Genomic DNA, 56,973 nt, shown 5'->3' on the forward strand with positions numbered 1-56,973 from the left:
GCTCTCGCGCCTCTACTCCGAGCTCAGCGGCATCGCGGAGCGGATCACCCAGGCGGAGCTGCGCGACAAGCAGCGCCGCTCGGAGCTGGCGCAGGCCACCGTGCTCCTCGACGAGCTGCTGCCCAAGCTCAGCGACGGCGTGAGCAGCGTCATGCACGCGAGCGAGCAGGCGACCGTGTACATCCGCGAGATGACGACCGCCCTCGCCAACATCGCGCAGTCGGTCGAGTCGCTCGCGTCGAGCGCGGAGGAGTCGAGCTCGAGCATCCTCGAGATGACGGCCACGAACGAGGAGGTCGCCGAGAACGTCGGCGAGCTCGGGTCGAGCGTGCGCGAGACGGTCTCCTCGATCGAGGAGATGGCCTACTCCATCCGCGAGGTCGCGAAGAACGTCGACGCCCTGGCGCTGACGGCCGAGGAGACGAGCTCCTCGATGAACCAGATGGACGTCTCGATCGACCAGGTCCAGTCGAACGCGAACGAGACGGCCCGGCTCTCGGAGGAGGTGGCGACCGACGCCGAGAAGGGCGCCGAGGCGATCCTGAAGACGATCGGCGAGATCTACCGCATCAAGGAGTCGAGCCAGGAGGCCGTGGCGGTCATCTCGAACCTCGGCTTCCGCATCGAGGCGATCGGGCAGATCCTCGCCGTCATCGACGACGTCGCCGAGCAGACGAACCTCCTCGCGCTGAACGCCGCGATCATCGCCGCCCAGGCCGGCGAGCACGGCAAGGGCTTCGCCGTCGTCGCCGACGAGATCAAGGACCTCGCCGAGCGCGCCGGCGGCAGCACGAAGGAGATCGCCGAGCTCATCAAGACCATCCAGTCCGAGTCGAAGAACGCGATCGCCGCCGTCGAGCGCGGCGCTCACAACGTCGACCGCGGCGTCGAGGTCTCGAACGAGGCCGAGCGGGCCCTCAAGAAGATCCTCGAGAGCTCGCAGAAGTCGACCAACATGGTGCGCGCGATCGCCCGCGCCACGGTCGAGCAGGCCAAGGGGTCGAAGCAGGTCACGGACGCGATCGGGCGCATCGCCGAGACGGTGCAGCAGATCGCCGCCGCCACGGCGGAGCAGGCGCGCGGCTCGGAGCTCATCATGAAGAGCGCCGAGAAGATGCGGACCATCACGCAGCACGTGGAGCGGTCGAGCCAGGAGCAGGCGCGCGGCGGTCGCCAGATCACGAGCGCGATCGAGCAGATCTCGCACATGGTCAACAGCCTCAACACCTCGCACCGCAGCCAGACGCGCGGCGGCGAGCAGCTCGTCGAGGCCGGCAAGCGCATCGAGGAGGCGGCGCGGCAGCAGGACCAGGCGGTGCGCCAGCTCCTCAGCGCCTCCGAGCGGATGCGTCGTACGGCGGCGATTTGAGGCCGAGCCGCCCCCTCGCGCGCAGGCAGCATCGATGGCGTTGACGATCGTGGTGCTCGCGCCCGGCGGGGCGGGGAAGGCGGACGGCGGCGAGCTCTCCCTGACGCTGGACGCGCCCCGCGTCATCATCGGCCGCGCGGAGGGCTGCGAGGTGCGCCTCCCCGACACGAGCGTGAGCCCACGGCACGCGTCGATCCGGCAGCGGGGCGCCACGTACCTGCTCCTCGACGAGGGCAGCGAGAACGGCACGTTCCTCGGCAAGACACGCATCGCCCTGCGCACGGCGATGCCCCTGAAGACCGGCGACCGCATCCGCATCGGGCGCGTGTGGCTCGTGCTCCGGATCGAGCCGGCGGTCGCGAAGGCCACCCCGGCGGCCGCCGCCAAGGAGCTCGCCCTCGAGCTCGTCGCGCGCGGCCTCGCCGCGCAAGGGGAGGATCCGGCGCCGCGCGTGGTCGTGGTCGAGGGCCCCGACAGCGGCCGCGCGTTGCGGATCGAGGAGGCGGCGCGGCCCTACATCCTCGGGCGCGCCAAGGACACCGATCTCGTCCTCGACGACCCGGACGTCTCTCGCCGTCATCTGGCCATTACCCGCAGGGGCGATCAATTCTCGGTTCAAGATCTCGGATCGCGCTCGGGCGCTTCGCTCGACGGCGTTCCAGTGCCTCAGTTCGATATGATCTGGCGTCCTGGACAGGTGCTCGCGATCTCGGGTGATCGGCTCATCTTCGAGCACCCGGCCGCCGAGGCGCTCGCGGAGATCGAGCGCAGCCCGTGTGAGCCGCTCCGTCCAGACGCGGTGTTCGAGCCGCCTTCGCTCGAGGAGCCGAAGGCAGCGCATTCCACGCCGACGCCTCCGCCTGCCTCGGTGAGCACGAGTTCGCCGCTCGCGCAGCCCGCTGAAGCGGCTCCGGCGTCTCGCGCGGCGCAGGGAAGTGGATGGGGCTTCACAGAGGCGCTCATTGCGCTGCTCGCGCTTGGTGTGCTGGCGCTCAGCATTGCTGGCCTGTTGTGGCTGCTCGGGCGCTCTTAGCGTCTTGACGTCGCGCGCGCGCAGGGTTCGAAGAGCGCAGTCCCGGAGGGGTGCGCATGCGTGCGATCCGAATGAGAGCTGACGGCGAGGGCGAGGCCACCGAGGCGGAGCTTCAGGCGGAAGGGATCCAGTGCGGCGCGTTCGACCCGGGCGCAGCTGCGCTCGCCTTGCAGCGCGTGGTCGCGGACCGCGGATGGACGGAGCACGAGGATGTCCGCCGCGACGGGAGCAAGCCGCGCGACGAGGCGGAGAGCGCGAGAGAGGCGGATGAGCACTGTCACCTGGGCGACGAGGTGCGGCTCTTCGTGGAGGGACAGGGCTGTTACGACATCCGTTGCACGAACGACGATTGGCTGCGGATCTGGGTCGGCGCGGGCGATCTCATCGCCGTGCCGGCGCGGCGCTACCATCGCTTCATGGCGAGCAAGGCGGGCGCGATCCGCTACCTGCAGCCGTACGGCGGCCGTCACCTGCTCATGCAGCTCTACCGCGTGTCCGATGATCGGACGCGCGCGATGTGATCGCGAGGTACCCCATGGCGCATCCCTACCGTCTCGTCACCTCCAGGGCCCGGATCCCCGTCCCTGGCGGCAAGCTCATCGAGGAGATCTTCGGCCGCGTGAACACCGGCACGGAGGGGTTCAGCCTGGCGCACATGGTGGCCCCGCCGGGCTGGAGCGAGCCGGCGCAGACGCCTTCGTTCGGCGAGCTGACGCTCGTGATCCGCGGCCGTGTGCGCGCCGAGATCGCGGGCGAGGCGGTCGACGTCTCGGCCGGCCAGGCCCTCTGGACGGAGCCCGATCAGCGCGTCCGCTACAGCAACCCGTTCGACGAGGAGAGCGAGTACTTCGCGCTCTGCATACCGGCCTTCGCGCCGGACCTGGCGCGGCGCGACGCCGAGTGAGCTCCGCAGTGCGCGCGCTGCGCGGCGCCGGCGCTTGATCTGCGCGGCGCCGCCGCAGGATGCGCGCATCGCGGTGCGCGGCGCCAGCGCGCGCGCTGCGCAGATCCTGGATCCCTGGTGGGCGCCGAGCGCGTACTATGCCCCATGCTCTTCGATCCCGCGGAGTTCCGGAAGGTGCTGGGCCAGTTTGCGACCGGGGTCACGCTCGTGACCACGGTGCAGGACGGCACGCCGCAGGCGATGACGGTGAACTCGTTCAGCGCGGTCTCGCTCGACCCGCCGCTCGTGCTGTTCTGCGCGGACAGGCGGTCGCGCACGAGCGCGGCCATCGCGGCGTCCGGGGTCTTCGCGGTGAACATCCTGCGGGAGCAGCAGCGGGAGTTCTCGGACCTGTTCGCCGGCAAGGGCACGGACATCGATCGGCAGGCGGTGCTCACCGAGGCTCATGTGGCCGAGTCGGGCAGCCCGATCCTCAAGGACGTGCTGGCCTTCCTCGACTGCAAGGTGGAGCACACGTACGACGGGGGTGATCACATCATCTACGTCGGTCGCGTGCTCGCGTCGGGCCGGGGGGAGGCGGGCGCGCCGCTCCTGTATTACCGGGGCACGTACCAGGCCCTCGACGACGTCTGGCGGTGGCGCGATCGCTACGCGGCGCGAGAGCAGGCGACCCCGTTCCACGAGCTCGTCGACTTCTTCGATCGCATGCAGGCGGAGGGCCCTTATGCGACGCTCATCGACGAGCTCGTCACGCTGGTCGATCCGGGCGTCGAGGAGCGGTGCCTCGACCTCGGCTGTGGCACGGGCCGCCTGACCCGCGAGATGGGTCGCCGCTGCCACGAGTCGATCGGGATCGACGCGACGGCGGCGATGGTGGAGCGCGCCGCGCAGCGGGCGAAGGCGCTCGGCCTGGACAACGTGACGTTCCGGGAGGCGCTGGCGACGCGGCTGCCGTTCCCCGACGCCTCGTTCGACGTGGTGACCGCGTCGAACCTGCTCCTGCACCTGCCCGAGCCGGGCCCGGTGCTGGCCGAGGCGGCGCGCGTCCTCCGCCCGGGCGGCCGCCTGGCGCTGCTCGAGCCCGCGGCCACGATGAGCCGCGCCGCGATGGCCGGCTACCTGCGCGGCCACCGGTACAACCCGTCGACGGTCCACGCGATGCTGGCGTGGGCCGACGCGGCGGAGGTCACCTACCGTCACACCGAGGACAAGCTCGGCGGCGAGCTGGGCGGCGCAGGGCTCCAGGTCGACCGCCGCGAGCGCCGGATGAACGGCCTCGCGCTGCTCTGGATCGCCCGCAAGGCCTGAGCGCGCCGCTCGACGCGCCCGTCACCAGGCACCAGGCACTGGGCCTCGTCCGGCGCGCGGAGCCCCGCGCTAGAGGCTCATGCCGACCGCCGGAGGCCTGCCTCGTCGACCAGCCGGGGCACCCAGTCCTCCGCGCCGATGGACCGCATGTGGATGCCCGAGAGCCCGGGGATGTCGCGGAGCCCGCGGATGAGCTCCAGCGTGATCCGGTAGCTCTCCCCCTCCGCGTCGCCGCTCAGGCGGACGCGCTCGATCAGGTGCTCGGGGACCACGAGGCCCGGCACCTTCTGCAGGAAGCTCAGCCGATCCACGCCCGCGAACGGGAAGATCGCCGCGATGAAGTGCGCCCGCTCGTGCAGCCCGCGCTCCACCACCGCGGCCATCCAGCGGCGCATCGACGCGAGCTCGAACACCGCCTGCACCTGGATGAAGCTCGCGCCCGCGTCGATCTTCGCGGCGAGCCGGTCCATCGCCCCGGCGATCGCCTGCTCCGCGCACGGGAAATCGATGGTCCCGACGTGGAAGTAGGGCGCCGGCGAGACGACGTCTCCGTTGAAGAGCTTCCCCTCGCGCGTCAGCCGGCGGGTCAGCTCGATCGCCGCGTAGCTGTCGACGTCGCTCACCTCCTTCGCGTCGGGATCGGAGCCGATGGCGCACGGGTAGCCGCCGAGGACGATGATGTTCGAGAGCCCGAGCGCCGCCATCCCGAGGAGGTCGCCCTGGAGGGCGATCTTGTTCTTGTGGCGGAGCGAGAACTGGAGCACCGGCTCGAGCCCCTCCTGCTTCACGAAATGGCCGACTGCCATGTTGGCGCAGCGCGCCTGCGAGAGCAGGTGATCGTTGATCTGCACCACATCCACACAGCCCGCCATGTTTCGGGCGTGCTTCAGCAACTTCTCCAGATCGTAGTGACGCGGGGGCGTCAGCTCGGCGGAAACGAGGAACTGGCGCTCGCTGAGGAGGCGCTCCATCTTCGACTTCGTCACCATCTCCTGCTCCTTCCGTCACTCGACGAACGTGAGGACTCCGTCACTCGACGAACCTGAGGACCCGGACCTTGGCCCCGCTCCGGCCGTGGAACCGCGCGGCCGCGCTCGCGATGCGCGCCGCCTCGGCCCGCGCCAGGCTGCAGGGGAACCCATACTTCTTCAAGACCCGCTCGCTCGCGATATCGAGCGCCGTCCGGCAACGCGACACGAAGTCGTCGAGATCGTAGCTCTCCCCGACGTCGAGGTGCTCCTTCACGACGAGCGACGGAGAGTAACAGACCTGCTGCTCGCCGCTCGGCCACTCGATAACGAAGCGCATCTCCGGCATACGTCGCTCGCTCTAGGTTTGGCGGGATCCAAGGAACTCGCGGTACACGCCGGCCGCGATGCGGGCCGAACGATCCCACGTGTACCGGGCCGCGGTCTCGAGCCCCGCGGCGCGGAGGCGCCGCCTCACGCCCTCGTCCAGGATAGCCTCCATTGCGCCGGCGAGATCGTCTGTTCTCGAGGGATCGACGAGCAGCGCGCTCTCGCCGTCGGCGAGGAACTCGGTGAAGGGAGGTTGCGCAGAGCTCACCACCGGCGCCCCCGAGGCCATCGCCTCCAGCAGGACGAGCCCGAACCCCTCGCGGACGGACGGAAAGACGAACGCGTCGGCCAGCCGGTAGAGCGGCGGGATCAGCGCGTCGGGGAGCACGCCCGCGAGGACGAGCGGCGGCGGCGACGCGCCCGAAGGCGAGGGCCATACGCCGCCTTCGCGCGCGATCGCCTCGAACTCGCGCTGGTAAGGTTCGTAGTCGAACAGCGTCTCTCCGCCGGCGATGATGAGCTGGGCTCCGGGCAGCCGCTTCCGCACCGACAGGAACGCCTTGAGCAGGCCGATCGAGTTCTTGCGCGGCTCGACGCCGCCCACGGTCACGAAGAGCGGCGATCCGGTGGCGTCGAGGCGCGCGCGCAGCGCCGCGTCCCGCTCGTCGGGCGTGGCCGTGTAGCGGCGCAGGCTCACGCCGTTCGGGACGATCGCCGCGTCGACGCCGTGCTCGGCCCGGAGCGCCTCCCTCCACGCCTCGCTGACCACGAGGCACGCGTCGGCCTCGCGCACGGAGCGGTCCTGGCAGGCGCGCAGGTACGGGCTGTCGTAGTCGTCGAGGTGGTGCACCGTCCGGAGGAAGTGGGGGACGCGCCCCTCGGCGCGCAGCGCCGCGAGCGCGTTCGCGCTGATGCAATCCTGGGAGTGCCAGACGTCGTGCCGCGCCCCGAGGCGGCGCAGCCCGTCCTCGAACTCCGCGATGCGCTGCTTCACGACCGCGTCGATCCCCGCCGGCGGGGGCGCGGCGGGCACGAGGACCGAGGGGCAGCGCGGCGCGCGGTAGAAGCCGCCCTGGTCCTTGTTCAGCGCGTAGATGCAGACCGAGACGCCGAGGTCGTGGAGCGCCTCCGCGAGCTCGACCGTGTGCACGACGCCGCCGCGCGGCTTGGTCGAGTAGGTGAGGAGCGCGACCGAGAGCGGCGCGCCCGAGGCAGCGCGGGCGCTCATCGCGCGCCCTCGCGCGCGAGCCCGGTGAGCGGCTCCGCGGAGAGGTCCCAGAGCGTCTGCCGCTCGCCGGCGGCCTGGAGGGTGAGCCGCCGCGAGCCGTCGACGGCGCCGACCGCCGCGCTCGCGATGCCCCGACGCGCGAACGCCGAGAGCACCTCGCCGGCGACCCCGGGGCGCACGCTGAGCAGGAAGCCGTAGCTCGGGAACGCGAGCAGCCAGCGCGCGAGCGGGACGTCGCGCGGCCTCGGGACGGCCTCCAGATCGAGCACCGCGCCGGCGCAGGACGTCTCCAGGAGCATGAGCAGCGTCCCCGCGACGCCGCCCATGCTGATGTCCTTGCCCGCGTCGCACAGACCCGCCTCGGCGAGGGCGGGCAGGACCTCGAGGTCGCCGCGGAGCCGCGCCGGATCCGCGCCCGTCGAGGCGTTCCAGAACGGGTGCTCCGCGTGCATCTCGCCGCGCAGATCGATCGCCGCGACGAGCACGTCGCCGGGGCGCGCCGCGAAGCTCGTGATGAGCCGGCGCGCCCGGCCCGCGATGGCCACGGCGAGGGCGTTGTACGGGCTGCGCGCGCTCGTATGCCCTCCAACGATCGGCACGCCGTAGGCGCGCGACGCGGCGACCATTCCCTCCCAGACCGGCTCCAGCGCGCTGGCCGAGGTCCCCCAGACGACGTCGACCACGGCGATGGGGCGGCCGCCCATCGCGTAGACGTCGCTGACGTTGACCATCACGGCGCTGTAGCCGGCGAACCGCGGGTCCCCTTCGAGGAACGCGGGCCAGATCCCCTCGGCGGCGAGGAGCAGGTAGCCGTCTCCGTCGGGGATGGCCGCGCAGTCGTCGCCGAGCGCCGCGGGTCGCTCGACGGAGCCGGCCGCGCCCGCCGCGTCGCCCGCGCTGGCCGCGAGCGCCGCGCCGGCCGCGCCCGGCGCGCCGGACAGGTACCGCGCCGGGATCTGCACGTCCCGCTTCGCGAGGACGCCGATCGCGCCGCGCAGCTCGGCCGCGATGCCGCCGAGCATCAGCGGAACCTCTGCCCGGGCGGCGGGCGGGGCTCGTCGCTCGGCGGGTAGCTGTCGAGGTCGGCCTCCATCAGGTGGTGCGGCCGCTCGCGGTGCGATCGCTCCTCGAGGGAGCGCCAGTGGATGCCCTCGAAGAACGGGACGTTGGCCGCCTGGACGAGCGCAAGGAACCGGTGGCACCCCCAGCCGTGGGCGGTGGTGACCGCCTTGTGGACGAGGCCGCGGCCGACCACGCCCTGCTTGCGGTGGGCGCGCTCGACGCCGAGCCGGCCGCCGTACCAGAGGCCGGGCTCCGCCTCGTAGATGCGCACGGTGCCGACGAGCCGCGGGCCCCCGGGCGCCCCGTGCTCCAGGGCGGCGATGGGGAACGCGGAGGCGTCCCAGTCGTCCTCGTCGGTGGTCTTAAATAGCCCTTGCTCGTCGCAGAAGATGGCCCGGCGCAAGCGGAGGTACTCGAGGTACGTGTCCCTGCTCTGCACAAGCTCGAAGCTGTAACGTGGCGTCATCGGAGCTCTCCGAGGTTGATGTCCATGCCGCGCCGGATCCCGACCGCGCCGCGGGCCGGCCTTCTGCCTCGAAGCCCGAGAGCCCCGAGCAGGCGCCGCAGCGGGCGCAGCCCGCCTTCACGTCGGTCGAGCGCAGCCCCGCCCGCGCGAGCAGCGGGCCGATGTGCTCGTAGAGCGCCCGCATGAAGTCCCCCGAGGGCGGCGCGCGATCGGCCCCGGGCGTCCCGGGGATGGGCACGAGCGGGACGAGGAACGGATAGACCCCCAGCGCGATGAGCCGCTCGCTCGCGTCGAGCAGCGACGCCAGGGAGTCGCCGAGCCCCGCGATGAGGTACGTCGACACCTGGCCGCGCCCGAACACGCGCACGGCCGCCTCGAACGCCTCGAAGTAGCGGGCCACGCTCACCTCGGCCTTGCCCGGCATCGCGGCCGCGCGCACCTCGTCCTCGACCGCCTCGAGGTGCATGCCCAGGCTGTCGACGCCGGCGGCGCGCATCCGCTCGAACCAGGCGAAATCGTCGGGCGGCTCGCACTGCGCCTGCACCGGCAGATCGACGCGCGCCTTGATGCCGCGCGCGCAGTCGGCGAGGTGCGCCGCGCCGCGATCCGCCGACCGCGGCGTGCCCGTCGTCAGCGTCACGTGCCGCACCCCGTCGAGCCGCGCCGCCGCCTCGGCGACCTCGCCGAGCTGCTCCGGCGTCTTCTTCGCGGTGGTGCGCCCCGCCGCGAGCGACTGCCCGATCGCGCAGAACGTGCAGGCCTTCTCGCGCTCCGTGTACCGGATGCACGTCTGGAGCACCGTCGAGGCGAGGACGTCCGCCCCGTGCAGCAGCGCGATCTTGGGGTAGGGGATGCCGTCCTTCGTCGAGAGGGCGTAGAAGCGCGGCGTCTTCACGAGGGCGATGGGCGCGAGCTCCTGGCCATCCCGCTCCACGGTCCCCGCGCCGTCGCGCCCGAGCCGCGCGACGAACGGCGACGCCGCCGCCTGGTCGGTGTGGATCGGGATCATCACCGTGGCCCCGCGCAGCGTCGCCGCGACGTGCTGGGTCGGCCCCGCGCCGCCGCGCCGCGAGGTCCACGCCGCGCGGCGACCCTCGCCCTGGCCGGAGGCCTCGCCGGAGGCGGGCTCCGGCGGGGGCGCGGCGCCCGCTTCGGGGGCGCCCTCGGGGGCTTCAGCCAGCCTCAGGCCGAACGACTGGAGCTCGGTGATCAGCGTCTGGGTATCCATGGTCCACCGCCGCAGGGGCAAGGGAGGAGGCCTTGGGGCTGCCCGCGCCGAGCGTTATCGAGCGCTCCGCCGTATCCATCCAAAGCCGCAGCAAGTCGGGCCGGGCGTAGTGCCCCGCCGCATCCATCATCCGCTTTCGCTTCGTGATCAGGGCGAAATCGAGCTCCGCGACGGCCATCCCCTCGCCGTCGGTCACGGGCGGGCACGCATGCACGCCCTCGGGCGTCACGATCGCCGTCATGCACCCGCCGCGCAGCACGCCCTGGATCTGCTCGTTCGGAGCGACCTCCCGGACCTGCTCCGGCGTCAGGAAGGCCGTGGCGTTCACCACGAAGCAGCCCGACTCCAGCGCGTGGTGCCGGATCGTCACCTCCATCTGCTCGGCGAAGATGGGCCCGACAAGGGAGCCGGGGAACTGGCTGCAATGGATCTGCTCGTGCTGCGCGATGAGCGCGAACCGCGCGAGCGGGTTGTAGTGCTCCCAGCAGGCGAGCGCCCCGAGCCTCCCGGCCGCGGTGTCCACGGTCCTGAGCCCCGAGCCGTCGCCCTGCCCCCAGATCATGCGCTCATGATAGGTCGGCGTGATCTTGCGCCGGTGGAGCACCAGGGAGCCGTCGCTGTCGAAGACGAGCTGCGCGTTGTAGAGCGTCCCGTGATCGCGCTCGTTCACGCCGAGCACCACGACCACCCCGTGCGCGCGCGCGGCGGCCGCCACGGCCCGCGTCACCGGGCCGGGGACGGTGACCGCCTCGTCGTAAAGGCGCATGTGCTCCTTCCCCATGGCGGGCGGCGGGAGCACGAAGGAGAAGTACGGGTAATACGGGACGAACGCCTCGGGGAAGACGCACAGCTCCGCGCCTTCCTTCGCGGCCCTGGCGATCGCGGCGACGACTCGCTCGGTCGTCCCGTCCCGGCTGCCGAGGACGGGACTGGCCTGCACCGCGGCCGCCCGGACTTTGCGGTTGAACTCCATGGACCGCGCTCGGATCAGAGCGTCCAGGAGTGGACCATGAACGCGTTGTCCCGGCGGTGGATCAGCTGGATGTCGAGCACGTCGAGCGGGCTGATGGGCTTGATGCCCGGGATCAGCGCGTGCTCGCCGTGGCCGTAGAGCGCCTGCAGCGCGAACCGGCAGGCGTACACCTTGCCGCCCTCCTCCATGAACCGGCCGATCTGCTGGTTCACCGCGAGGTGCCCGGAGAACGCCTCGCTGCCGAGCTTGGGGAAGCCGCGCTGGAGCCCCAGGGTGACGCCCGGCCCATAGAGCAGGATGGATGTCTCAAACCCCTTACGTTGCAGGCGGATCGCCGTCAGCACGTTGACGAGGCCGATCGACCCTTCGAAGGCCACCGTGTGAAAGGTAACCAGCGCCTTCTCTCCCGGCTTCGCCTTGACGTCTTCGAAGACCTTCTCCTCGTAATCGACCAGGAAGTCACCAGCGTTGTAAGCGGGATACGTCGGCTTGGGCATTGGTTACCTCTCTCCTAGAATGAGTTAGTTGAGAACATAGTGGTTCTCTGAACGCAAGGGAAATGCTGGAGCACTCTCTCTTTTGAGCGGGTGTCAATCGCAGAGGGGCACGGAGGGGGTGCGACTTTGGATCTGGCGTCGGCGACGCGCGCCTCGCAGCGCCGCGGTCGGCCGTTTGCCTCGGCCGTTTCGGCCGTTTCGACGATTTCGACTGGTTCGACCGGTTCTGTTTCGCCGGTTCGTCTCAACGATTTCGACGAGGTTTCGCGCGCTTGTCCGCGAGAGCGAGCGTGGCTGGGGAGGTGCTGTGCGCTCGTGCGTTCGAGCGGCAAAGCCTGAAGGGAATCGAGCCCTCGGGCGGGCTGCTACCGCTGCTTCTTTCGCACCTTGGCGCTCTTGCCGCCCTTGGTGCGCTTGCTGGTCTTAATGCCCTTCAGGGGCTTGGTGCTCTTGCTGATCTTGACACGACGGGTGGGCCGTGCGTCCGCCGCGTCGCGCCGCTGCCGGCGCGGCTTCGGCTCGTCCGCCGCCGGCTCGCCGGCGAGGCGCCGGCCATAGACGGCGCGCCGGAGGATGGCCACGTCCTCGATCTGCACGAGCATCGCGTCGCCGATCGCGATCCGGTCCCCCGAGCGGCGGCCGATGACGCGCAGCCCCTCGTCGTCGATCTCGTACTGATCCGGGCCGAGCGACTCCATGCGGACGAGCACGTCGACGAAGGGATCCTCGATGTTGACGTAAACGCCCCCTCCCACGATGCCCGTGACGGTGCCCTCGAAGGTGTCGCCGAGCCGGGAGCGCATGAGGAGCGCGCGGTGCAGGTCGACCACCTCGCGCTCCACCTCCATCGCCTTTCGCTCGCGCTCCGACGCCGTGATGGCCGCCTCGCGCAGCCGCTCGGTGGCCGCCTCGCTCCTGTCGACGCGCTCGCCGCGCAGCACCGCGCGGATGGCCCGGTGCGCCGTGATGTCCGGGTACCGCCGGATGGGCGAGGTGAAGTGCAGGTACGCGCTCGAGGCGAGCCCGAAGTGGCCCACGTTCGCGATGTCGTACACCGCCTGCTTCATCGCGCGGAGCAGCAGCATGTGCAGCACCTGCTTCTGCGGGTGCGCGTCGAGCTTCTTCAGGAACACCGACAGCCGCTTGGGGTCGGCCGCGTCCTCCGGGTCGAACGCGAGCCCGAGCTCGCCGCACATCGTCGCGAAGCGCTCGAGCTTCGCCTGGTCCGGGGGCGCGTGGTACCGGAAGACCGTGGGGATGCCCTGGTCGACGACGAACTGCGCGCACGTCTCGTTCGCGAGGAGCATCATCTCCTCGATGAGCTGGTAGGCCTTCGCCACGCCGGGGTCGTGGCTGCGCTTCTGCACGTCGACGGGCGCGCCCGTCTTCGGGTCGAGCACCACCTTCGCCTCGGGCAGGTCGAGGTCGAGCGCGCCCCGCCGCATCCGCCTGCCGCGGAGCAGCCGGGCGAGGTCCCACATCACCTGAAGGTCGTTCCTGAGCGCCTCGGCCTCGGGGCTGCGCGGCGGCTCGGGGGTGAAGCCGAGCGCGCGCGCCACGCCGGGGTAGGTGAGCTTCGCGATCGAGCGGATGTACCCCTCGATGACGCGGGCCCGCCGCACCGTCGCCGTCGCGTCGAGCTCGACCTCGACGCACAGGCACAGGCGGATCACGCCCGGCAGCAGCGAGCACAGGTTCGACGACAGCGCCCGCGGCAGCATCGGGATCGCGCGATCGGGCAGGTAGACCGAGTTGCCCCGCGCGAGCGCCGCCTGGTCGAGCGCGGTGCCCGGCCGCACGTAGTGCGAGACGTCGGCGATCGCGATCCAGGCGCGGTACGAGCCGTCGTCCTCGCGGATCACCCACACCGCGTCGTCGTGGTCGCGCGCGTCCTCCGGGTCGATCGTCGGCATGGGCAGGTGGGTGAGGTCCGTGCGCCCCTCGAGCGCCTCGGCCGGCACCTCGCCCCCGAACGCCTCGGCCTCGGCGATCGCCTCGGGCGCGTGCTCCTCCTCGATCCCCTCGCGCACCAGGATCTTGGCGACCTCCACGTTCGGGTCGCCGGGCGTCCCCAGCACGGCCTCGAGCACGCCCTCCGGGTTCTCCTCGGCCAGGTCCGGGAAGCGGGCGATCGACACGACCGCCGCGGCGCCGTCCTCCGCGTCGGGCGGAACGAGCGGCCCGCCCGGCTCGCGCGGCACGATCACGATGGGCCCGCGGACGCGCCCGTCGTCCGGCTCGAGCCACGCGCTCCTGCCACGCCGCCGCAGCACGCCCGCCACGCGCGCGTGGCGCCGCTTGACGACCCGGACGATCTCCCCCTCCACGCCGCGCCGCGAGCGGGTCGAGACGCGCACGACGACGGTGTCGCCGTGGAGCGCGCCGCCCATCGCCTCGGGCGAGATGTAGACGTCCTCGGCCGCCCCTCCGAGCGCCACGAAGCCGAAGCCGCGCGGGTGCACCGTCAGCGTCCCCTCGCGCTCGGCGCCGCGCGCCTCGACCTGCTTCTGGCTCGTGCGGAAGCGCTGCCCGGGGAGCGCCACGATGCTGCCCTCCAGCGACAGCTCCTCGAGCAGCCGCTGCAGCTTCGCGTAGCGGCTCGGCTCGACCCCGAGGCGCTCGGCGATCTCGTTCGCGTGCAGGGCGCGCTTGAACGAGGACAGCAGGTCGACCACGGCCTCCCGGCGGCGCGCGCCGGAGCCGGTCGTCGGGGGATCTCCGCGAGATGAAGAACGCATGAAACTCGACTAGCACGAGTCTCCTCGCGCTGGCTGTCTCCGCCCGGGTCCGGTATGCCTCGAACCCACCCCTCCTCCACCTGCAACGCACCCGCAACGACCGATGCTGCTGAACTCGATCGCCCTGCTCCTCGCGCTGGTGCTCCTCGTCGCCCTCGCCGGCAGGGGCAACGTCTTCGCGGTGCGTCCGGCCGGCGACCGGCGTGAAGGACGTGAAGGACGCGACGGACGGCCTGGGCGCGCGGAGGCGCCTCAGGCGAGCCCCGAGGCGCCCGCGTCGCTGTCCTCGAGCGACGAGCGACAGGCTGGGCGCGCCCGGTTCTTCGTCACGCTCTTCCGGCTCGCGCTCTTCGTCGCCATCGCGGCGAGCGCGGCGCTCGTGGTCGAGTACCAGAACGCGGGCGATCCCGCGTTCTGCGGCATCACGTCGGGGTGCTTCGCCGTCAGGATCTCGCCGTACAGCCGCTTCCTCGGCGTCCCGCTGCCGAACCTCGGCCTCACCGCCTTCACGACGCTCCTCACCGCCTCGCTGCTCGCGCGGGCGCGCTGGCACCACGCCGCGATCGCGGCCGCCTCGGCCGTCGGCGGCCTCGCCGCCGCGGTGCTCCTCGGGCTCCAGAGCTTCGTGATCGGCGCGTTCTGCGCGTGGTGCATCGCGGTCGATCTCGCGGCCTTCGCCGCGGCGATCACGTCCGCCCTCGTCGCGCGGCAGGCGCGGCGCATGCCGGCCAGGGCGTTCGAGCGCGCTGCCCAGGGCGGGCCGCTGGGCGTGACGGTGTGGGGCGCGGCCGCCGCGGCCGCGATCGGCTTGCCGTTCCTCTGGGGCAGCCACCCGGTCATTCCGCCGCTCCCGCCGGAGCTCGCGGCGCTGCAGGAGCCGGGCAAGATCACGATCGTGGCCTTCACCGACTTCGAGTGTCCCTTCTGTCGCAGGCTGCACCCCGAGCTGAGCAAGATCGAGGAACCCTACGGCGACAGGGTGCGCCACGTGCGCAAGATGGTGCCGCTCCCGATCCACCCCGGCGCGCTCCCCGCCGCGAAGGCCTACGTCTGCACGCCCGAGGACAAGCGCGAGCAGGCCGCGGCGCTGCTCTACAGCGCGGCGCCCAGCAAGCTCACGGACGAGCGCGTCGCGTCCGTCCTCTCGCCGCTCGGCCTCTCCGCCGCGGAGCTCGAGGCTTGCCTCGCCGCGCCCGAGACCCAGGCCGCCATCGACGCGGACGTCGCGCTGTATGGGCGGATGGAGGCGCGCGGGCTCCCGACGACCTACGTCGGCCGGCGGCTCGTTGTGGCGTACAACCCCGAGCGGATCCGCGATGCGCTGCGCCGTGAGGCCGCCGGGGACGACATGAGCTTGCCGCTCCCGTGGCTCTTCGTCGCCCTCTTCGGCGCGGCCGCTGTCGCCGTGCTCGTGGGCGGAAGGGATCGCTCGCGCGGCGCGGCGGGCGAGGGCGGCGCCGCGCCCTCCTCGTCCTCGCCAGAGCGATCGTGAGCGACGTCGCGCCCTGCGCTGCCTTTCGCGGCTGGTCGCCGGGTGACAGAATAGCTCATGAGTGATCATCCCGAGCTAGCCGGCAAGCTCCCCCTGGAGTTCTTCCGGCAACTACCCAAGACCGATCTGCACGTCCACCTCGACGGCTCGCTGCGCCTCGAGACGATCATCGAGCTCGCCCGCACCCACCACGTCGAGCTCCCCACGTACGAGCCGGCGGAGCTGCGCAGGGTGATGAACCTGGGCCAGAACTGCGGCTCGCTCGTCGAGTACCTCAAGGCGTTCGACATCACGCTGCGCGTCCTGCAGACCGAGGAGGCCCTCCACCGCGTCGCCTACGAGCTCGCGGAGGACGCCGCGCGCGAGAACGTGCGCTACATGGAGGTCCGCTACTCGCCGATGCTGCACACCCGCCTCGGCCTGCGGCTCACGAGCGTGGTCGAGGCGGTGCTCTCCGGGCTCAGGACGGCGCGCGACGCGCTGGGCATCGAGAGCAACGTCATCGTCTGCGGCATCCGCAACATCTCGCCGGAGTCGTCGCTGGAGATGGCGGAGCTCGCGGTGGCGTACAAGGGCCGCGGCGTCGTCGGGTTCGACCTGGCCGGCGCCGAGTACGACCACCCGGCGAAGCACCACAAGGCCGCGTTCCAGCTCGTGCGGCAGAACAACATCAACTGCACCATCCACGCCGGCGAGGCGTACGGCCCCGAGTCGATCGCGCAGGCGCTCCACGTCTGCGGCGCGCACCGGATCGGCCACGGCTGCCGCCTGCGCGAGGACGGCGACCTGCTCCACTACATCAACGATCACCGCATCCCGCTCGAGTGCTGCCCGTCGTCGAACGTGCAGACCGGCGCCGTGCGCGACCTCGCCTCGCACCCGCTCAAGCTCTACCAGAGCCTCGGCCTGCGCGTGACCGTCAACACCGACAACCGGCTCGTCACCGACACGACGGTGTCCCACGAGCTCTGGCACTGCCACACGAAGATGGGGTTCGGGCTGAAGGAGATCAAGGCGACCATCGTGGCCGGCTTCAAGAGCGCCTTCCTGCCGTTCCACATCAAGCAGGCCTATCTCCGCCGCGTCACCGAGGATCTCGAGCGCTTCTCAGCGGACGGCTTGATCCGCCCTGCCGTGACGCCCGTGGCTCCTGGCATGGCTGCCGGCCACGACGCGATCGAGAGCGCCTCGAGGGACGGGAAGGACGGCAGGCAGGGGCCCCTGGCCTCCGTCGAGAAGGCCGCCAACTGACGCGCTGCCCGCCGACGCGCCGCGGATCGAAGCGCCGATCGCGCGGCGCAGGGCGGCGGCCGCGCCCTCGCGGCTGGCTCAGCCGCCCTTCCACTCGGTCCGCTGCACCACGGGCAGCTGCAGCGCGCGCTCGCGGTCGAGATCGAGCGAGCCGAGGTGGATCGCGATGGGCGACTGCACCCACTTGAAGATCGATCTCGAGAACAGCGTCGCGAACTTCTCGGCCCAGGCCCGCAGCGCGGCGGGGTCCTTGTCGGGGAACAGGCTCGGGAGCGCTGCCGCGACCTCGTCGGCGGCGAGCTTCTCGGCGCCGTAGAGGTGGAGGCACGCGTCGAGGACCTCGAACGGCATGAGCTCGGCCTCGCCCGACTGGTTCTCGGCGAGCTCCGGCCCGGCGGTGGTGGCGAGCGTCTGCTGGATGCCCTGGAAGCGGAAGCGCTGCGAGAGGCGCTCGAGCAGCGCGATGACCACCGTCTTCGGCAGGTTGGCGATGACGCTGAACGCCCCTTCGAGGTCGCCGCCCACCGTGGTGTAGCCGAGCGCCTTCTCGCTCATGTTCCCCGTCTGCAGGAACAGCGCGCCGCTCGTGTTCGCCCAGTTCCACATGCGCCCGCCGCGGATGCGCGCCTGCACGTTCTGCTTCGTGAGCTCGGTGAGCTGCCCGCCCTCGCCGACCATCGCCTGGGCGGCCTCGAGCTCCCGGGGGAACGCGTCCTCGATCGGGATGACCGCGAACGACACCCCGAGATCGTCGGCGATCTGCGCGGCGGCGCGGTGCGTGGCGTCGCTGGAGTAGCGGGAGGGCATGAAGAACGCGTGCAGCGACGCCCCCATCCGCTCGCGCAGGGCCGCGCCCTCGATGCCCGGGTGGATGAGCTGCACAGCGCGCCAGGCGACGAGCAGCGTGAGGAGCGAGTCGCGGCCGCCCGAGAGCGCGAGGCCGATGCTCTTGAAGGCGCCGATCTTGCGGTAGTAGTCGGCGACGCCGAGCGCGAGCGCCTCGTAGAAATCGTCGAGCAGCTCGTCGCGCGCGGAGATCGCGGGCAGCGCCGCCGAGGGCAGGAACGGCGTCGTGCCGGCCGGCGGGGCGGGGTAGGCGAGGCGCGCGCGGTCCGCGGTCTCCCCGTCGATCCGGAGGACCTGCACCATGCGCGCGGAGGCGCGGCGGAACTCCTCGAGATCGCTGCGCCAGGTGCTCGCCTCGCGGCGGCAGCGCGTGGTCCGGTCGAGGTCGACGACGGCCGCGGAGAACCCCTCGCGGAACCGCGGCGCCTCCAGCATCGGCCGGCCGTTCTGGTTGATGAACCCGCCGCCGTCGAAGACGAGCCCGTCGTTGCCGCCGACCAGGTTCGCGTAGGCGATCGTGCACTGGTTGTCCGAGGCGCGGGTCGCGATCATCTCGCGCCGGGTGCCCGTCACCCCGGCGCGGAACGGCGACGCCGAGATGTTGCAGACGATCTCGGCGCCGGCGTAGCAGCGGCGCCGCATCGGGCCGTCGGGCGACCAGATGTCCTCGCACACCTCGACGGCGATCGTCCCGAAATCGAAGGCGTAGACGCGATCGCCGCAGAGCACGCCGTCGGCGTCGAGCTCCATGAGCGGCATGCCGCGCGAGAACGTCCGCGCCTCGTAGAAGATGTTGTAGGTCGGCAGCTTCTCCTTGGGGGAGAAGGCGAGCACCCGGCCGGCGTGGACGATGGCGCCGGCGTTGAAGAGGTCGCCTCCAACGCCGACGGTCACGCCGATGACGAACACGGTGCGGAGCTGCGCGGTCTCCTCGGCGAACCGGCGGAGCTCGCGCTGCTGGCTCGCGACGAACGCCGGCCACTGCACGAGGTCCTCGGCCGCGTAGCCGCCGATCACCTGCTCCGGGAAGACCGCCAGGGTGACGTCGTCGCGCGCCATCGCGCGGGCGAGCGAGAGGCACCGGTCGGTGTTCGAGCGGACGGCGCCGACGGTCGCGTTGACGTTGGCGATTCCGATCTTGACGAGTCGCATCGGGCGGCAGCCTACCGCGGCAGCACGGCGCTGAGCAGGCCGAAGAGCTTGTCGAGCTCCCCGGGCGTCACGCGCCGGTTCGACTTCACGCGGTCCCCCTCGGCGAAGAAGACGATCGGGTCGACGACGCGGACCGTCACGATGGCGATGCGGAACGAGGTCGCGCGCTCGATCTCCTCGTTGAGGAAGGCCGCGTCGCGGGCGGCGAGCTCGGGGCTCTCGCTCGCGCCGTCGAGCGCGACCGTGGCGCCGCCGTCCTTGGTCAGCGTCACGGTGGCCTCGAGCGATCTCAGGGTGGGCGGCACCCGGGGCGCCTCCCGCGGTCCCTTCAGCGTCCGCGCCGGGTCGATCGCCGCGGCGATCGCGGCCTCGTCGCCTGTCGGATCGGGGAAGCCGCCCGTGCCGAGGAAGCGCCGCGCCTCGCGCGCCCGCGCGACCGGCAAGACCACGAGGAAGTCGGGCTCCACGGTCGCCACGACGCGCGTGTGCCCCTTGATGGTCACGCGCACCGCCGGTACGCCGAGCCCGCTCTCCCGGGTCCCTGGCGGCTGGCTGCGCGAGAGGAGCGCGTCGAGGCCGGACGCCAGCCTGTCCGGCGGCACGCTGTGCTGGACGACGACCACCGCCTCGTGGGCCGCGTCCGCGCGCGGCGCGGTGACGAAGGCGCGCTCGACGTCCCGCTCCGGATCGAGCCCCGTGCCGGTGAGCACGGGGCCCCACAGATCGAGCGCCGCGAGCCGCGCCATGATGGGGTGTCCCCGGGTCCTGTCGCCGTAGACGAGCACCGAGACCTTCCCCCCGGCGATCGACTGCGCGATCGCGGCAGCGTTGCGCGGCTTCGGCGGCGGCGCCGTCTCCGCGCTGACCGGCGCTCCGGACGACGCGGAGCCGCACGAGGCGGCGAGGAGGGCGAGGCCGATGGCGGCGAGCCGCAGCAGCGAGCGGCGCAGCGGCGAGACGCGCATCGCGGCGGGGAGCCCTTGGCGAACGGACGGCATCACCCGGGCGACGTTACCGGCACCTACCCGATCCTGCCAGCGGGGCAAACCTCCACGGCGCTCGGGCGCGCGTCTGCGCCCGTCGACCGACCGCCCGTCGACCGACCGACCGCGCGATCGTCGCCCGCCGCTCGCCGCTCGCCGCTCGCCGACGCGACGACGCGCTGCGCGGCGACGATGCGAGAAGGTGCGCGGGCTCGCGGTCCTGCGCGCACCTCGCTGCGGCGAGGCCATCCCTCTTCCTCGGCTCGGGACCTGGAGTAGGATGCCGCTCCCGCGGTCCACGCAGAGCTCGTGCGCGCCGCAAGGCTCCGTGTCCCGCGACGAAGCGGACGCGGAGCCCGACCCATGTTGAAGAGGAGTGTCATCCCATGGCGGTCCGCCCATCCGACCTGCACGCGATCCCGCTGTTCGAGAGAATCACGGAGGATCACCTCGATGACCTGATGAAGGCGTTCCAGCGCCAGGAGGTCCCGTCCGGCCACGTGCTCTTCGAGGCCCGGAGCGCCCCGGCGCACCTGTTCCTCCTGGTCCGGGGCGAGGTCGCGCTGCTCGACGCGGGCGAGACGCGCTTCCGCCTGAGCCCCATCTCGCCCATCGGCGAGCTCGGCGCGCTGACCGGCTTCCGGCGGACGACGACGGCGGTGACGACGCAGCCTTCGGAGATCTGGCGCATCGGCGTCGCCGAGCTCCAGGACTTCTTCGAGGACCACGGGGACGTCGCGTACCCCTTCTACAACAACCTGCTCAACGTCGTGGCCGGCAAGATCCGGCGCGACGCGCGCCGCCTCGAGGAGACCCGCGCGAACCTGATCCGCACGCAGAAGGCGATGAAGCGGCTCCTCGATCTCGTGCTCGACAGCGAGGAGACGCCGCTGAGCAAGGTCATCTGCGCGACCCTCGAGGAGCTCATCGAGAAGAACCGGCGCTCCCACTACATGGTCGAGCCGGCTCACACGCTGAAGAGCTCGGTCCGTCTGGACAGCGGCGCCCTCGTCCCCGTCGTCGAGCTCTCGGACGGATGGCTGCGCCTCGCCGGTCTGCGCGACGTCGCGAAGGACGCGCACTGGAGCGGCGTGCTCGTCCTGCCCGCGCGCGAGATCCCGGTGAGCGGGACCATCGACGCGGTCGACGATCACGGCGCGCTGGTGAAGCTCGATCTCCTGATCGACGAGTACGCCTCTGCGCTCCAGGACTACCTGACGCGCCTCCAGATGCTGGATTTCGTGGTGTGACCTCTCGCCGCGCCGCGATCGCAGGCCGCGCCTCGATGCGTGGCGGCGGCGCGGCGGCGCTGCTCCTGGCTCCGCCGCGCCTCCTGCCCGCGCGACCGCTCTCGGGCTCGCAAGCTCGCAGCCTCTCAGGCGCTCAGGCTTTCAAACCGTTGCCAGGATCGTGCCCGGTGATCTACGGTTCCAGGAGCTCGCTGACATCGCAGCGCTGAGCCGAAGTGGCGGAATGGCAAACGCGGCGGATTCAAAATCCGCTGTCCGCAAGGGCTTGTGGGTTCGAGTCCCACCTTCGGTACCACCGCGAAATCATTGCGTAATGGCGGCGGTGTAGGGGAAGGGTCCGCAGGGATCGACGCATCGTCGCCGCCCTTTCGGGCGCCTTTTCCCTTGCCCGCCTCCTGGGAGAGCTCCGGGATCGCCTCGTTCAGGGGGCGGAGCTCGCCGAGGCCGAGCTCGGCGGCCGTCCGGGCTGCCCGGCGGTAGCGGTTGATCATCGCGCTTGACTTGTGGCCGGTGCGGTCCGCGACCCACGTCTCGGAGCGGCCGTTCGCGAGCGCGATCGTGATGAAGGTGGCGCGCGTGTCGTGGAGCCGGATGCGCTGCCGTGCCGCGCTGCTCTCGAAGAGCTCGGGGCGCTTCACGTCGGCCGCTTGCAGGTGCTCGCGGAAGCGATCGGCGTGGTGTGCCTCGCCGATGCGCTCGCCGTCCTCGTTCACGAACAGGGGCGCGCTGCCGTCGCGGGTGCTGTCGCCGCGCAGGTTGCGCCACGCGCGCAGCGCGCGGACGACGCCGGGCGAGAGCGCCCACGCGCGCGGATCGTCCGTCTTGTTTTCGTCCAGCACGAGGGCGCCGCGCTCGAGGTCCGCATCCGAGCAGTCGAGCGCGGTCGCTTCGCTGAAGCGCGGCCCTTCACGGTTGAGGAAGCCGTAGAGCAGGCGCCAGCACAGCGGGATGTTCGTGCAGGCGAGCAGGCGCGCATCCTCGTCCGGGTAGAGCCACCCCTTCGCCTTGCTAGGGCCGAGCTTCGGGAGGAAGCCCTTGGGCAGCGGGTTCGCGGCGATGAGGCGGGCAGGGAAGAGCGCGATCGCGAGCAGCCGGTGCATGAGCTGCGCGACGTGGCGCCGCGTCGCCGTGGAGAGCTTCGGCAACGACCGCATGACGTTCTGCGCGTCGTCCAGCGAGAACGAGGCGATCGGGATCGGACCGACGATCGGGTAGACGTGGCGCTCGAGCCGGTAGATGTCGTCGTCGACGCTGCGCTTCGCCTTCACGTGGTCGGGGTAAAGGCGCGCCAGCTCGCCCGCCGTCCAGAGCTCGCCGAACGCCTGGAACGTCATGTCGGGCGACAGCGCGACCAGCCCTGCGGCGCCGTTCGCCGCGCGTACCTGGGCATCCCCTCGGCAGAGCGCGTCGGCGGCTTCGAGCACCGCGTCGAGCGCCTTCCCGTCGCGCTGCGCCGCGCGCTCGACCAGCCCGCGCGCCACGTCCTCGGAGACGTGCGCGGCGGCGCGCAGCTTCAAGGCGAGGTCGGCCAAGATCCCGAGCCGCGCGATCGCCTGCTCCTCCGCCGTGCATGTCGGGAGAGCGATGCTCGGGCGAGACGTCGTGCTGATCTTGACCCGCGCGTACCAGCGCCCGCGGCTCTCGTAGACGTTCCCTGTAGCTTTCCTGGGCATCGTCGGGCTCCTCCTACCTAGACAGGCTCGTCGTTTGGACGCTTGCTCGCCGTCAGAGGTGCGGGTGAAGCCCCAGGTAGTTCCGTCAAAATGTCAAGCTCTTGTTCCGCGATGGGAAGTCCGCGTTCGAGCACGACGCGGAGCGCGTCCGCCAGCTTCACTGCTTCGCCGGGCCGGCGCTGAGCGAGCGCGACGCGGATGCGCTCGATCCGTTCCGCCGTCTCCGGAAGGATCCTTCCTGCGACCGTGATCATTGGACCGTGGGCCATGTCCGTTATCATCGCTTGCGTCCGTTAAATTCGCAAGCGAACGGTGGGAACGGATCTTGGACTGGTGCCGTCGTGGTCGTAGTCCAGCTTTCCCTGTGGTGGTATATCCCGCACCTTTCCACACGTGCTACGAGCCGCGGGACCCCGTAGTACGAACCGTCACCAACGAGCGAGCCGCCCATCTTCGAGCAGCACCCAGGGGGCCACAGGTGAGTACGCCTCGGCCCCAGCTACGGGAAGGCGCGGCGCGTCCGCGAGCTGATCAAGTCCCCTGTCTCGGAGCTGCGCGCCACGTTCGGTGAGGCGGTAGACCTTCGAGAGCAGCGGGTAGTCAGGCGGCTTCGGGCCAGGAGCGCGCTCCACGGCGGCGCCCGAATCGTGCTTGGCCCATTGGGCAAGACGATCTCCCAAGTACAGGTCGCCTGTGCAGGAGACGAGATCCCGCAAGTCTTCACCAAGCTGCGACCTATTGCAGATTACCCTTACTGGAGTCTGCCATTCCTCCACGGACAGGATGGCAAGAATAAGGTCGTCATATCGGCTGAGGCCCAGGGCACCTGTCGTGGCTCTCCGTGGGAAAAAGCAGGAGAGGAGCGCCCACAGCGAAGCGAGCTCTGGAAATCCTTCGACACCAGCGATGCAGCTTTCGACGAAAGGCAGCGGGTTCTCATCCGCGTAGCGTTCCCAGAGGCCGACGGCACGTTCGTAACGTTCCACCGGCCAGGGGCGCGCCTTGTCGAGGCGATCCAGAAGGATCTCGTCGGCGTGGTGGGCTATCGTTCCGGAGCAGTCGAACGGCGGGATCCTCGGTGGCTCGGGGAATCTTTTCATCGTGCCGTAGACGCGCTCGAACTCCATGATGAGGACGTCACTGCACTGGATCCCCAGGCTTCGCAGGTAGCTACAGATTCTCCAGAGGTTCACCTGGTCATCGAGACTCTTTGTTGCCCACAGGACGATGGGCGGATTCCATCGAAGCTCGGATGAATAGAGCTGATCCCATTTCTCGCCCGCATCGTCGCTGTCCGAACATTGTTCGCACCAGGAAAACCACGCCTCGCGCATCCGGACATGCTCTGCGGGAACCGGGCGACTCGGTCCAATCAGAAGGCTGTCGTGCGCGCGCACGACATTGGCCGCACCGAGCTGCGCCAGACGCTCTGCGCCTGCCGCGTCGAAGGTAACGTGAGTCGCGCTCAGGAGGATCGGGGCGGCCGTCATACTCACTGGAATCCGCACTGAAAACAAATCACATACGTATATGGCTTATCTTGCTGACATTCGTCACGACAGATCTCGCAGTAGCTATAGCCGTGACTGTTCCTGCGCGTGCAGCGCCCACCAATTTCCTGGCATTTTTCGTACATATCGGTACAATCGTGAACTGGCGTGCAGCCTGCCATTAACGCGGACGAGTCGCTGCCCACGTCTTCAACTCCGCCTTCGTCGTCTTCGCCGTTACTTGGAAAATCTCCCGCTCCTGCGGATTCTGTCGGGTTTCCAGCACCCGCGCTTCCCGACTCCACTGTGTCGCAAGTGTAGGACAAGTCGCATGCCGACACGAGCATCGCTGCGAGCCCGCCGCACAGCACGAGCGCGCTCGCCTTCATCACCAACCCATGTTCCATACATTTCCCCGTTTCGGATGCGCGCATCGATCCACTACCGGAAAAGCGGCGTCAACCGGTGATCTGCAATCCCGCCCTGCGGTTATGCGCCAGGGGGTGGGCTCGGCGGGTTGGGTCGGGATGTCGAGGCGTGCGCCGGCGAGCTCGGCACCATCGCCCTCCGTCCACTGGGCAAGTACGTCCCGCGCGGATCTTGCAATCGGACCTTACGGGCGTCGCCCTGGGCTTGTCTGCCTCCGCAGATCGTCTGCGGACCGCGTCGTCCTTCCGAGCTGGTTCTGACTACTCGGGAAACCGAAGCGTCCGGACGGCTTTGCCGTCCTCTCCTCGGATCTCGTCGCCGTTCCACTCCCAGCTCACGCCGCCCTTGCCCGGCGGCCCCAGCTCGAAGGTGACGCCCTCCAGCGTGAGCTGGTCCTCCTCGAGGTAGGCGATGCCGATCGAATCGCCGCCGCGCCCCGGGCCGCCGTAGCCGCCGTCGCCCCCTCGGCCGCCATCGCCGCCGCCACACGACCACGTGCCGTCCCCCAAGGCGCCGCCCGGTGCGCCTCGGCCGCCGTCGCCGCCCTCCTCGGGGGGCCCGCCGTCTCCGCCCCACCCCCCCTCGAACGTCTCAATCATGGTGTCGCGCACGGTCACCTTGGCGTGGAGCGCGAGGATCCCGATGCTGGGGCGTCCGTTCTCGCCCCCTCGGCCCCCTCGCCCGCCGCAGCCGCCGGCCGCTCCCGATCCTCCCCCCGCGCCTCCCTTGGAGGCCGCGCCGCACACGCTGAGCCCGCCCCGGCGGCCCCCGCCCCCGCCCCCGCCTTGGCCCGGCGTGCCCATGCTGCCGTCGCCCGCTCGATCGCCGTGCCATCCCTCCTCGGTGATGTGCCCGATGCCCTCGCCGGGTGCGCCGACCTTGCCTTGCGCGCCGTAGATCCCGAAGGACCCCGTTTGGCAGGCAGCGCCCGGCCCCTCCGCGGTTCCTCCCCGTCCGTGTTCCGGGTCCGAGGTCCCCATAGCCTTCCCGTCGTCCCCGTCGCCGGCGCCATCGGGAAGGCCGTCCCCTCCTTTCCCACTGATGCTCGCGGTTCCTCCGTCGCACGGGTTCACCACCGCCGCCCCGCCAGCCACCGTGGCTGCGGAGCACGCGTCGCCGCCGTACAGGCCGTCCGGTCCGTTCGCTGCGCGATTCGGCCAAGGCCACTCCTCGCCTTCGTGGCCGCTCCATCCCTCGGACGCGCGAAGCTCGCTCCGTAGGAGCTCCACTCCGGTGCTGGACTGGACGAGCATCGCGAGCGGGCCATGCGCCGTGATGCGAAGATCAGCGAGCGTCGAGACCCCGTCCGCGGCCCCCACGTCGTCGGGGCCCGCCGGCTCGATCGTCACCGCCACGTCGGGCTTGTCAGGGACGTAGACCAGCGACCAGGCGGCAAGGCCGTCGCGGTTCCAACGCCAGCAGTCGAAGCCCCCGAGGAGGTCCACGCCGGAGGGCAGCCTCACGCTGCCCTTGAACCCGTCGCGGCAGACGTACACGCGCCCTCGTCCAACGCGCGCGAGGTCGATAGCACGCTGGACGGAGAGCACCGGCTTCGCCTTCGTTCCGGGGTTGCTGTCATCGCCGCCCCCTGCGAGCCCGGCGACGAACACGCCGCAGCCCTCGTCGAGAATGCCGGCCGCGAGATGCTCGAGGCAGACCGACTCCGGCGGCGGTTCGTCGTGGCACGAGGTGCCACCACAAGGCGCTCCGCCAGCATCGCTCACGCCGGGCGCAGTGCCGCAGCCGAGTGCGGCGAGCGGCAAACCAAGGAACAGATAGGTCGCCCTCGTTCTGCTCATCGTTCTCCCTCGAGGTCGTGGTTCGTGAAGCGAGCCGCTCAACGAGGCGGTTCCGGATCGGGGCTGTCGAAGGGACGGTACGCCGCGGCATCGCCTTCTTCCCCCCGCCCCAGGGAATCATTGACAGGCGCGTTGCCTGCGAGACCTCCGAGGCCACCCCTTCCGTACTGTATCTGGACCTCCGGCCCGAAGCTCACGGAGGCGCTGAGGGCTGCGATGCCATAGGACGGCCCTCCGAGGCCGCCACCGGCATCGCCCCCGCGGCCGCCAGCGCCGCCCCAACCGCCGTCGCACGCCTTCCACATAGGTGTGTTTGCGAAGCCCAGGCCACCTTGACCCCCTGGTTGACCATAGCCGCCCGGTTGGCCCGTTCCGCCCACTCCGCCATGACCGCCATCGCCCGTGATCACGTCCGTCGCGTCCAGCGCCAGCGAGCTCCCTTCCAGCGCGATGACACCGATGCTCGCGCCGCCGTAGCTGCCGCCGTGGCCTCCCAGGCCACCGCAGCCGCCGCTGCCGCCCGAGCCCCCGGCCGCTCCCCCCTGGGGCCGGTTGGCCGGACATGCGGTCATGGGACCGCGGGATAGGCTACCGCCGCCGCCGCCGCCCCCTTGGCCTATGCCGCCTTTCTGCCCGTCGTTACCCCGAACGCCGATCCAGCCGTCGACCGTCAGGTAGCCTGCTCCAACGGCGCCGGCCGCACGAGGGCTGTCAGGGCCCGGCCGGCCATCCGCACCGTTCATGCACCGTACGTCGCCAGCGCCGGTCCCTCCCTGGCCCTTGCCCTCCGGATTCTCCGCCGGTTCGGGCTTCCCCGGCGCGCCGTCGCCCCCCGACTCGAGCCCGCCGTCGCCCCCGTAGCCGCCCGTGGACTCGATGCCGTCGCCGCACACGGTCACGACCGGGAGGGCGCCCGTCTCGCCGTCCGCCGTGCAGGCGTTCGCGCCGTCGTTCCCGAGCTCGCCACCCGTCGCCCGCTCGCTGGACGCGTCCTTCCCCGGCTCCCCGTCCTTCCCGTTCCCTGCGACGATCACGCTGTCCTGCACGATCGCCCTGGCCCCCTGGCTCAAGATCATCGCGATCGATGATTTGTGGTCAGGCGCCGAGGCGTCGGCCGCCACAGCGCGCACGCCGACGATCACCGACGTCACGTCATCGCCCGCGATGACGTGCTGGTCGTCCCCGCCGAGGACCCGCACCGGGATGCCCACGGGCGGCGCGATCACGGTCGACGCATTCGGCCCGCCGAGCGGCCATTCCTCCGACGAATCGTCGCCGTCATCACAGCGACGACTGCCCCAGAGGTCGACCCCCGAAGGCAACGTGATCGCCTCCTCGAACACCCCGCCGCACGCATACACGCGCCGGGTAGGTGTCTCGCTTTCGTCTCGGCCACTCGCGGCGAGATCGATCGCGAGTTGCAACGTCTTCACCGGCGCGTTCTTCGTGCCAGGGCTCCTGTCGTCCCCCGACGACGGGCTGACGAATACACCGCATTTGTCCAGCGCCGGCGCGGTACCTGGCGCTCCCTCGCAGGGGTCGGGCGGAGGCTCCGGCTCGCGGGCGCAATCCAATGCTTCCCAGCAAGTATCGGAATAACGGCACGCGGCCAACGTGCTTGCGCTCCACGCGCACAGCGCGACAGCGAAAACGGAAGCTCTAGCACTTCGGCCTGCACGCGAACTCGTCTCCACCGCTCCCGCTGACCTCACCACAGCCCCTCGATTCTCACGCCGGTCTCTTGCCCGGTCGCCACGGGCGAGACGTGGATCCGCTCCTGAGCCGGCGAGGCCCCCAGGAAGGAGAAGTCGGTAAAGAACGACGCGGCGGTCGCTGCCCCGATGACACCACCGGTGATGACCAGGGCCGTGCCCCAGCGGTCGGAGAGGTTACGCCCGTCGAGGAGGCGGCGGAGGTCGCCGCATGCGGAGCGTTGCGACGCTTGCCAGCACATCGACGAGCTCGACGTCCGAGAACGCGTGAGCCTGTCGCGTTGCTCGCTCGCGTCACCATCCAGCGTGCTGGCCCTGATCATCAGGACGGCGCCCGTCGACACGGCGGCTGTCGCGACCGCGATACCGCCGATCCGCACCGTCCCCGGCCAGGAGGCCCACGGGCTGGGGGCCTGCCCGCGCGGAGCGGGCAAAGTGCGCACGGGGGTCGGCATCGTTGATGCGGCCTCCTTGGCGCTACCCGCCTCCTTGGCGCTGCGCGGCGCCGCACACAGTAGCGGCATCGTGAAGTCGTGCTCCGCGCCCGCCCCGGCGCGCAACGTATGCAGCGCGTCCTTACAGCCCGGTGCACGGCCCCGCACCATGTGTTGGCCCGGCTCGAAGAACAGTCTGTACGTCCGCGCGGTCCGGCCGAGGCTCTTGCCGTCGACGACCACCTCGGCGTCCGGGGGATCCACCGCCAGAATGAGCGTGACAACGAACGGTGTTGCCTTGCGTAGGCCCTCCGAGAATCGCTCGTACTGCGCAGGAGACAGCGCATTGTGCTGCTCGAGGCCCTGTTCAAGGCTCCACCCCAGGTGCTCCGCCGCATCACGGTACTTGCGCAGCGCGAGCTCACAGAGCCCGAGCTCACCGGCGATCTCGGCGCGCTCTCTCTCTGTGGCCGACGCCGGATCGGCTGCCTCGAAGGCCGCTTTGTAGGCGGCAACTGCTTCGGTCCACTGTCCTTGTGCGCGAGCGCGCTTGGCGCGGCGAAGGTGGTCCTTTACCGTCGAGTCGCCGCCTTTTCCGGGTGCGGGATAGGGGTCCTCCGCGCGGACTGAACCCGCAGAGCCCGTCACGACGCCAAACACCAGGCATATCCACAGCGATTTCGCGACGAAACGCACCGCTGGACGGTACTTTCGCCAGCCGGACGGCGTCAAGGGTATGGAATCGACAGCGATCGGCGCTTTGGATGAGAAATTTCGGCCCACTGGCGTAACGCGTTCGTCCGTCCGCGGTGGCGGAGAGGTTGGGCGTGCCACGACGCGCCTCGTCCGACGCGCATTTTCCGCTTGACACGGCACCATGCCCGTGATCCGCGCGTGCTTCGAGCGGATTCCTCCGGGCCTGCCAGCGCGGCGTACAGGTGGCGCGCCCTTGTGATCGCTGCGCTGGCGAGGACGCTTCGGCCGCTACGGCGTAGAACCTGATCAGGCCAAGGAGACGCCCAGCAGCGGGGAGCCGCGGGCGTGTTTTCAGCTCGCGCGGCGCCCCATGTTCGGCGCGACGATACCCCCGACGCGCGGCAGGTAGTCGCCCATGATGTCCTGAAAGCTTCGGGCGTACGTCAGCGGCCGCTCGCTCGGCGTCTGCCTCGAAGCCTTCGGCGCCTCGCGAGCGGCCCTGCCCTGCTCCTCCTTGATCCGCGTCTGGATGGCGCTGACCGTGGCGCGCGCGTCGTCCGCGGTCGCGCTGTTCAAGAGCGCCTGGATGGTCTCCTTCGTGGTCGGAAAGACCATCTCGATGCAAGCCTTCGACGGCTGCTGAAGCTTGAACTGGTAGCCCTTCTCGTAGCACCCGCCCAGCGGTGGGGTGAGACCGCATCGGAACTGCAGGTGGTGCTGGTGATCGTTCCAGTGCTTCGCCTGCTCGGGCAGCGCCATAAACTGCGCGTGGAACAGGTGAATCAGCTTGTGGAACTCGTCGATGGGTTTCACGTCCGCGGCCCCGAGCTCCTGCGCGCGCTTCGCGTCGGCCCTGGCGTCGTCCACCACGGCATCGATGTCGGCGAGGCTCTTCCGAATGAGCGCCTCGGCGGCGAGGGTGAGATCCACGATCGGCGTGAACCGCGCCTTGGCGGCGGCGAGGGTTGCACGCGCGGCCAGCTCCGCGCGGGCGGAGGCGTTGCGCTGCTCGGCGCGGGCGCGGAGCTCCTCGGCGCGCTCCGGGGCGATGGCCATGACCTTCGCCTCGAGCTCGGCGAGCTCCGCCGTGGTGGCTTCGAGGGCGGCATCGGCCTTCTCGTGCTCGGCGGTCGCACGGGCCGCTCGTTCCTCCGCGGCGCGGAGCGCATCGATGATGGTCCGGGCGGGGTGCGCGGCGATGCGCGCGGCGAGGGCGCGCCGCTCGCCCTCAAGGGCGGCGTGGTGGCGCTGCTCGAGCTCGTCGAGCTGCGAGGTGAGCCGAGCGCGCTCCGCCTCGTGCTCGGCCTGGGCGAGGGCACGCCGGGCGTCCTCCTGGCGCCGATGCGCGCGGTCGCGCTGGAGCTTCGCCAGGTCGCGCGCGTTCCGCGCCGAGATTACTGCGGCGCCGCTCGTGTCGCTCGGGTCCTCGTCGAAGGCCCCTTCGACCGTCTGGAGCTGCGCCTCCCTCTCGTCGAAGCGCTCCGCGGCATCCGCAGCGTCGCGCTCCGCAGCGGCCAGCGCTGCGCGCGCCTTCACCACCGCGTCGGCGGGGTTGCCCGCTGGCGCCGGGTTGCTCCCCTTTGCGTCGACGATTCCGAACGCCGATCGCACCATGTTCACGATCTTCCGATCCATCTCTTCAGTCTTCCGGTCCCCCGGCGAGCAGCCGGGCAAAGGTGGGCGTCATGGCTTGGACCCGCACCGGGGTCCGGTGGAGCGATCGCGCGGCGCGCGGCGGGATGCCCATGCGCGCGTCGAGCTCCGCATCGGATAGCGGCGGCGTGGGTGGCTTGGGGCGAATCCCCATGCGGATGTCGAGCGCCTCATTCGGAAGGAGCGGCGCGAAGGACTGCCGCGCTTCGGTCGGCGTCATCATGTGCATCCGAAAGCGGCCATCCGGCATGCGCTCCGCACCACGCGGGGTGCTGCGCTGGATGCCCATCCGGACGTCGAGCGCCTCATCGGGCAGCAGCGGCGAGGGCGGCGAGGCCCTGCGCGGCTCGGGGGCGGGGCGCGGGCGGGCTGGCGGAGCTCCCCAGATCAGCTCGGCCAGAGGCGAGCGGCGAACGCCGGTCATGCTCGCCTCGAGCGCGCCGCCAGCGCGTTGCATGCGTCCTCGCGCGTCATGACGCCGAACACCACGGCGTTCCCCTCACGCCGGATCGCCTGCGCCGGCTTGCTGAGACCCATGCGGGCGTCGAGCGCCTGCTTCTCCTTCGGGGGGAGCCGGCTTGCCGGCTCGCGAGGCCAGGTCTTCACCGCGTCGCGAACCGTTGCGATCGGAGCCTTGTTGAGCAACGCGACGACCTCGGGAGCGAGGTCCGGACGCGACGCGAGGAGGCGATCGCGTTCCTCGCGGCTGTCGACCCTATCGATCATCGCTGCGAGGTGGTCGACCTTGGCGGCGAGAGCGGCGAGGCGCGCCTTCGCTGCGGCATCGATCGGCCTGCTGCTCGACACCGCGGCCGCGCGGTTCCCCCGCTTGGCGACGGGCGCCACCTTCTTCCCCGGCACGGAGCACGCGCGCACGGCTCGGGGGAGCGATGAGGCCGGGGAAGGGCTCGGGGCGGCTGCCTTGGGTGCGGGCAGCGCGATCAAGCGGTTCGGCGGCCCGCCGTGGGGGACGGCGGGGAACTCGCGCCCCCATGCCGACGAGGCGATGGCCAGCGGCCCCGGCCGATCATAGCGATAGTGGTTCGCGCTCTCACTGAGCGTCGGTGTCTTGGACATTGCCTTACGCGCACTCGGGCGCGCCTCCGTTGTTGTCGTTCGTGCCGCTCGCGGCGGCGAGGAAGGTCGGCGTGCTCGCGATGGACGCCGGAAGGTGCTCGCGATCCATCACATCGAGGCCCCTGATCAATGCCTCGCGCGTGACGTCGGAGAACGAACGGATCCGGTCGCGGCTGACGCGTCTCCGGTGAAGGCGCGCCTCCACCTCGTCATCGAGCAACACAGTAACAGGTCGCTTGCTCATGGGTTCACAACTTGAGCTCTTGAGTGTCTCTGGTCTAGAGATAATCACAGGGCATGTGTCGATTGCGCATTATGAAACATCATGTTGCGCAACGATGGAGTGAGCGTTCTCGGCGACGCGACGAGGTGTCCCTCATGCTCGTCGACGGCGGCTTCCACCCCGAGTTCATGGGCTACAGCGCGCATGCCACGGCGCGCAGTCGCCCCAAGCCTCGAGATCCACGGACCCGCGGGAACGCATCCGGCCGACCTCCGCCGTTCCCGAGGCAGGCCACCGCCCTCCCGCCTTGTGTTTCCGATTTTCCAGCCCGAACCCGTCCCATACGAGGACGCAGCCCCCAGGGCATCAGACCCCCCGGATACTGTTCCCGAGGGGGGGACGCATACGAAACGCCTGTTTCCAGGGACTTACGCGGTCAGCGCTCCCCCTCTTCGTCGCGATGCAGCCCCCTCTCGGGGTGGCGATGGTGGCGATGGTGGCGATGATCCTTAGACCCCGTGGGCGAGATCAAAAATTTTCGTGTGTACTGGATCACGTGCCATCGAAAAAAAGTCCATCGCGCCCGGAGGGGCCCGGGGAGATGGCCACCATCGCCACCATCGCCACCCCCATCCCATCGGCGGCGGAGCTCCAAGGGGCCAGGGCATGAGCAGGCGAACATGCGGCGGCTCGCAGCCCGGCGCTCATCACGGCCGATTCACGGGAACGACGGTCCAGAGGCGTTCGCCGCGCACGATGTTCGTCTGGACAAGCTTGCGCCCGCCTACGTTGCGGTTCCTGTACCGGCGCAGCAGGTAGCCGATCTGTTTGACGTTCGGCAGCTTGCCCGCCGGGACACCTGACACGAGCTCGGCCAGGCCGGCGCGGAGCACCGGCCACTTCGCCGGCTTCGGCGTGTGCTGCATGCGTACGGCGGCGCGATCCGCATCGTCCTGCTGAAGAGCATCGAGCACCTGAGCGACGGTGCATGCGTTCCGATCCGGGGAGATGTCCGCGCAGACCTTGGTCCAGCCGTCGACGAGCTGCTCGAGCGCCGTCGCCTCCGGGTCGTCCTCATCGTCCGCAGAGCCGCGCGCCTCGCCGGGGTCCGGATAGCCGAGCCAGACGATCGCACCGCAGACCACCCTCGACCATTCGTTGAACGAGCCCCACGACCTCATGCGCGGCTCCAACGTGTGCAGATCCATCCCTGTAGCAGTCCACGCGCGGAGGACGGTCAGGGCGGCCGCGACGAGCTTCGCGCGATGCTCCCGGACGTGGCCGAGCAGATGCGGCTGGCGCATGTCGTCGCGTGTCTCGGGTTTCTCGAGCGGGCTGTCGAGCCGTATCACGCAGCAGCGCCGCGCCGTGTCGCCTCGGAAGGCGACGTTGTTCCCGGTGCCGTACCACGTGGCGAGCATGGGGAGCTGCGGGCGGTTGTTGCTGCCGAGGAGCCGCTCCCCCCAGAAGACATCCGTCAGCGCCTTGTCCAGCGTGCCGCTGCCGAGGGGGCGGCTGATGTTGTCGATGAGCACCAGCGGATCGCCCTCCAGCGCGATGCACGTGATCCGCTTGCGTTCCTCTTCCTCGCTGTCGACCTGCGTCATCGTCGCCATCGGCCGGCCCGTGACGATCTCCCCGACGACCTTCGCGAGCAGGGTCTTGCCCGCGCCGCGCACGTTCCCCGAGTAGACGAACATCGGCGCCGGCCCCTCGAAGGCGAACCGCGCGAGGGGCGTCAGGACCGACGCGAGCCACGCCGCGCGATGCACATCGCTCTCGAAGGGGAAGTCCTCGACGACATCAAGGAGCAAGTCCGCCGCCTCACGCGCCTGATCCCTCGTCGGCGCGTGTGGGATCGCCGGGAAGTCGAGGACGGGCGCGTAGAGGATGCCCGTTCGTGCGTCGTAGCCGGGCACGAGCAGCATGCTCCCATCGGGTCGTAGAACCGGGCACTCTGCGATCGCGGTGAGCCGTGGGATGCCTTCCCACTGGCCGCGCGCTTCAACAGCGCGGACACTCCAATCAGGCGGATGCGCCGTCCGCATGGTGATCTCGCCGGTCTGCGGATCGGTCCGCTGTACGACCCACCGCGCAGCGACCGTGAGGAGCTCACGCAGCCGGGGCAGGGGGATCGTGCGGATGCGGCGCGTCCCCTCGGCGCGTGCGAGCCCTGGGACGCTCGCCGTCTCCCGCACGATGTCGACCAGCATCCACCCGCGCTGGTAGACGCCCGGAACCGATGCAAGCGCCTGGACCGCGCCGTCGTTGACCTCGTGCTCCGCCGTCGTCACGACGATCACGGGGCGCTCGTCGGTCTCGCCCGGGTGGGCATCACTGGAGCTCGCGCTGTGACCGCGCCCCCTGAAGGCGCGGACCGCGCGCTTCCAAGGGAGCACGCCCACGCCGAGCACCTTCAGCCCCTCGTAGAGGTCGGTCCAATCCGGCGAGTCCTCGGACAGCGTCGCAGCGAGGCGCAGGATGCCAGGCGCACGGGCGGCACCGCTTCGCTTCTCCCTGGGAAGTCCCCGAAGCTCGTTCAAGACGGCCGCGATGCTCTGCGGTTCGTTCACGATCGCATCGCGCTCGAGCTCCTCGTAGCCTTCATCACGCGCCGGGTCGATCGCCAGCGCGGCAGAGGTCCGCAAGCGGTCCGCATGCCCCGCCTCGTGCAGCAGGTACCCACGAGGCACCCCGGCGTGGCCTGCATCCTCGACCTTGTGGCGGAGCTCTGCCTCGGACCACGGCGGCAGGCAGCGCGGGTTGTACTCGGTGCGCAGCAGATCGAGCGCGACATCGGGGGCGAGCTCGAATCCGCAGACCATCGCCACGGCGGCGCGCCAGAGCGCGTCATGACCTCGCTGTCCCGAGATCGCGGGATCCATCGTCCGGAGGTACGCCGCTGCGCGCGTCCTAGCGTCCGTGCTGCGCGGCGCCGCCTCTTGCGTGGCGGGTGTGAGCTGCGGTCTGGCGGGGGGCGCCTTCGGCGTGGTCAGCCGCTCGAGCAGCCACCGGGGGGCGCTCGCGATCGGAGCGACGAGCGCCACGGCGTAGAGCCGTCCCGTGTGGTGGAGCGACGGCGGGGCAACGATCTGCCCGCCTTGCGCGCGCACATCGATCCCGGGCAGCTTGGCGACGCTGTTCGCGAGCTCTGCGCCGAGATCGGCCAGCTCGGGCGGGATGGCGAACAGAAGGTGACCGCCGTCGTCGCGACCCGATGCGGTACGGAACGTTGCGGGCAGCGGTCCGTGCTCCCGCTCAAGCGCGGCGAGCGTGGCGCGCCCTTCTGGTCCGTCGACATCGACGGCGAACAGGGCGGCCGGGCCGCCCATCGCCAGCCCGATGTTCGCCGACGGCCATCGTTCCCACCATGCCCGGACCTTGGCGACGTCGCTCGATGCCTCCCGCTCCCAGTCCTTGATCCGAGGATGCTTCCCGGCATGCCTCGCGTGCGCTGCTCCTCGCGGGCAGCTACAGGCGCCGACCGGTCCGACGCTGTGCAGAGGGATCACGCGGAAGCCACGCCGCGCGTACTCCGCGGCGGCTTCTGCGAGAGACAGAGCGCTCACGGCCTCGAGCCCGACAACGTCAGGCGGATGCGTGCACGCGGAGCGCGCCACCCGCCCGGAGAGCGCAGCGCGCGGCGCGTCGTTGCGCAGATGCGGAGCTGCGGCCGTCACGCGCATCCCCCGGCGGCGTTGATGCGCTCTGCCGTTGATGGCCACCACGCCAGCGCGGTGCGGTAGCTCCCGTCGCTCGCCACGGCGACAACGCGAACCGCACCGTTCGGCACCGGTGCGGCGAGTGCACGCGCAGCGTCCGGATCTCCAGCGCGGTCGAGCGCTGCGGCCGCGCTGCTTCGTTCGCGGAGCGTGACCACCGCGCCGTCGATGCCTTCCTGCCCGAGGACCAGCAGTCGTTCTGGATTGCACCGCGGGGGGCCGGCTTGGGCAAGGAAGACCTTGATCGCTTGGAGAATGCGCGCGAGCTCGGCGGAGAGCTCCGCTCCGCTCGCGGTGAGGCCGGTGCAGCTCATCCGCGACCTCGCTTGCGCTCGCAGCCGACCTCCGCAAGGACGGCGGCGACGCTGTCACCAGGCGCATCGTTCGCGGGTCGCGTCGGCGCGGTGTACGCCCGAAGCCATGCCAGAAACTCGACCCGCGGCACGAGGCGCAGCTTGCCGAGCCGCACCACCTTGAGAGGAAAGCCGGCCTTCCTGAGCTCGTCCAAGTAGACCCGCGCCGGGATCCCTGTGACGGCTTCCACGTTGCGCTGGCTCAGGAGCTCAGGCGGCGCGGCCGTGATCGCGAGCCCGTCCAGCGGGATGGCGATCGTGGTTGTGATCTGTCCCCTGCCCTTGTTCGGGGCAGGGCTGTCCTGTTCGTGTCCCATCGTCCAACCCACCCGCGGCGCTCCGTATCGCGACGGTGGCGCCGCTCTTCGTTTCAGCCCTGCAACTGCGGCATCGGAGCTCCCTGCACCTGCGCCAGGTGGCGCAGCGCGAGATCGATCCGCTCCCGCACGGATTCGCGGACAGCTTCCCCGCGGAGGTGCTTCTTCACGGTGCGGGGGTCGACGCCCGAGAGCCCCGCGAGCACGAGAACCTTTTGCGTTTCGGTCAGCGCCATAGCGACGCCGAATGTGCAGCGGCCGCCGCGGTTTCGCGAACCCTTGCCACCCTGGAAAGGGATTCCACGGCGGCAGGGCTTAGGTTCCGCTGGACTTCTCTTTCCGCTTCTGCTTCGCGACCAGCGTCTCGAGCCGCGCGCTCGCCTTCTTCACGCGCTCCCCGTAGGTTCCGGGCATCGAGCCAAAGTCGAACGCGCCCACGGAGACGGCGAGCCGCGCGGCAACCGCTACGGGTCCGCGTCGGCCCGCGCCGCCTTTCGGATCTTCGCTCACGGAATCCAGCTCGCTATCGAGCCGCTCGAGCGTCAGCCCTGCGAACGCCGGGTCGTAGTGCTTCGCAAGGCTCTCGCGCATCACCACCAGCGGGGGGCGGACGCGGTGGCGGAGTGCGTCGCGCCTGTGGGCGGCGAACGTCCGGATGGCATGGACGTAGCGAGCGAGCGTGGGGCCGACGCCGCGCTCGACGCCCATCAGCAGATCGCGCGCAGCGCCGACCTGGTCGAGCACCTCGCGATTGTTCCCCTGAAGAGCCATCGAGAGGGTGTAGAGGAGCTCCTCGGCGAGGGCGATGTCCTCGTCCGTCAGCTCCTGCGACGCGTGACACACCCCATCCGGACGCCGCAGCTTGCCGTCCAGGAGCCGGGCGAGGATCATCGCGTCCTCGCTGTAGGTTGTGTACGGCAGCGGCCAATCCAGGTCGGTCGCCTGCATGTCAGGCTTGCCGTCATGGCCCGCGTTCGCGCTCACACTCCCTCCACGGCATGTCAGCGGACGAGAGGGCGCAACCACCTCCTCGGCCGCTGCCAGCTCACCCTAGAGCCGTCACGAGGAAGCCGGCAGCACCGTGCGGCGACGTGGGCGTCCGATTTTCAGCGTGCGCCCCTGCGGTCGCGCTCGCGCGTCAGCGTCACGACGTTGCTCGCGCCGCTGCCCGCTTCACTCGTCGTGGGCGGCATGGCGAGCGCATGCCCGATCGCTGCATGCAGCGCCCGCACGGTGTCGAGGTCGCCAAGCATGGCTGCCATGCGCAAGCCGTCTCCGAGCTGCGCTAGCAGCGCCGCGCGTGGTGAGGGAGGCTGCCCGGGCATCAGCATGATGGCCGGCGCATGCTCAACGGTGGCAGCGCTCGCTATCGGCAGGGTCACTCCCTGTACGGGGCGCCCGACGTCGTCGCCGTGGGGGCTGGCGATCGTCGTGTGCCGGCCGTCGTCCTCGCTCCGCTCCGCGCGCTCCCTCGAAAGGGCGCCCACCCCCTCGGCAACGGGCGGCGCCTCCGGTGACCCGTCCCGATCGGCGTCCTCGCCCCCCTGCCTTTCGGCCGAATCTGACGGCTCGTCACCGTTCGCCGTGCTGCCACTCGGATTCAAAATCCGCTGTCCGCAAGGGCTTGTGGGTTCGAGTCCCACCTTCGGTACCGAGAGCGCCCCTCACGATCGTTCGTCGCCAGGCAGCCGAGGGCGGGTGGTTCGCTCTGGCGGGCGGCCGTCTTGGTCACAAGGCGGCGCCGTAGGGGCTGACCGTTCGTGACGCTGGGCGAGCCTGGACGGCGCGCTCTGCCGGAGCACGGCGCTGTCAGGCTGCTACGCTCGGCGCGCATGTCGCGTCGGAGCGGAGGTGGGATCGAACGGCTGGGTGCGCTGATCCAGCGCGGGTCCTCGCTCTCGGCGCCGGCGGAGGTCGACACCTCGCCGATGCCGTTCCGCGAGTGGGAAGCGGCCGTGGGGTCCCGGATCGCCGCGCGCGCGCGGCCGCTCAAGCTGGAGCGCGGCGTGCTCCACGTCCGCGCGGCGAGCTCGATGTGGGCGCAGGAGCTCTCGTTGCTCGGCGACGCCATCACCGCGCAGCTCCGGTCGCGCGGCCTCCCGGTGCAGTCCCTCCGGTTCCGCGTGGGCAAGGTGGAGCCGGTCGCGCGGCCGCCGTGGCGCGAGGAGGTCCGCCCGACCCCGAAGGAGGCGCCGCTCCCGGTCGAGGTGCGGCGAGAGCTCGGGAAGGTCGCCGATACCGAGCTACGCGACGCGATCGCGAAGGCCGCCGCGAGGAACCTCGGCTGGCAGGAAGCCGAGGCGATCGCGCGTCCCCGCAACGCACCGCCGCCGCTCCAGCCCTCCGCGGCGCCGGCCCCACGTGTGTCGCCGCCGTTCCAGCCCTCCGCGGCGCCGGCCCCACGTGTGTCGCCGCCGCCTGCCCCACACGGGGCCGCTCGCGCGGCGCAGCCGCCGGCCTCGCGCGTGTCGCGCGTGCCGCCAGAGGCCGCCGCTCCCGCGACGCCAGGCGGCGATGCGGAGGCTACTTCGCCGCGACGAGGCGCTCGAGACCCTCGATCCGCTGCATCAAGAACCGCTCGGTCGGACCGAACGACGGAGCCATCCGGCGGAGGTCGTCGAGGTAGATCCTGAGCGGCTGGATATCGAGCGTCTTGACGCGCCGGACGACGGTGTAGAGCTCGTCGACGACGGGGCCGGGCAGCGGGCGGCGCGCGATCGTGAAGAGCTCGAACGCGTAGTTGACCCACGTCCCCTTGGTCGTGGCGCCGGCGAGGCGAGCCGCGTAGCGCGCGGCGAGCTCGGCGGCCGGCATCTCCAGCGGCACGTTCGTCCGCGCGCGGCTCAGGATGTCGATCAGCACCGTCTGCAGGATGCGCTCTGCCTCCTCGCTGCGGCCCATCGCCAGCGCCTTGTCGGCGAGGCTCGCGAGCAGGCGCAGCGACTGGAAGCCCTTGGATCCGCCGTCTCCCGTCGGGCTCGTGAGCTCCGTCGGGTCGTCCGACATCTTGCGCATCTCGGTCAGCGCCATCGCGCCGAGCGTCGCCGTCGCGCGGCGGAACTCGACCCCGTAGGCGTCGTGGGGGCGCGACTCCTCCCCGCCGTAGAGCAGCATCTCCTGGCTGCCGATGATGATGCGGTCGCCGTCGGTCAGCTCGCGCTGGCCGGAGATGCGCGTGCCGTTGACGTACACGCCGTTCCTGCTCTCGAGATCGTGCAAGGCCACGCCGTCGTTGCGCACCTGCAGCGTCGCGTGGCGCCGCGACACCAGCGGGTCATCGAGCGAGAGCTGGCAGTCGCCGCTCCGGCCAATCACGAAGGGCCCTTCGGGGAGCTCGAAATCGTGCGCCAAGTACCGGAGGCGGAAAGGCATGGTCTATTTCAGTGCGCCGAGGCGCTCGAGCCCTTCGATGCGCTGGAGGATGAACCGCTCCGCCGGCGTACGCTCGCCTGCGCGCTCGCGGAGCCGCTTCGCATAGCCACGGAGAATGGACATGTCGACGGCCTTCACCTTGCGCAGGACACTATACAGCTCATCGACGAGGTAGGCGGGGAGGAGGAGCTCGAGCCGGGTATTCAGCTCGAAAATATAGTTGATCCACGAGCCCCGACCCGTCGCCGCGGCGAGGCGGGCCGCATACATGCTTGCCTTCTCGACCAGCTCGGGCTGCACGGCGCCGACGCCCCCGTCCCGCGCCTTCGTGAGGATGTCGCTGAGCGAGCGCTGGAGGATGCGCTCGGCCTCGTCGACGCGCCCCAGGGCGAGCGCCTTGTCGGCGACGCTGCCGATGAGGCTGAGCGCGTGCACGCGCTTGTCCGGGTGCTGGGGGACGAGCCCGGGGAGCGACCTCCGGGAGGCGATGGCCGTCGCGCCGTCGTCCTCGCCTGCGGGCATCTCGCTCATGTCGACCGTGCGCGCGTTCTGCTGCCTCGTCCAGAGCGGCGCGCTCCGCGGCGAGTGCGCCGAGCTCGGCTCGATGGCCCCGAGCAGGAACATCTCCTGCCCCCCGATCGCGATCTTGTCGCCGTCCGACAGGATCTGGCGCCCCGCGATCCGAGCCCCGTTGATGAGCACGCCATTGCGGCTGCCGAGATCCTCGATCGCGACGCCGCCCTCACCGACGGTCAGCAGCGCGTGCCTGCGCGACACCAGCGGGTCGTCCAGCGACAGCTGGCAGTCCGCGCTCCGTCCGATGAAGAACTCGCCGAGCGGCACCTCGAGATCGTGGGCGAGGTAGCGCAATCGGATGCCCATGATCGAGCCATACCAACAGCCCAACAGGCCGTCAAAAGACAGCTTTCGGGCCGTGTAGCATTGGTTTGCAAGCCCACAAGAACGGCCGTGCAATGCGGACGGGACGTCCGCTTCCGCCTTACAGTATCACACCAGTTATTGTCGCCGCATCGTCGCCGCATCGTCGCCGCATGGTGCCGCGTGTCGTCGCGCGGCGTTGCTACCGGCTTGGGCGAGGCTCTCAGGGGAGGCGAGAGAGGACCCGGAGCAGTCTGAGGAGGAGCCTTGGGTGCGCGACGAGGCCGTAGATCTTGAGCTCCCCGCGGGCCACGAGGCGCGCGAGGTCGCGCAGGGGGCCGCTCTGTCGGCGGTGCAGCACCCCCAGCTTCGGGAGGCGCAGCCAGCGGTGGAACGCGACGTCGGGGAGCCGGCGGAGCGCCGACTCGTCGCCGCAGAACGTGACGGACGGGATGCCGATGGCGCCGTCGTGGATGGTGAGCCGCCCGTGGTCGAAGCGCATCGTCATGGACGTATCGGCGTCCTGCGCGACGACGAGCACCGACCCGCGCAGCGCCCGGAAATCGGAGGCGCGCTTCGGGTCGCGCGCGAGGTGCTCGCGGATGAGGTGACCGAGGTAGGCCGCGAGCGGGTTCTCCTCAGCGCCTGGGGCGAGATCGACGATGGGTTCCATGGTGCCGCCTCACCCGGCCGCGCGCGCTCCGTCCACCCCGATGTCGCGGCGGAGCACCTTGCCGTCGAAGTCGATGGCGCTCGCGGCGCGGAAGGCGCGCTCCCGCGCCTCGGTGAGCGAGTCGCCCGCGGCGGTGACGGCGAGCACGCGGCCCCCCGCGGTCACGACCGCGCCGTCCCGCTCGGCCGTGCCCGCGTGGTTCACGAAGGCGCCCTCCACCGCGGCCGCAGCGTCGAGGCCGCGGATGACGTCGCCGGTCACCGGCGCCGTGGGGTAGCCGCGCGCCGCGAGCACGACGGTGAGCGCGTGGCGGCCGGGGGCGACGCGCGCCGCTCCGGGAGCGAGCGCGCCCGCCGCGGCAGACGCGCAGAGCTCGGCGACGTCGCCCTCGAGCAGCTCCATCAGCGCCTCGCACTCGGGATCGCCGAAGCGGACGTTGTGCTCGAGCAGGATGGGGTCCCCGGCGGGCGTGATCATCAGGCCCGCGAACAGCACCCCGCGGAAGGGCCTCCCTTCCGCCCGCATGCCGTCGATCGTCGGCCGGAGGATCTCGCGCTCGACGCGCGCGGTCAGGGCCGGGGTGACGCGGGCGCTCGGCGCGAACGCGCCCATGCCGCCCGTGTTCGGCCCGGTGTCGCCCTCGCCGACGCGCTTGTGATCGCGCGCCGCCGGCAGGACGAAGATCGCCTCGCCGTCGCTGATGGCGTGCACGCTGGCCTCCTCGCCCTGGATCGCGTCCTCGAGGATCACGGTCGCGCCGGCGTCGCCGAAGCGGCGATCCACGAGCATGTCCTTCGCGGCCGCGAGCGCCTCGTCGACGGTCGTCGCGACGACGACGCCCTTGCCGGCGCAGAGCCCGTCGGCCTTCACGACGATGGGCGCGCCGCGCTCGCGGATGACGCGGGCCGCCTCGTCGAAGGAGCGCACGATCCGGAACGGCGCGGTCGGGATCCCGTGGCGGGCGGCGAACTCCTTGAGGAACGCCTTCGACCCCTCGAGGCGCGCCGCCTCGCGGCTCGGCCCGAAGACGGCGACGCCCTCGGCGGCGAGCGCGTCGGCGACGCCGGCGCAGAGCGGCGCCTCGGGGCCGACGACGACCAGGTCGGCGCGCTCGCGGACGGCGAGCCGGGTCGCCTCGGCGGGCGACAGGGACGGGAGGTCGACGCGGCGGATCGGGGCGCGGCCGGCGCCCGCTGGCGCGTGGGTCCCGGCGTTCCCGGGCGCCACGATCACCTCGGCGACCGAGGGCGATCGGGCGAACGCACGCGCGAGGGCGTGCTCGCGCCCCCCGGAGCCGAGCACGAGGATGCGGCGATCTGACCTTCGGGGGGCGGCGGAGCTCACCCCCGCGCGCTACCACGCGCCGGGCCTCGCTGTCGAGGCGCCTCGCGCGGTCCCGTGCCCGCGGGGGGCTCCGCGGCGCCCGGCGTCGTGATAGAAGCGCGCGCTGGGCGCGCGGCGCGGCTCCGCCGGGGCCGCGGGCGCGCGACGCCGGGCCCTTCGCGAGGGGGACCGGAGGGCGGATCCCTGAACATTCTGGAGGGATCGGCGAGCGCGGGTCGCTCGGCGTCGAGGGGACGTCGAGGGGGCGGCGGGCGCGGATCCCCCGTCGTGGAGGTGAGCGATGACGCATCGGGCTTCGTGGGATGAATATTTCATGCGCATCGCCGAGGTCGTCGCGTCGCGGGCGACCTGCGATCGGAAGCACGTCGGCGCGGTGATCGTGCGCGACAAGAGCATCCTCGCGACCGGGTACAACGGCTCGATCCGGGGGCTGCCTCACTGCGACGAGGACGGGCACCTGATCGAGGACGGCCACTGCGTGCGCACGATCCACGCGGAGGCCAACGCCATCATCCAGGCCGCGCGGAACGGGGTGCGGATCGACGGCGCGACGGTCTACGTCACGGCCTCGCCTTGCTGGGGGTGCTTCAAGATGATCGCGAACGCGGGGCTCTCGCGCGTCGTCTTCGGCGAGTTCTACCGCGACGAGCGCATCTTCCGGTTCGCCACGGAGCTCGGGATCGAGCTCGCCCCGCTGGAGCGGCGCGAGACGCCCGCCTGAGGTATTGCGCGGGCGGCCGCTCGGTTGAGCGAGCCCTCGCGCAGTCGACGCCAGGTTGCGCGGCGATCTGCGCAACGCTCAGGCCTTGCGCGGCCGCGGCAGCCCGTACACGCGGATCCGCTCGACCAGCGTGCGCCGTGAGATCCCGAGCAGCGCCGCGGCGCGCGTCTGGTTCCCCATGCACTGCTCGAGCGCCTGGACGATGCGCTCGCGCTCGTGGGCCTCCATGGCGTCGCGCAGCCGGGTGGGGCCCGGGTCCACGCCGTCCGGCGCGCTCTTCGCGCCGTCGGGCACGCTCCTCGCAATCGTAGACGGTGGCGCCGGCGCCGGCGCACGCGCGTTCGAGGGCGCCTGCGGCGGGCGCGCCGGAAGGGGCATGGCATGCGATGGACGGGTGGGATCGGCCAGCGGGGAGAGGAGCAGGTGCTCCGGCCCGATGGGCGCCCCGTTGGCGAGGATCACCGCGCGCTCGAGCACGTTGCGCAGCTCCCGGATATTGCCTGGCCAGCTGTGGCGCTGGAGCCCGGCAAGGGCCGCGGGCGAGATCGGAACGGACGCGGCGCTCGCCTCGCCGGGGAAGAGCTCCTTCGCCGTGCGCTCCGCGAAGAGCTGCGCCAGCGCCGCGACCTCCCCGGGCCGCTCGCGCAGCGGCGGGATGGAGAGGGTCACGCCGTTCAGCCGGAAATACAGGTCTTGCCGGAACGCGCCGCGGCTCACCTCGGCCTCGAGGTCGCGGTGCGTGGCCGAGACGAAGCGGACGTCGATCTTGATGGGGGTCAGCCCGCCGACCCGCATCACCTTCCGCTCCTCGATGACCCGGAGCAGCTTGGCCTGGATCGAGGGCGGCAGCTCGCCGATCTCGTCGAGGAACACGGTGCCCCCTTCGGCCGTCTCGAGCAGCCCCGGCTTCGCCCGGACGGCGCCGGTGAAGGCGCCGCGCTCGTGACCGAACAGCTCGCTCTCGAGCAGCGACTCGGACAGCGCGACGCAGCTCAGGCGCAGGAGCGGGCGGCTCGCGCGCGGCGAGGCCCTGTGGATCGCCTCGGCCAGCACCTCCTTGCCGGCGCCCGTCTCGCCGAGCAGGAGGATGTTGATCGGGCCGTTCGCGACGCGCTCGGCGAGCTCGTAGACGGCGCGCATCGCGTCGTCCTTGACGATGACGTCCTTGCCCGCGTCCCGCTCGCCGCCCTTCTGGCGGAGGACGACGCGCGCGGCGCCGAGGTAGATGACGTCGCCGGGCGAGAGCTCGACCGCAGCGCCCCGCGCGGGCGTGCTCTTGCCCACATCGATCAGGCGCTCGGTCGCCGCGCTGCAGTGCCGGGCGCGCACGCGGGTCCCGTTGCTGCTGCCGAGGTCCTCGATCCGGAGCGGCGGGCCGAGGTGCAGCACCGCGTGCCGGCGCGACACCGAGGCGTCGGGGACGCAGATGTCGGCGTCCTCGTCCCTGCCCAGGACGACGCTGCCCGAGCCCGGCAGCTGTCGGGTGCTCATCGAGCTCTGGGTGATGATCAGGAGCTCGAGCGAGCCACCATCGCGGGAAAGGATCTCCGGCTCAGCCACATCGCACCCCAGAGTCGCGCCGGACGACGAGCGACGCCCTGCCGCCGCGCGCGTGCGATCCGTTCCGGGGACCGTTGCGGCAGCGTTCGCGGGACGGTCGCCAGGACCGAGGGCACGCCCAGCAGCCGGCTGCGTAGCACGGACGCGCGCGCAGGGCGACCGCCGTCGCGCTCACCTCGCGCCCGCGGGGCTCGCGGGGCTCCCCAGCCGTGGCGGTCGAGGTGGCCCAGCGCGCGCGGGGCAGCGATCGTCATCGCTGCGAGGCGGCGCGCTCCCGGTGCCGCGGCGCGGGCAGTAGAATTTCCGCGGATGATCGCGCGGGACCCGTTCGGCTGGGTGGGCAGCACCATCGGCGGCAAGCTGCTGGTGGACGCCGTGGCCGGCGAGGGGACGTTCGGCGTGGTCTACCGGGCGACCCACCTGGGATTCCAGGAGCAGGTGGCGGTCAAGTGCCTGAAGATCCCCGCAGATCTCCTGCCGGAAGAGCGGCAGTCGCTGCTCGACACGTTCGAGCGCGAGGCCCGGCTGCTGCACCGGCTCTCGCGCCGGACGACGGGCATCGTCCAGGCGCTCGACGTCTCTGCCGCGACCTCGCCGGAGGGCTGCTGGACGCCGTACATCGTCATGGAGTGGCTCGAGGGAGAGACGCTCGCGCAGCACATCGAGGCGCGGCGCGCCTCCGGGCGCGCGCCGTACTCCGTCGACGAGGCGATCGAGCTCCTGGCGCCCGCGGTGGGCGCGCTCGCGATGGCGCACGACGAGCGGGTCTCTCACCGCGACGTCAAGCCGGCGAACCTGTTCCTCGTCGAGATTCCCGGCGCGACGACGATCAAGGTCGTCGATTTCGGCATCGCCAAGGTGATCGACGCGTCGATGCCGCTGTCGAAGGCGCTCGCGGAGACGAGGCGAGCCGTGGCCGCGGCGCGGGGCGTGAACCCCAGCGACACGACGCAGGTGCTCGCGACGTCGCCGACGTTGCACGTGTTCACGCCGCTCTACGGCGCTCCGGAGCAGTTCGAGCCGAAGCTCGGCGCGACGGGGCCCTGGACGGACGTGTTCGCGCTCGGGCTCGTGCTGCTGCAGCTGGCCTCGGGGAAGCAGCCGATCGACGGGCGCGATTGGGCCGAGCTCTACCTCGCCGCCGTGGACCCGCGCAGGCGGCCGTCGTTCGCGGGGCTCGGCGTCGAGGCGAGCCCCGCGCTCGAGGCGGTCGTCGCGCGGGCCGTCGCGGTCGAGCCCGCAGCGCGCTTCCGGGACGCGCGCGAGCTCGGAGAAGCGCTCGCGTCCGCGCGCGCCGGCTCCGCGCTCCGGCCGTCGGCTGCCCCGCTCTCCGCGATCTCGCCGAGGGCCGACCAGGCGTCCCCGCGGGGTCCGAGCGCGGCGCTCCCGGCCGCCCCGGCGCCCGCGGACGCCACGAAGGTCGCGGCGCCCACGGGCGGGGCGAAGGTCGCGGCGCCCGCGGGTGAGTACCGTGTCTGCACCGTGCTCTCCGCGGAGATCGTCGCCGGCGACGACGGGCAGGAGCCGCTCGATCCCGAGCAGGAGCTGGAGCTCCGCGAGGCGTGCCGCGAGCTCGTCCGCGAGCGCGTCGAGGCGCTCGGGGGCGTCGTGCAGGGCAGGAGCGAGGGCGTCGTCACCGCGCTGTTCGGCGCGCCGCGCGCGAGCGACAACGACGCCGAGCGCGCCGTCCGCGCCGGGCTGGAGCTCGCGTCGCTCGACGCCGGGTCGCTCCCTGTCCAGCTGCCGCCGCGCTCCCGGCCGAGGTTGCGCGTGGGCATCAGCACGGGGAGGCTGTTCGTGAGCGGCGCGACCGGGCGGGGCGCTCCGGTCGACGCCTCCGGCGAGGCCTTGAAGGCGGCCGCGCAGCTCCAGCAGGCCGCCGTGCCCGGCGCGGTGCTGATCGCGCAGCCCACGTTCCGGCAGGTGGCCGGGCTCTTCCAGGTCGAGCCGCAAGGCGACGGCGCGCCGGGCTTCCGTGTGCTGAAGCTCGCGAGCGGATCGGGCGCGGGATCCGATTTCCTCGGCCTCGGCACCCGTTTCATCGGGCGGGCGGGGGAGGTGCAGCGGCTCTCGGAGGCGCTGGAGACGGTCATCGCGGAGCGGCGCGCGATGTTCGTCTCGTTGATCGGCGCGGGCGGCATCGGCCGCAGCCGTCTCCTCGCCGAGGTCCGGAAGAGGGCGCTGTCGCAGGCGGAGCCGTGCATCGTGCTCGGCGCGGCGTGCTCGTCGCTGTCGATGGATGCGAGCTACCACCTCGCCGCGTCGCTCCTCCGCGCTCATTTCCGCGTCCAGGACGGCGACGCGCGCGACGTCGTGCTGCGCAAGCTCGCGAGCGGCGTCCTCGGCGTCGACGCCGGAGGCGAGGCCGGCGGCGCGCCGCACCCGCTCGCCCTGGAGGACGCGCTGGCGGAGGTCGCGGCCGTGCTCTGCCCGTTCCCGGCGGCGCAAGCCGCGCCCGCGACGGCGATCGTGCCCGACGAGGGCGGCGCCGAGGTGGCGAAGCGGGTGGCCGCGGCCGTCGCGATGCTGCTGCGAGCGATGGCCGCGCGCGGAGCCGTCGTCGTGCTGCTCGACGACATCCACTGGGCAGACGACGCCAGCCTCGACCTCTTCGACGATCTCGCCGTGCGCCTGTCGGACGCGCCCCTGCTGCTCGTCGGCGCGGCCCGGCCCGAGCTCTACGAGCGGCGGCCGCACTGGGGCGAAGGGAAGGCGAGCCACGCGCGCCTCGATCTCGGCCCGCTGCCGCGGCGGCACATCGAGGACATGGCGCGCGAGCGCCTCTGCCTCGTCGCGCGCTGCTCCGCCGAGGCCATCCGCGCCCTGGCGGAGCGCGCCGAGGGCAACCCGCTCACGCTGACCGAGACGCTGTACCTGCTCATCGACGCCGGCGCGCTCGAGCGGCGCCTCGGCGAGCCCTGGATCCTGCACGAGGAGCAGCTCGCCCGGCTCTCGTTGCCGGCGACGATCCAGGGCATCGTCCAGGCGCGGCTCGATCGGCTCGACGGCGAGGCGCGCGCGGTCCTGGCGCAGGCGGCCGTGGTCGGCAGGACGTTCTGGAAGGGCGCGATCGACCACCTCCGCGGCGCCGCGCCGCTCGACGGCGGCGGATCGAGCACCGCAGACGTGCTGCGGCGGCTCCGGGAGCAGCAGATCATCCAGGCGCGTGACGCGTCGACGTTCCCCGAGGACTGCGAGTACGTCTTCGCCGAGGCGGCGACCCAGGAGATCGCCTACGAGACGCTCAGCCTCAAGGTGCGCCGGGCCATGCACCGCGCGGTCGCCGCCTGGGTCGACGGCGTCTCGGCGGGGCGCTCGCCTGCGCGCGCGCCGCGGGGGCTCGGGGAGGCGCTCGCGGCGCTCCACCATGATCGCGGCGGCGACGCGCGGAGCGCGGCGCTCGCCTACACGCGCGCGGCGGCGAGCGCGTCGTCGCTCGGGCAGAACGCCGAGGCGCTGCGGCACTTCGAGCGGGCCCGGGAGATCCACGCGAGCGCGGCGGACGGCGCCCCGGCGAGGGGCTCCGCGGCGCGCGCCCCGTCGGCCACCGCGCCGGGGGGCGACGAGCGCCGGCTGTTCGCCTGGCACGAGCGCGCGGCGCTGTTGCTCGACGTCGGCGACGCCCTCCGCAGGGTGGGCCGACTCGACGAGGCGGAGCGCGCGTACCTCGAGGCGCGGACGCGGATCCTCCGCGTCGAGCGGCGCGCCTCCGCGCCGCCCGCGCAAGGCCCGGAGGCCGCGCTGCTCTGGGATGCGCGCGTGGATTTCCGCCTCGCCCTCGTGCTCAAGGTGCGCGGCGCGACGGCCGACGCGCGCGCGCTGATCGAGCGCGCGATCGCGCTCGCGGAGCGCGGCGGCGCCGCCCCGGAGACGCTCCCCATGTACGGGCTGCTCGCGGCGCTCCACCGGCGCGCCGGCGACCTCGACGCGTGTCGCGCGGTCGCGCTTCGGAGCCTGCGCATCTGCCGGACGCTGCATCGAGGCGACGACCGCCGCCGCGTGGCGGCGTCGCAGCTGCTCCTCGCGCTCGGGACGGTGTTCTACTCGCGCGGTCGGGTGGTGCAGGCGGAGCGCTGCTACCGCCAGGCCGCGCGGGCCGTCGACGAGCGCGCGTACCCAGAGGCGCTGGGCTTCGCGCTGAACGGCGTCGCGGCCGTGCTGTTCGCGAAGGGCGATCTCGGCGGCGCGCGGGAGGTGTTCGCCCGAGCGCTCGCGCTGAAGGAGCGGCTCGGCGATCTCCAGGCGATCGCGTCGGGCCACAACAACCTCGCGGAGGTCGAGCTCCGTCTCGCGCGCCCGCACGCCGCGCTGGAGCACGCGCGGCGCGCCGTGAGGCTGGGCGAGCAGGCCGGCGCTGGCGCCGATCTCCCGGACGCGTACCGCAACCTCGCCGCCGCGCTGCTCGCGGCCGGCCACGTCGGGGAGGCGCTCGAGTCCGGCTGCGCGGCGCTGCGACTCGCCGAGGTGGGCGGCGGGCGCGTGTACCTCGCGGACGTCGCGCTCGGCCTCGCGCGGATCTGCCGCGCGGCCCTCCGCGACGCCTCGACCCGCCCTCGCGCCGAGGCGGCCGTGGCGCAGCTCTCCGCCTCGCTGGCGGCGCATTTCCGGGATGGCGAGCTCGCGGCGCGGGCGGCCGAGTGCCGCGCGCTGCTCTCGGATCCCTGAGGCGCTGACCCTTTCTCGTCAGGTAGCGCGACGTGCCGCGCGGGAGACGTTCGTGATGATCAAGTCTTGGAATCAGGCAGCTATCGTTCTGACCGCCGCGGCCGCGCTCGGCTCGGCGGCGCTCGGGTGCGCGTCGGATCCCGCACCGCCGGGCGGATGCCCTGGCGCGCGCGCGGCGTCTGGCGCGTGCATCGGCGTCCCCGCGGGAGCGCTCTGCGGCGGGGACTTCTGCGCCGCGTCGGTCGATTGCGCCGAGGTGATCGAGGTCTCGAGCGACGCCGCGCTCTCGCAGGCCACCGACGCCGCTCGGCCTGGGGCGTGCATCGCGCTCGGCCCTGGCGCCTACGGCCCGATCGATCTGCCCCCCGGCGTGAGCCTGCTCGGCCGCGGCGCTGGCTCCGTGAGCGTCGCGGCGGTCTCGCTCGCGGCCGGCGACGGCGCCGTCCTCCGGGCGTTGACCGTGGGCGAGGGCGGCGTGCGGATCGCGGCCGGCGCCCGGGCGCGGATCGAGGCGGTGCGCGTCGTCGGCAGCGCGTCCGACGGCGTGACGCTCGGCCTCGGCGCGTCGCTCGACCTCGTCGCGTCGGCGATCGAGGGCTCGGCGCGGTACGGCCTGAGCGCGTTCGACGCCGGCCGCGTCTCCGTCGTGCGGTCCGTCGTCTCGGGCTCGCAGGGGCCGGGGCTGTGGGCGCAGTGCACCGGCGGCTGTGACTGCGAGGCGCCGGTGGAGCTCCACGTCGAGGACGCGCTCGTCCGCGACAGCAAGGTGGTCGGCGTGTCGCTCGTCGGGGCGCGCGCCTCGATGTCTGGCGTCGAGGTCAGCGGCAATGGCCTGAGCGGGTTCGATCCGAGCGGCGGCATCTCCGTGTCCGGCTGCTCGACCCTCGACGCGGCGGCCCTCAAAGTCGCCGACAACACCGGGTTCGGTCTCCTGATCGATCGAGCGAACGCAGCCCTCGGCGAGAGCGGCGAGGGCTTCGAGGTGAGCGGCAACCAGCCCGGGATCTGGATCCAGCACACGACGCCGGAGCAGACCGTCCAGCTCACGGGAGGCCTCCTCGAGAAGAACCGGGCCATCGGCCTGGGGATGAGCGGCGACGCGCGCGGCATCATCATCGACGGCATGCGCATCGCCGGGACCTTCGCCGACTCGGCGGTGGTGAGCGCGGACGGCGGGCTCGCCCAGGAGGTCGTCGGCGACGGCGTGAGCTGGCAGGAGCGCGCGCAGGCCGCGATCTTCGGGCTCGTGCTGAGCGGCAACGGGCTCGAGTCCCTCAACCCCTCCATCCGCCCGTCACGCCGCGCGAGCCTGCTCATCGACGGCGGCGTCGGTCTGGACAGCCGCCTCTCCGCCGTGACGCTGGAGGGCGGTGACGATGCGGCGGGCATCGTGCAGCAGCGTCTGCCCGCTGACGGCATAAGCCCGCTGCGGGACGCCGATGTCCCGCGCATCGTGACGAGCCCGGAGGCGCTGTTCTCCGTGCCCGTCGCGCCCATCGCGCCGGCGGCGCTCGATGCCCCTTGAGGCCTGCATCAGCGCGGCGACGGCCCGGCTCTGGGACCGCGTCCCGAGGTGAGCGCAGAAGCGCGTCGGGTCCACAACTGGACCGACAAAAAGTAAGTGGGCCCGCCACACTCGCTTTCCGCTACCGTTGCTCCCTTCCGGGCCTGGCGGGGTTCACGGCGCGCTGTCGGCGGACCCATGAGGTCCAGGCGCTGTTGCCTGACGCAGGGACTTCGTAGTCGAACCTCATCCCCATGTCGAGCCCCACGGCGCGCGCGGCGGCGATTCGTGGGCCATGGCGTCTCGGCGCCCTTCGCGAACGCAGCGTCGCCCACGTCGCCCACGTTGGGTTCCCTCCTCGGAGCCATCGGGGGTGAGGGCGGTGCCAGTGAGGTGTGAGCGTGAGCTGCGATCGGGGTGTGCAAAGGGTGGTGGTGTGCGCCGAGCGATCGACCTGGAGCGGCATCGGCCAGGGCTTGCCTCGTTCAGGAAGCCCCGTACGCTTGGAGGTGTCGTGAATCCGTTCGATTCCGAGGACGAGGGACGGGGCAGCCGGCTGATTCCGGTGCTTCTCTTCATCGGCTCCGCAGCGCTGGCAGCGGCCGCGCTCCGGTTCGCCTGGCAGCAGCCGGTGATCATGGCGGCGGTGCTCAGCGTGGTTCTCGTGTTCGCCGCGGCCCGCTGGCTCGCGCGCCGCAAGCTGCGCCGGCTGCTGCGCTCGGGCGATGTGGGCTCGGTGCTGCGGCGCTGGTCGTCGTCGCTTCACCGCGTCCCGCACCCCGCCACGATGGCACCGCTCATGACGGCGACGGCGTTCGCGGCCTATGGTTGGGTCGAGAAGGCGCGCGCGGCCATGGCCGCCGCCGAGCGGGGGCCCGCGTGGGAAGCGGCCCTCGAGCACCGCCTCTTCCTCGACACGCTCCTCTGCACCTTCGAGGGCGATCGCGACACGGCGCTCGCGCAGGCGGGTCGCCTGGCGCGCCTCCCTCTCCCGGACATCAGCTCGCCCTTTCGCAGCCGGGTGGTCACCCTGCGATCGGCAGCCGGCGCGCTCGCCCGCGCCTTCGCTCACACGAGCGTGCCGGGCGACCGCGCGCTGCTGGAGCGCGCGAGCGAGGCCAGCCCGCTCGTCTTCTGGGCCATGCGCTACGCCGCGGCCGTCGTCGCCATCGACGAGGGCGAGCTCACCCGCGTCGAGGAGCTCCTCGCCGACGCGCCCTCCTGGCCCCAGGAGTCGACGTTCCGCGCCTTCCACGACGAGATCGCCGATCGCGCCGGCCTTCCCCGCACGGTGAGCGCGTAGCGGGCCGGTCATCGCGCGCGCCGCTGCGCGCGGCGTCGACCCGGAACGCCGGTCCTTCCAGAGGGCGCGCTGTCTTCGCGTTCGCGCCGGCTCAGCCCTGGAACAGCGTGCGGATGTAGCAGGTTGCGCGCGCCCCGGGGGCTGCGCCGGCGGGGTCTTCCGGCGCGTCCGGCACGAACGCGCCGAGCGCGCCGAGCGCGCCGCCGAGGGTGAACGTGCGCAGCATGATCCTCGCCTGCGTGCCCGCGAAGCACGGCTTGCGGTAGGCGATCTCCACCCTCCGGGCGAGCACCGCCGTGCTGTGGCCCTGCGCCGAGAGACGTCGCAGCGCGGCCTCCGCGAAGAGCCGCGGGTACACGAGCGAGTTCACGTGCTGGTTCCCGTCCGTGTGATCCAGGCCGAACGCCACCGGGATCGGATCCAGGGTCGGCTTCGCGTCGAGCGGCTCTGCGCCCTCGGGCAGGCCCATCAACGCCTCCGGCGAGCGAAAGTCGTAGCGCTCGGGCGGCACCGCCGGCAGATCCGGGGACTCGAAGCGCAGCACCTTGCGCGCCTCGGGCGCCGCGAAGGGCCGCGTGAAGACGTGCTCCGCGAACACGCGACCGACCTGGATCGGCTCGCCCGCGCCGGGCGGCGGCGGGCCGTAGGTCCGGCTGCGGCGCCCGCTGGCCGAGAGCCACATGGCCAGGATCAGCCGGTTCACCTGGGAGGTGGCGTCCTCCGTGTGCGCCAGCTGGTAGCGGCCCTGCAGCTCCAGCGGCTCCCGCGTCGCGATCGGCCCCTCTCCGCCCTCGATGATGAGGCGGGTGAGGATCGGGATGATCCCTTGCGTGAGCATGAGCGCCTCGACGGGGCTCGCCCGCAGGAGCTTCACCCAGACCGCGGGCCCGAGGCCGTGCGGCAGCGCGTCCAGCATCACCCGCCCGTTCTGGCTGACGTCTTCGAAGCGGAGGTGCATGGCGGCGGTCGCCTGCTGCTGCTCGGGGACGCAAGGCTCGTCAGGGAAGTAGTGCATGCCCCGTCTCCATAGCTGACGCCGCCGCGCACCGCATGGACCAGCGCCTGGGCGCCGCCATGGCCGGCCAGGCCGACGGCGCGCGTCCATGGTACGATCGCCGCGTGACGCTCCTGAAAATCGCCCACATCGGCAACCCTGTCCTCAGGCAGCGAGCGCGTGAGGTCACGCCAGAAGAGCTCTCCTCCCCTGCGATGCAGGCGTTCATCGACGATCTGGTGGAGACGATGCGCGACGCGAACGGCGCGGGCATCGCCGCCACCCAGGTCCATGTGCCGGTGCGCATCTTCGCGGTCGAGGTGCAGAACAACCCCCGTTATCCGTACAAGCCGAACATCCCGCTCACTGTCGTGGTCAATCCGGTGATCGAGCCGCTCACGCAGGAGACGTTCGAGAACTACGAAGGGTGCCTGAGCGTCCCGAACCTGAGGGGTGTTGTCGACCGCACCACCGAGATCCGGCTCACCGGCCTGGATCGCGACGGGAGGCCGATCGACCGCATCGTGCGCGGGCTGTCAGCGGGCACCTTCCAGCACGAGAAGGATCACGTCGACGGCGTGCTCTTCGTCGATCGCGTGAAGGATCCGCGGACGCTCTGCACCTGGGCGGAGTTCGACCGCTATCACAAGCAGCCCTTCGTCGAGCGCATCGTCCCGTTCATCCAGCGGATGGGCGGATGAGGTGCCTCGTCGCGCGGGTCCTGCTCGTGCGTGTGACCGCTGCGCGGACCAGAGCGCTCGGCACGAGCTCGAGCGCTCCCGCGGACATGCGCCTCCGCTAACGCAGGCCGCACGCCTCTCGCCCGCGCTGGCGGGGAGGGACGTGCGGTGCCTGCTGGCGGGGAGCGATCAGGCGCCGCCGCCGGTCCGTTCTTCGCGCTCGATCTGCTCCTGGTACGCGACGCTGTAGCGCGCCCAGGGACGCAGCTTGAGGCGGCGGTAACCGATGGGCTCGCCGGTGCCCTCGCACATCCCGTAGCTCCCCTCCTTCATCTTCGCGAGAGCACGGTCGATCTCGGCGAGCACGCGGACATCGCGCTCCAGGAGCTTCGACGTCAGCGACGTCGCGCCCTCGGCGTTGGCCTCGTCCATCTCGTCGCCCACCTCGCGCGAGATGTCGCGCTCTGCGTGCTGCCGCTCATCGATGTTGGCGACGAGGCTCGCCCGGCGCTCCTCGAGCGCCTGCCTGAGCTCGTCGAGCTGCTCCGGCGTCAGATCCGGCAGATCGGAGTCGTCCGTTTCGGGCGCCGCGTGGCGCACGGGCGGCCTCGGCATGGCGGCTGCCGTCGTGGCGGACGTCTCTGGCCGCGCCGGGCTCATTCCGTCGCGACTCGCACCTTCACGGTTGTTCATTGTTTCCTCTCATATTTTCGGTGGCAATTCGCGTACCGATCTTGAACGTGGGCGGACGAAGCACGCGCGCGGCGTGGTTACCAGGGAACACGAACGAGCAGGAGCAGCCGCGCCAGCTTACTGGCTGTGGTGATAGCGCATCCACGAGCCTATGGCTTCGTGATGCCGGCCATTCGAAGCCCTGCCGCGACCAGCGCGCCGATGTCCTCGAGCACGGGCTTCGACACGTTGATAGAAATCTCGGCCCGCGGCGCCGCGCCGCCCTGCTGCTGGGTCGTGACGAACATCAGCCCTTCCCCTTTGTGGGGGAGCTTTGCCAGCGCTTCGCCGAAGATTCGAGCTTCCTGAGGCAGCGCCACCGGCGCCGCGCCGGGCTGATCCAGCGTCGAGAGCACGCTCTGGAACGTGCGGGTGATCGGGGCGAGCGTCGAGAATCCACCCCAGGCGAACTTCCCGGTCTTCAGCTTCTCGAGCCCCGGACGTGACGCGAGCGTCGCTGCGGCGGGCGCGCCCGCTTTCACCGTGGCGAGCCGCCTCAGCAGGTCGCCCTTGTCGTGTCCGAAGGCGACCCACGTCGTCTTCTCCTCACCCATGACGAGGAGGTGGAGTGTCATCGTCAGCTTGGGCTTCTGCTTGCCCTTGGCGGCGGGGGTCGAGCCCGCGTCGCCGTCGAGCGGCGGTAGATCGCGGACGATCTGGATCTCGACGGCGAGCGACGACTTCCCGAGCTCCTTCGGCGCCTGAACCGTCTTGACCGTCGGCAGATCCTTCGGATCGATGTCGATCTCCGGGAGCCGCTTGCGCAGCCCGGGCGTGTTGTAGGCGGTGACGGCGTTCTTCACGTACTTGATGAGCGCGTCGGGCGCCTCCTCGAACCCGAACAGGTTCCAGCCGACGAAGCCCCCCATCATCTTGTCGAGCGCCTCGTTCGGCGTCGGCTTTCCGGCCTGGGCAGCGGCAGGAGGCGCGTCCGGGTACCCGTGGGCGGACACGCTCGGCCCCTTGTCGATCGGCAGCGCGAGGAGGTCGGCGAGCGCCTTGCGATCGGCGGGCTTGCCGATCTTCTCCTTCTCCAGCCACCCTTCGAGCATCTCGCGCAGCGTCTTCAGGATGCCGCCGTAGTGCGCCGGGTCGTAGCCGTGGTCGAAGAACGCGCCGGCGCTGTCCTTCGGCGCGCGCCAGTACAGCGCCGGCGCGGCCGCGGCGCGGTTCGCCCTGTCGGCCATCGTCTTGGCGAGCCACGACGACTGGCCCCGGAGCTCCAGGGCAGCGGTGAGGTTCACGCAGGACTGGTTGTCGACCTGGAGATCGACGACCGCCTTGCTCGCGTCGTTGATGAGCGCCTCGAGCTCCTGCTGAACGGAGGTCGCCGCGTCGGTGAGCGCCCGGTCGAACTGGGGCTGCCCGATCGAGAGCTGGCTCTGCGCGAGGATCGGGAGCCCGCCGACCTGCTGCTTCGCCATGCCGCCGAACTTCGTGCTGAGCGGGACGAAGCGGACCTCGCCGTGGAGATCGCGCGCCTCGGGCGCGAGCGTCGGCAGCGTGCGCGCGAGGTACGGCCCGAGCGTCGTCACGTCGCGGTCCCGATCGCCGCAGAGGAGCCGCGCGGGCGCCGAGCCGGCGGACGCGGCGAGGAAGCAGCTCGATGACGAGGGCTCCTTGCCGCCGATCTTCCACATGCCGGGCTTCACCTCGGTGAGGGCGGCGCCCGCCTCGAGAGCGCCCCTCGCCCGCTCGAGCGACGTGAGCCCGAACGACACGGCCGCCACGGGCTTGCCCCGCTTCGAGCTGTCATCGAGCGCGACGATCAGGTGCACCGGCGCGTCGAGCGCGAGCACCGTGGCGAGCTGGTCCGTGTCGATGGAAGGGCTCACGAGCTCGCCCAGCACAACCGAGGAGAACGCCTGCGCGCCCGTCTCCGCGAGCGCC

At 71.6% G+C, this 56,973-nt stretch carries 47 protein-coding genes, 1 tRNA gene, 1 other RNA gene and 1 pseudogene (2 of these 50 only partly in view); 15 read left to right on the plus strand and 35 right to left on the minus strand.

The features are described from left to right. The 5 genes from WME82_RS48785 to WME82_RS48805 form a co-directional block, all read left to right on the plus strand. Positions 1-1,369, plus strand: the 3' portion of a protein-coding gene (locus tag WME82_RS48785; RefSeq protein ID WP_438040917.1) for a methyl-accepting chemotaxis protein. Its footprint begins 620 nt before the window's first position; 1,369 of the gene's 1,989 nt are visible here — the last part of the coding sequence; its start codon lies beyond the left edge, outside the window; its stop codon occupies positions 1,367-1,369. Between the two features lie 34 nt (positions 1,370-1,403). Further along, complete coding sequence (locus WME82_RS48790) at positions 1,404-2,402, plus strand: FHA domain-containing protein (RefSeq protein WP_438040918.1); 999 nt, start codon at positions 1,404-1,406, stop codon at positions 2,400-2,402. A 56-nt stretch (positions 2,403-2,458) separates the two neighbouring features. After that, entirely contained in the window at positions 2,459-2,923 is a 465-nt protein-coding gene (locus WME82_RS48795) for a 1,2-dihydroxy-3-keto-5-methylthiopentene dioxygenase (protein WP_438040919.1), read from the plus strand. A 14-nt stretch (positions 2,924-2,937) separates the two neighbouring features. Beyond that, a complete protein-coding gene (locus tag WME82_RS48800) occupies positions 2,938-3,306 on the plus strand; it encodes a cupin domain-containing protein (RefSeq protein WP_437547860.1) in 369 nt (122 codons plus the stop codon). A 144-nt stretch (positions 3,307-3,450) separates the two neighbouring features. Further along, entirely contained in the window at positions 3,451-4,614 is a 1,164-nt protein-coding gene (locus tag WME82_RS48805; protein WP_438040920.1) for a flavin reductase, read from the plus strand. A 77-nt stretch (positions 4,615-4,691) separates the two neighbouring features. Here the strand turns inward: WME82_RS48805 and WME82_RS48810 are convergent, their stop codons facing one another. The 9 genes from WME82_RS48810 to rnr form a co-directional block, all read right to left on the minus strand. Beyond that, a complete protein-coding gene (locus WME82_RS48810; protein ID WP_437856457.1) occupies positions 4,692-5,603 on the minus strand; it encodes a methylenetetrahydrofolate reductase in 912 nt (303 codons plus the stop codon). A 40-nt stretch (positions 5,604-5,643) separates the two neighbouring features. Further along, positions 5,644-5,931 (minus strand): MSMEG_0570 family nitrogen starvation response protein, encoded by a 288-nt coding sequence (locus WME82_RS48815; protein WP_437547865.1) that lies wholly within the window; start codon positions 5,929-5,931, stop codon positions 5,644-5,646. Between the two features lie 12 nt (positions 5,932-5,943). After that, positions 5,944-7,140: an MSMEG_0565 family glycosyltransferase gene (locus tag WME82_RS48820; protein WP_437856466.1), complete on the minus strand. Its 1,197-nt coding sequence runs from the start codon at positions 7,138-7,140 to the stop codon at positions 5,944-5,946. Next, positions 7,137-8,162 carry a sll0787 family AIR synthase-like protein gene (locus tag WME82_RS48825; RefSeq protein ID WP_438040921.1) on the minus strand — a complete coding sequence of 342 codons (1,026 nt, stop codon included), beginning with the start codon at positions 8,160-8,162 and terminating at the stop codon, positions 7,137-7,139. Before WME82_RS48825 ends, WME82_RS48820 begins: the two co-directional genes overlap by 4 nt. Next, positions 8,162-8,668 (minus strand): MSMEG_0567/Sll0786 family nitrogen starvation N-acetyltransferase, encoded by a 507-nt coding sequence (locus tag WME82_RS48830; RefSeq protein WP_437743260.1) that lies wholly within the window; start codon positions 8,666-8,668, stop codon positions 8,162-8,164. Before WME82_RS48830 ends, WME82_RS48825 begins: the two co-directional genes overlap by 1 nt. Further along, positions 8,565-9,896 carry an MSMEG_0568 family radical SAM protein gene (locus WME82_RS48835; RefSeq protein ID WP_438040922.1) on the minus strand — a complete coding sequence of 444 codons (1,332 nt, stop codon included), beginning with the start codon at positions 9,894-9,896 and terminating at the stop codon, positions 8,565-8,567. The genes WME82_RS48830 and WME82_RS48835 overlap by 104 nt, the downstream gene beginning before the upstream one ends. Continuing rightward, positions 9,841-10,869 (minus strand): Nit6803 family nitrilase, encoded by a 1,029-nt coding sequence (locus tag WME82_RS48840; RefSeq protein WP_012241613.1) that lies wholly within the window; start codon positions 10,867-10,869, stop codon positions 9,841-9,843. Before WME82_RS48840 ends, WME82_RS48835 begins: the two co-directional genes overlap by 56 nt. Before the next feature lie 14 nt (positions 10,870-10,883). After that, a complete protein-coding gene (locus WME82_RS48845; protein ID WP_012241614.1) occupies positions 10,884-11,366 on the minus strand; it encodes an MSMEG_0572/Sll0783 family nitrogen starvation response protein in 483 nt (160 codons plus the stop codon). A gap of 365 nt (positions 11,367-11,731) precedes the next feature. Beyond that, positions 11,732-14,104: a ribonuclease R gene (gene rnr, locus WME82_RS48850; protein WP_438040923.1), complete on the minus strand. Its 2,373-nt coding sequence runs from the start codon at positions 14,102-14,104 to the stop codon at positions 11,732-11,734. Positions 14,105-14,207: 103 nt separating this feature from the next. Between rnr and WME82_RS48855 the strand changes: the two genes are divergently transcribed. Both WME82_RS48855 and add read left to right on the plus strand, forming a co-directional pair. Then, entirely contained in the window at positions 14,208-15,596 is a 1,389-nt protein-coding gene (locus tag WME82_RS48855) for a vitamin K epoxide reductase family protein (RefSeq protein ID WP_438040924.1), read from the plus strand. Positions 15,597-15,653: 57 nt separating this feature from the next. Further along, the gene (add, locus tag WME82_RS48860) at positions 15,654-16,847 is read left to right on the plus strand and encodes an adenosine deaminase (RefSeq protein ID WP_438040925.1); all 1,194 of its coding nucleotides are present in this window, start codon (positions 15,654-15,656) and stop codon (positions 16,845-16,847) included. A 78-nt stretch (positions 16,848-16,925) separates the two neighbouring features. Here add and nadE read toward each other — a convergent pair whose 3' ends face one another. Together nadE and WME82_RS48870 are read right to left on the minus strand one after the other, a co-directional pair. Next, positions 16,926-18,845 (minus strand): NAD(+) synthase, encoded by a 1,920-nt coding sequence (gene nadE, locus WME82_RS48865; protein ID WP_438040926.1) that lies wholly within the window; start codon positions 18,843-18,845, stop codon positions 16,926-16,928. Positions 18,846-18,856: 11 nt separating this feature from the next. Continuing rightward, complete coding sequence (locus WME82_RS48870) at positions 18,857-19,843, minus strand: hypothetical protein (protein ID WP_438040927.1); 987 nt, start codon at positions 19,841-19,843, stop codon at positions 18,857-18,859. 371 nt (positions 19,844-20,214) lie between these two features. On the opposite strand from WME82_RS48870, the gene WME82_RS48875 reads away from it, so the two are divergent. Beyond that, complete coding sequence (locus WME82_RS48875; RefSeq protein WP_438040928.1) at positions 20,215-21,078, plus strand: Crp/Fnr family transcriptional regulator; 864 nt, start codon at positions 20,215-20,217, stop codon at positions 21,076-21,078. A gap of 209 nt (positions 21,079-21,287) precedes the next feature. Next, positions 21,288-21,373: transfer RNA gene (locus tag WME82_RS48880), tRNA-Leu, on the plus strand. 229 nt (positions 21,374-21,602) lie between these two features. Here WME82_RS48880 and WME82_RS48885 read toward each other — a convergent pair. From WME82_RS48885 to WME82_RS48955, 15 genes and pseudogenes are all read right to left on the minus strand, one after another. Further along, positions 21,603-22,751: pseudogene (locus tag WME82_RS48885) on the minus strand (tyrosine-type recombinase/integrase); the annotation flags it as partial. Between the two features lie 428 nt (positions 22,752-23,179). After that, positions 23,180-24,241 (minus strand): DUF1835 domain-containing protein, encoded by a 1,062-nt coding sequence (locus WME82_RS48890; RefSeq protein WP_438040929.1) that lies wholly within the window; start codon positions 24,239-24,241, stop codon positions 23,180-23,182. A 689-nt stretch (positions 24,242-24,930) separates the two neighbouring features. Continuing rightward, positions 24,931-26,469 carry a hypothetical protein gene (locus WME82_RS48895; protein ID WP_438040930.1) on the minus strand — a complete coding sequence of 513 codons (1,539 nt, stop codon included), beginning with the start codon at positions 26,467-26,469 and terminating at the stop codon, positions 24,931-24,933. 38 nt (positions 26,470-26,507) lie between these two features. After that, positions 26,508-27,902: a hypothetical protein gene (locus tag WME82_RS48900; RefSeq protein WP_438040931.1), complete on the minus strand. Its 1,395-nt coding sequence runs from the start codon at positions 27,900-27,902 to the stop codon at positions 26,508-26,510. 275 nt (positions 27,903-28,177) lie between these two features. Further along, positions 28,178-29,347, minus strand: a complete 1,170-nt coding sequence (locus tag WME82_RS48905; protein WP_438040932.1) for a hypothetical protein — start codon at positions 29,345-29,347, stop codon at positions 28,178-28,180. A 315-nt stretch (positions 29,348-29,662) separates the two neighbouring features. Beyond that, positions 29,663-30,946 carry a hypothetical protein gene (locus WME82_RS48910; protein ID WP_438040933.1) on the minus strand — a complete coding sequence of 428 codons (1,284 nt, stop codon included), beginning with the start codon at positions 30,944-30,946 and terminating at the stop codon, positions 29,663-29,665. Between the two features lie 4 nt (positions 30,947-30,950). After that, positions 30,951-31,253, minus strand: coding sequence for a hypothetical protein (locus tag WME82_RS48915; RefSeq protein WP_438040934.1), 303 nt, complete (start codon positions 31,251-31,253; stop codon positions 30,951-30,953). A gap of 131 nt (positions 31,254-31,384) precedes the next feature. Further along, positions 31,385-32,041, minus strand: coding sequence for a hypothetical protein (locus WME82_RS48920; RefSeq protein ID WP_438040935.1), 657 nt, complete (start codon positions 32,039-32,041; stop codon positions 31,385-31,387). 4 nt (positions 32,042-32,045) lie between these two features. Next, the gene (locus WME82_RS48925; RefSeq protein ID WP_438040936.1) at positions 32,046-32,285 is read right to left on the minus strand and encodes a hypothetical protein; all 240 of its coding nucleotides are present in this window, start codon (positions 32,283-32,285) and stop codon (positions 32,046-32,048) included. 686 nt (positions 32,286-32,971) lie between these two features. Further along, entirely contained in the window at positions 32,972-35,950 is a 2,979-nt protein-coding gene (locus tag WME82_RS48930) for a bifunctional DNA primase/polymerase (protein WP_438040937.1), read from the minus strand. Further along, positions 35,941-36,300 carry a hypothetical protein gene (locus WME82_RS48935; protein WP_438040938.1) on the minus strand — a complete coding sequence of 120 codons (360 nt, stop codon included), beginning with the start codon at positions 36,298-36,300 and terminating at the stop codon, positions 35,941-35,943. The genes WME82_RS48930 and WME82_RS48935 overlap by 10 nt, the downstream gene beginning before the upstream one ends. Then, positions 36,297-36,656, minus strand: a complete 360-nt coding sequence (locus WME82_RS48940; RefSeq protein WP_438040939.1) for a hypothetical protein — start codon at positions 36,654-36,656, stop codon at positions 36,297-36,299. The genes WME82_RS48935 and WME82_RS48940 overlap by 4 nt, the downstream gene beginning before the upstream one ends. A 53-nt stretch (positions 36,657-36,709) precedes the next feature. Beyond that, entirely contained in the window at positions 36,710-36,892 is a 183-nt protein-coding gene (locus tag WME82_RS48945; protein WP_438040940.1) for a hypothetical protein, read from the minus strand. Positions 36,893-36,971: 79 nt separating this feature from the next. Further along, on the minus strand, positions 36,972-37,640 hold the full coding sequence (locus tag WME82_RS48950) for a hypothetical protein (RefSeq protein WP_438040941.1): 669 nt from the start codon (positions 37,638-37,640) through the stop codon (positions 36,972-36,974). A gap of 122 nt (positions 37,641-37,762) precedes the next feature. Then, positions 37,763-38,299 (minus strand): hypothetical protein, encoded by a 537-nt coding sequence (locus WME82_RS48955; protein ID WP_438040942.1) that lies wholly within the window; start codon positions 38,297-38,299, stop codon positions 37,763-37,765. Positions 38,300-38,584: 285 nt separating this feature from the next. On the opposite strand from WME82_RS48955, the gene WME82_RS48960 reads away from it, so the two are divergent. Continuing rightward, complete coding sequence (locus WME82_RS48960) at positions 38,585-39,289, plus strand: DciA family protein (protein ID WP_438045012.1); 705 nt, start codon at positions 38,585-38,587, stop codon at positions 39,287-39,289. Here WME82_RS48960 and WME82_RS48965 read toward each other — a convergent pair. The 4 genes from WME82_RS48965 to purD form a co-directional block, all read right to left on the minus strand. Next, complete coding sequence (locus tag WME82_RS48965; protein ID WP_012241622.1) at positions 39,180-40,028, minus strand: FHA domain-containing protein; 849 nt, start codon at positions 40,026-40,028, stop codon at positions 39,180-39,182. The two genes, WME82_RS48960 and WME82_RS48965, sit on opposite strands and share 110 nt — an antisense overlap. Before the next feature lie 3 nt (positions 40,029-40,031). After that, a complete protein-coding gene (locus WME82_RS48970) occupies positions 40,032-40,910 on the minus strand; it encodes an FHA domain-containing protein (RefSeq protein ID WP_437296770.1) in 879 nt (292 codons plus the stop codon). Positions 40,911-41,130: 220 nt separating this feature from the next. Further along, complete coding sequence (locus WME82_RS48975) at positions 41,131-41,580, minus strand: hypothetical protein (protein WP_437547888.1); 450 nt, start codon at positions 41,578-41,580, stop codon at positions 41,131-41,133. Between the two features lie 9 nt (positions 41,581-41,589). Continuing rightward, a complete protein-coding gene (gene purD / locus WME82_RS48980) occupies positions 41,590-42,882 on the minus strand; it encodes a phosphoribosylamine--glycine ligase (protein WP_438040943.1) in 1,293 nt (430 codons plus the stop codon). A 322-nt stretch (positions 42,883-43,204) separates the two neighbouring features. Between purD and WME82_RS48985 the strand changes: the two genes are divergently transcribed. Next, a complete protein-coding gene (locus WME82_RS48985; protein ID WP_044967417.1) occupies positions 43,205-43,645 on the plus strand; it encodes a deoxycytidylate deaminase in 441 nt (146 codons plus the stop codon). Positions 43,646-43,723: 78 nt separating this feature from the next. Here WME82_RS48985 and WME82_RS48990 read toward each other — a convergent pair whose 3' ends face one another. Beyond that, positions 43,724-45,136 (minus strand): sigma 54-interacting transcriptional regulator, encoded by a 1,413-nt coding sequence (locus tag WME82_RS48990; protein ID WP_438040944.1) that lies wholly within the window; start codon positions 45,134-45,136, stop codon positions 43,724-43,726. Between the two features lie 378 nt (positions 45,137-45,514). Here WME82_RS48990 and WME82_RS48995 point away from each other — a divergent pair, with 378 nt between their 5' ends. Both WME82_RS48995 and WME82_RS49000 read left to right on the plus strand, forming a co-directional pair. Further along, positions 45,515-49,870 (plus strand): protein kinase domain-containing protein, encoded by a 4,356-nt coding sequence (locus WME82_RS48995; protein ID WP_438040945.1) that lies wholly within the window; start codon positions 45,515-45,517, stop codon positions 49,868-49,870. Positions 49,871-49,925: 55 nt separating this feature from the next. Next, positions 49,926-51,395 (plus strand): hypothetical protein, encoded by a 1,470-nt coding sequence (locus WME82_RS49000; protein ID WP_438040946.1) that lies wholly within the window; start codon positions 49,926-49,928, stop codon positions 51,393-51,395. A gap of 91 nt (positions 51,396-51,486) precedes the next feature. Here WME82_RS49000 and ffs read toward each other — a convergent pair. After that, positions 51,487-51,576: signal recognition particle sRNA small type (gene ffs, locus WME82_RS49005), an RNA gene on the minus strand. Positions 51,577-51,888: 312 nt separating this feature from the next. Here ffs and WME82_RS49010 point away from each other — a divergent pair. Then, entirely contained in the window at positions 51,889-52,677 is a 789-nt protein-coding gene (locus tag WME82_RS49010; RefSeq protein WP_437743272.1) for a hypothetical protein, read from the plus strand. Positions 52,678-52,768: 91 nt separating this feature from the next. Here WME82_RS49010 and WME82_RS49015 read toward each other — a convergent pair whose 3' ends face one another. Continuing rightward, positions 52,769-53,692, minus strand: a complete 924-nt coding sequence (locus tag WME82_RS49015) for a hypothetical protein (protein ID WP_437743273.1) — start codon at positions 53,690-53,692, stop codon at positions 52,769-52,771. Between the two features lie 104 nt (positions 53,693-53,796). On the opposite strand from WME82_RS49015, the gene def reads away from it, so the two are divergent. Continuing rightward, the gene (gene def, locus WME82_RS49020; protein WP_437743274.1) at positions 53,797-54,372 is read left to right on the plus strand and encodes a peptide deformylase; all 576 of its coding nucleotides are present in this window, start codon (positions 53,797-53,799) and stop codon (positions 54,370-54,372) included. Positions 54,373-54,540: 168 nt separating this feature from the next. On the opposite strand, the gene WME82_RS49025 is transcribed toward def, so the two are convergent. Then, a complete protein-coding gene (locus tag WME82_RS49025; protein WP_437743275.1) occupies positions 54,541-54,966 on the minus strand; it encodes a TraR/DksA family transcriptional regulator in 426 nt (141 codons plus the stop codon). A gap of 227 nt (positions 54,967-55,193) precedes the next feature. Further along, positions 55,194-56,973, minus strand: partial view of a hypothetical protein gene (locus tag WME82_RS49030; protein ID WP_438040947.1) — the 3' portion only. The gene runs 248 nt beyond the window's last position; 1,780 of the gene's 2,028 nt are visible here — the last part of the coding sequence; the start codon falls outside the window, past its right edge; the stop codon is at positions 55,194-55,196.

The sequence above is a fragment of the Sorangium sp. So ce128 genome (genome assembly GCF_051525245.1).
Classification (GTDB): Bacteria; Myxococcota_A; Polyangia; order Polyangiales; family Polyangiaceae; genus Sorangium; species Sorangium cellulosum_B.

Bases quoted from the DNA above. Each gene is read 5' to 3' on its own strand.
- WME82_RS48790 (WP_438040918.1), top strand. From the start codon at position 1,404: ATGGCGTTGACGATCGTGGTGCTCGCGCCCGGCGGGGCGGGGAAGGCG.
- WME82_RS48795 (WP_438040919.1), top strand. From the start codon at position 2,459: ATGCGTGCGATCCGAATGAGAGCTGACGGCGAGGGCGAGGCCACCGAG.
- WME82_RS48800 (WP_437547860.1), top strand. From the start codon at position 2,938: ATGGCGCATCCCTACCGTCTCGTCACCTCCAGGGCCCGGATCCCCGTC.
- WME82_RS48805 (WP_438040920.1), top strand. From the start codon at position 3,451: ATGCTCTTCGATCCCGCGGAGTTCCGGAAGGTGCTGGGCCAGTTTGCG.
- WME82_RS48810 (WP_437856457.1), bottom strand. From the start codon at position 5,603: ATGGTGACGAAGTCGAAGATGGAGCGCCTCCTCAGCGAGCGCCAGTTC.
- WME82_RS48815 (WP_437547865.1), bottom strand. From the start codon at position 5,931: ATGCCGGAGATGCGCTTCGTTATCGAGTGGCCGAGCGGCGAGCAGCAG.
- WME82_RS48820 (WP_437856466.1), bottom strand. From the start codon at position 7,140: ATGAGCGCCCGCGCTGCCTCGGGCGCGCCGCTCTCGGTCGCGCTCCTC.
- WME82_RS48825 (WP_438040921.1), bottom strand. From the start codon at position 8,162: ATGCTCGGCGGCATCGCGGCCGAGCTGCGCGGCGCGATCGGCGTCCTC.
- WME82_RS48830 (WP_437743260.1), bottom strand. From the start codon at position 8,668: ATGACGCCACGTTACAGCTTCGAGCTTGTGCAGAGCAGGGACACGTAC.
- WME82_RS48835 (WP_438040922.1), bottom strand. From the start codon at position 9,896: ATGGATACCCAGACGCTGATCACCGAGCTCCAGTCGTTCGGCCTGAGG.
- WME82_RS48840 (WP_012241613.1), bottom strand. From the start codon at position 10,869: ATGGAGTTCAACCGCAAAGTCCGGGCGGCCGCGGTGCAGGCCAGTCCC.
- WME82_RS48845 (WP_012241614.1), bottom strand. From the start codon at position 11,366: ATGCCCAAGCCGACGTATCCCGCTTACAACGCTGGTGACTTCCTGGTC.
- rnr (WP_438040923.1), bottom strand. From the start codon at position 14,104: ATGCGTTCTTCATCTCGCGGAGATCCCCCGACGACCGGCTCCGGCGCG.
- WME82_RS48855 (WP_438040924.1), top strand. From the start codon at position 14,208: ATGCTGCTGAACTCGATCGCCCTGCTCCTCGCGCTGGTGCTCCTCGTC.
- add (WP_438040925.1), top strand. From the start codon at position 15,654: ATGAGTGATCATCCCGAGCTAGCCGGCAAGCTCCCCCTGGAGTTCTTC.
- nadE (WP_438040926.1), bottom strand. From the start codon at position 18,845: ATGCGACTCGTCAAGATCGGAATCGCCAACGTCAACGCGACCGTCGGC.
- WME82_RS48870 (WP_438040927.1), bottom strand. From the start codon at position 19,843: ATGCCGTCCGTTCGCCAAGGGCTCCCCGCCGCGATGCGCGTCTCGCCG.
- WME82_RS48875 (WP_438040928.1), top strand. From the start codon at position 20,215: ATGGCGGTCCGCCCATCCGACCTGCACGCGATCCCGCTGTTCGAGAGA.
- WME82_RS48890 (WP_438040929.1), bottom strand. From the start codon at position 24,241: ATGACGGCCGCCCCGATCCTCCTGAGCGCGACTCACGTTACCTTCGAC.
- WME82_RS48895 (WP_438040930.1), bottom strand. From the start codon at position 26,469: ATGAGCAGAACGAGGGCGACCTATCTGTTCCTTGGTTTGCCGCTCGCC.
- WME82_RS48910 (WP_438040933.1), bottom strand. From the start codon at position 30,946: ATGGATCGGAAGATCGTGAACATGGTGCGATCGGCGTTCGGAATCGTC.
- WME82_RS48915 (WP_438040934.1), bottom strand. From the start codon at position 31,253: ATGGGCATCCAGCGCAGCACCCCGCGTGGTGCGGAGCGCATGCCGGAT.
- WME82_RS48920 (WP_438040935.1), bottom strand. From the start codon at position 32,041: ATGTCCAAGACACCGACGCTCAGTGAGAGCGCGAACCACTATCGCTAT.
- WME82_RS48925 (WP_438040936.1), bottom strand. From the start codon at position 32,285: ATGAGCAAGCGACCTGTTACTGTGTTGCTCGATGACGAGGTGGAGGCG.
- WME82_RS48930 (WP_438040937.1), bottom strand. From the start codon at position 35,950: ATGCGCGTGACGGCCGCAGCTCCGCATCTGCGCAACGACGCGCCGCGC.
- WME82_RS48935 (WP_438040938.1), bottom strand. From the start codon at position 36,300: ATGAGCTGCACCGGCCTCACCGCGAGCGGAGCGGAGCTCTCCGCCGAG.
- WME82_RS48940 (WP_438040939.1), bottom strand. From the start codon at position 36,656: ATGGGACACGAACAGGACAGCCCTGCCCCGAACAAGGGCAGGGGACAG.
- WME82_RS48945 (WP_438040940.1), bottom strand. From the start codon at position 36,892: ATGGCGCTGACCGAAACGCAAAAGGTTCTCGTGCTCGCGGGGCTCTCG.
- WME82_RS48960 (WP_438045012.1), top strand. From the start codon at position 38,585: ATGCCGTTCCGCGAGTGGGAAGCGGCCGTGGGGTCCCGGATCGCCGCG.
- WME82_RS48965 (WP_012241622.1), bottom strand. From the start codon at position 40,028: ATGCCTTTCCGCCTCCGGTACTTGGCGCACGATTTCGAGCTCCCCGAA.
- WME82_RS48970 (WP_437296770.1), bottom strand. From the start codon at position 40,910: ATGGGCATCCGATTGCGCTACCTCGCCCACGATCTCGAGGTGCCGCTC.
- WME82_RS48975 (WP_437547888.1), bottom strand. From the start codon at position 41,580: ATGGAACCCATCGTCGATCTCGCCCCAGGCGCTGAGGAGAACCCGCTC.
- WME82_RS48985 (WP_044967417.1), top strand. From the start codon at position 43,205: ATGACGCATCGGGCTTCGTGGGATGAATATTTCATGCGCATCGCCGAG.
- WME82_RS48990 (WP_438040944.1), bottom strand. From the start codon at position 45,136: ATGAGCACCCGACAGCTGCCGGGCTCGGGCAGCGTCGTCCTGGGCAGG.
- WME82_RS48995 (WP_438040945.1), top strand. From the start codon at position 45,515: ATGATCGCGCGGGACCCGTTCGGCTGGGTGGGCAGCACCATCGGCGGC.
- WME82_RS49000 (WP_438040946.1), top strand. From the start codon at position 49,926: ATGATCAAGTCTTGGAATCAGGCAGCTATCGTTCTGACCGCCGCGGCC.
- WME82_RS49015 (WP_437743273.1), bottom strand. From the start codon at position 53,692: ATGCACTACTTCCCTGACGAGCCTTGCGTCCCCGAGCAGCAGCAGGCG.
- WME82_RS49025 (WP_437743275.1), bottom strand. From the start codon at position 54,966: ATGCCGAGGCCGCCCGTGCGCCACGCGGCGCCCGAAACGGACGACTCC.